The sequence below is a fragment of the Rhizobium etli 8C-3 genome, assembly GCF_001908375.1.
GTDB lineage: Bacteria > Pseudomonadota > Alphaproteobacteria > Rhizobiales > Rhizobiaceae > Rhizobium > Rhizobium etli_B.
Window position 1 is genome coordinate 684,664 of sequence record NZ_CP017241.1, and the last position, 57,504, is coordinate 742,167.

The 57,504-nt window shown below is 60.0% G+C and carries 57 protein-coding genes (1 of these 57 only partly in view); 50 read left to right on the plus strand and 7 right to left on the minus strand.

Annotated features, from left to right (window positions below; all coding sequences use genetic code 11):
- Positions 1–7 precede the first annotated feature (7 nt).
- From fliI to fliP, 12 genes are all read left to right on the plus strand, one after another.
- The gene (fliI, locus tag AM571_RS03500; RefSeq protein ID WP_074060202.1) at positions 8–1,414 is read left to right on the plus strand and encodes a flagellar protein export ATPase FliI; all 1,407 of its coding nucleotides are present in this window, start codon (positions 8–10) and stop codon (positions 1,412–1,414) included.
- A gap of 2 nt (positions 1,415–1,416) precedes the next feature.
- Complete coding sequence (locus AM571_RS03505; RefSeq protein WP_074060203.1) at positions 1,417–1,974, plus strand: flagellar protein; 558 nt, start codon at positions 1,417–1,419, stop codon at positions 1,972–1,974.
- 160 nt (positions 1,975–2,134) lie between these two features.
- A complete protein-coding gene (flgB, locus tag AM571_RS03510) occupies positions 2,135–2,527 on the plus strand; it encodes a flagellar basal body rod protein FlgB (RefSeq protein WP_074060204.1) in 393 nt (130 codons plus the stop codon).
- Between the two features lie 4 nt (positions 2,528–2,531).
- A complete protein-coding gene (gene flgC, locus AM571_RS03515; RefSeq protein ID WP_022718688.1) occupies positions 2,532–2,948 on the plus strand; it encodes a flagellar basal body rod protein FlgC in 417 nt (138 codons plus the stop codon).
- Positions 2,948–3,277, plus strand: a complete 330-nt coding sequence (locus tag AM571_RS03520) for a flagellar hook-basal body complex protein FliE (protein WP_074060205.1) — start codon at positions 2,948–2,950, stop codon at positions 3,275–3,277. Before flgC ends, AM571_RS03520 begins: the two co-directional genes overlap by 1 nt.
- Positions 3,278–3,297: 20 nt before the next feature.
- Complete coding sequence (flgG, locus tag AM571_RS03525) at positions 3,298–4,086, plus strand: flagellar basal-body rod protein FlgG (protein WP_074060206.1); 789 nt, start codon at positions 3,298–3,300, stop codon at positions 4,084–4,086.
- Between the two features lie 16 nt (positions 4,087–4,102).
- Positions 4,103–4,585, plus strand: a complete 483-nt coding sequence (gene flgA / locus AM571_RS03530; RefSeq protein WP_074060207.1) for a flagellar basal body P-ring formation chaperone FlgA — start codon at positions 4,103–4,105, stop codon at positions 4,583–4,585.
- Positions 4,582–5,703, plus strand: a complete 1,122-nt coding sequence (locus AM571_RS03535) for a flagellar basal body P-ring protein FlgI (RefSeq protein ID WP_074060208.1) — start codon at positions 4,582–4,584, stop codon at positions 5,701–5,703. Before flgA ends, AM571_RS03535 begins: the two co-directional genes overlap by 4 nt.
- Entirely contained in the window at positions 5,700–6,242 is a 543-nt protein-coding gene (locus AM571_RS03540) for a MotE family protein (RefSeq protein WP_074060209.1), read from the plus strand. Before AM571_RS03535 ends, AM571_RS03540 begins: the two co-directional genes overlap by 4 nt.
- A complete protein-coding gene (flgH, locus tag AM571_RS03545; protein ID WP_074060210.1) occupies positions 6,239–6,955 on the plus strand; it encodes a flagellar basal body L-ring protein FlgH in 717 nt (238 codons plus the stop codon). Before AM571_RS03540 ends, flgH begins: the two co-directional genes overlap by 4 nt.
- Before the next feature lie 12 nt (positions 6,956–6,967).
- A complete protein-coding gene (locus AM571_RS03550; RefSeq protein ID WP_074060211.1) occupies positions 6,968–7,483 on the plus strand; it encodes a flagellar basal body-associated FliL family protein in 516 nt (171 codons plus the stop codon).
- On the plus strand, positions 7,480–8,217 hold the full coding sequence (fliP, locus tag AM571_RS03555; protein ID WP_074060212.1) for a flagellar type III secretion system pore protein FliP: 738 nt from the start codon (positions 7,480–7,482) through the stop codon (positions 8,215–8,217). The genes AM571_RS03550 and fliP overlap by 4 nt, the downstream gene beginning before the upstream one ends.
- Positions 8,218–8,344: 127 nt before the next feature.
- Here the strand turns inward: fliP and AM571_RS03560 are convergent, their stop codons facing one another.
- The gene (locus tag AM571_RS03560; RefSeq protein WP_081377133.1) at positions 8,345–10,219 is read right to left on the minus strand and encodes a glycosyl transferase; all 1,875 of its coding nucleotides are present in this window, start codon (positions 10,217–10,219) and stop codon (positions 8,345–8,347) included.
- Between the two features lie 436 nt (positions 10,220–10,655).
- On the opposite strand from AM571_RS03560, the gene AM571_RS03565 reads away from it, so the two are divergent.
- The 29 genes from AM571_RS03565 to folD all read left to right on the plus strand — a co-directional run bounded on the left by AM571_RS03565 (position 10,656) and on the right by folD (position 37,750).
- A complete protein-coding gene (locus AM571_RS03565) occupies positions 10,656–11,564 on the plus strand; it encodes a flagellin (RefSeq protein WP_074060214.1) in 909 nt (302 codons plus the stop codon).
- Positions 11,565–11,850: 286 nt separating this feature from the next.
- Complete coding sequence (locus AM571_RS03570; RefSeq protein ID WP_074060215.1) at positions 11,851–12,762, plus strand: flagellin; 912 nt, start codon at positions 11,851–11,853, stop codon at positions 12,760–12,762.
- A gap of 246 nt (positions 12,763–13,008) precedes the next feature.
- A complete protein-coding gene (locus tag AM571_RS03575; protein WP_074060216.1) occupies positions 13,009–13,914 on the plus strand; it encodes a flagellin in 906 nt (301 codons plus the stop codon).
- A 311-nt stretch (positions 13,915–14,225) separates the two neighbouring features.
- Positions 14,226–15,179 carry a flagellin gene (locus AM571_RS03580; protein ID WP_074060217.1) on the plus strand — a complete coding sequence of 318 codons (954 nt, stop codon included), beginning with the start codon at positions 14,226–14,228 and terminating at the stop codon, positions 15,177–15,179.
- Between the two features lie 195 nt (positions 15,180–15,374).
- Positions 15,375–16,013, plus strand: a complete 639-nt coding sequence (locus tag AM571_RS03585; protein ID WP_074060218.1) for a hypothetical protein — start codon at positions 15,375–15,377, stop codon at positions 16,011–16,013.
- Positions 16,010–17,296 (plus strand): MotB family protein, encoded by a 1,287-nt coding sequence (locus AM571_RS03590; protein ID WP_074060219.1) that lies wholly within the window; start codon positions 16,010–16,012, stop codon positions 17,294–17,296. Before AM571_RS03585 ends, AM571_RS03590 begins: the two co-directional genes overlap by 4 nt.
- A gap of 4 nt (positions 17,297–17,300) precedes the next feature.
- Entirely contained in the window at positions 17,301–18,605 is a 1,305-nt protein-coding gene (gene motC, locus AM571_RS03595) for a chemotaxis protein MotC (RefSeq protein ID WP_074060220.1), read from the plus strand.
- 1 nt (position 18,606) lies between these two features.
- Positions 18,607–20,028, plus strand: coding sequence for a flagellar hook-length control protein FliK (locus AM571_RS03600; RefSeq protein ID WP_074060221.1), 1,422 nt, complete (start codon positions 18,607–18,609; stop codon positions 20,026–20,028).
- Positions 19,976–20,533 carry a lytic transglycosylase domain-containing protein gene (locus AM571_RS03605; protein WP_074060222.1) on the plus strand — a complete coding sequence of 186 codons (558 nt, stop codon included), beginning with the start codon at positions 19,976–19,978 and terminating at the stop codon, positions 20,531–20,533. Before AM571_RS03600 ends, AM571_RS03605 begins: the two co-directional genes overlap by 53 nt.
- A gap of 281 nt (positions 20,534–20,814) precedes the next feature.
- The gene (rem, locus tag AM571_RS03610; protein WP_074060223.1) at positions 20,815–21,486 is read left to right on the plus strand and encodes a transcriptional activator Rem; all 672 of its coding nucleotides are present in this window, start codon (positions 20,815–20,817) and stop codon (positions 21,484–21,486) included.
- A gap of 133 nt (positions 21,487–21,619) precedes the next feature.
- Positions 21,620–22,930 carry a flagellar hook protein FlgE gene (locus AM571_RS03615; protein WP_074060224.1) on the plus strand — a complete coding sequence of 437 codons (1,311 nt, stop codon included), beginning with the start codon at positions 21,620–21,622 and terminating at the stop codon, positions 22,928–22,930.
- A gap of 19 nt (positions 22,931–22,949) precedes the next feature.
- Positions 22,950–24,446: a flagellar hook-associated protein FlgK gene (gene flgK / locus AM571_RS03620; RefSeq protein ID WP_074060225.1), complete on the plus strand. Its 1,497-nt coding sequence runs from the start codon at positions 22,950–22,952 to the stop codon at positions 24,444–24,446.
- A 3-nt stretch (positions 24,447–24,449) separates the two neighbouring features.
- Positions 24,450–25,496: a flagellar hook-associated family protein gene (locus tag AM571_RS03625; protein ID WP_074060226.1), complete on the plus strand. Its 1,047-nt coding sequence runs from the start codon at positions 24,450–24,452 to the stop codon at positions 25,494–25,496.
- Between the two features lie 36 nt (positions 25,497–25,532).
- Positions 25,533–25,880, plus strand: coding sequence for a flagellar biosynthesis regulator FlaF (gene flaF, locus AM571_RS03630; RefSeq protein ID WP_074060227.1), 348 nt, complete (start codon positions 25,533–25,535; stop codon positions 25,878–25,880).
- Positions 25,877–26,326 carry a flagellar biosynthesis repressor FlbT gene (gene flbT, locus AM571_RS03635; protein WP_022717181.1) on the plus strand — a complete coding sequence of 150 codons (450 nt, stop codon included), beginning with the start codon at positions 25,877–25,879 and terminating at the stop codon, positions 26,324–26,326. The genes flaF and flbT overlap by 4 nt, the downstream gene beginning before the upstream one ends.
- Positions 26,317–26,742 carry a flagellar hook assembly protein FlgD gene (gene flgD, locus AM571_RS03640; RefSeq protein ID WP_074060228.1) on the plus strand — a complete coding sequence of 142 codons (426 nt, stop codon included), beginning with the start codon at positions 26,317–26,319 and terminating at the stop codon, positions 26,740–26,742. Before flbT ends, flgD begins: the two co-directional genes overlap by 10 nt.
- Positions 26,743–26,814: 72 nt before the next feature.
- Positions 26,815–27,081, plus strand: a complete 267-nt coding sequence (fliQ, locus tag AM571_RS03645; RefSeq protein ID WP_022717183.1) for a flagellar biosynthesis protein FliQ — start codon at positions 26,815–26,817, stop codon at positions 27,079–27,081.
- Between the two features lie 89 nt (positions 27,082–27,170).
- Positions 27,171–29,258, plus strand: coding sequence for a flagellar biosynthesis protein FlhA (gene flhA, locus AM571_RS03650; RefSeq protein WP_074060229.1), 2,088 nt, complete (start codon positions 27,171–27,173; stop codon positions 29,256–29,258).
- Complete coding sequence (locus tag AM571_RS03655; protein WP_074060230.1) at positions 29,255–30,007, plus strand: flagellar biosynthetic protein FliR; 753 nt, start codon at positions 29,255–29,257, stop codon at positions 30,005–30,007. The genes flhA and AM571_RS03655 overlap by 4 nt, the downstream gene beginning before the upstream one ends.
- 3 nt (positions 30,008–30,010) lie before the next feature.
- Positions 30,011–30,424, plus strand: coding sequence for a hypothetical protein (locus AM571_RS03660; RefSeq protein ID WP_074060231.1), 414 nt, complete (start codon positions 30,011–30,013; stop codon positions 30,422–30,424).
- A 31-nt stretch (positions 30,425–30,455) separates the two neighbouring features.
- Positions 30,456–31,013 (plus strand): rod-binding protein, encoded by a 558-nt coding sequence (locus tag AM571_RS03665; RefSeq protein ID WP_074060232.1) that lies wholly within the window; start codon positions 30,456–30,458, stop codon positions 31,011–31,013.
- 11 nt (positions 31,014–31,024) lie between these two features.
- Positions 31,025–31,396 (plus strand): hypothetical protein, encoded by a 372-nt coding sequence (locus AM571_RS03670; protein ID WP_074060233.1) that lies wholly within the window; start codon positions 31,025–31,027, stop codon positions 31,394–31,396.
- Positions 31,390–31,923 (plus strand): flagellar basal body-associated FliL family protein, encoded by a 534-nt coding sequence (locus AM571_RS03675; protein WP_074060234.1) that lies wholly within the window; start codon positions 31,390–31,392, stop codon positions 31,921–31,923. Before AM571_RS03670 ends, AM571_RS03675 begins: the two co-directional genes overlap by 7 nt.
- Before the next feature lie 639 nt (positions 31,924–32,562).
- Positions 32,563–33,207: a TetR/AcrR family transcriptional regulator gene (locus AM571_RS03680; RefSeq protein WP_074060235.1), complete on the plus strand. Its 645-nt coding sequence runs from the start codon at positions 32,563–32,565 to the stop codon at positions 33,205–33,207.
- Complete coding sequence (locus AM571_RS03685) at positions 33,197–33,649, plus strand: cupin domain-containing protein (RefSeq protein WP_074060236.1); 453 nt, start codon at positions 33,197–33,199, stop codon at positions 33,647–33,649. Before AM571_RS03680 ends, AM571_RS03685 begins: the two co-directional genes overlap by 11 nt.
- 121 nt (positions 33,650–33,770) lie before the next feature.
- The gene (locus AM571_RS36065; RefSeq protein ID WP_155774407.1) at positions 33,771–33,932 is read left to right on the plus strand and encodes a hypothetical protein; all 162 of its coding nucleotides are present in this window, start codon (positions 33,771–33,773) and stop codon (positions 33,930–33,932) included.
- Between the two features lie 169 nt (positions 33,933–34,101).
- On the plus strand, positions 34,102–34,944 hold the full coding sequence (locus AM571_RS03695) for a WecB/TagA/CpsF family glycosyltransferase (RefSeq protein ID WP_074060238.1): 843 nt from the start codon (positions 34,102–34,104) through the stop codon (positions 34,942–34,944).
- Between the two features lie 112 nt (positions 34,945–35,056).
- Positions 35,057–36,730 (plus strand): hypothetical protein, encoded by a 1,674-nt coding sequence (locus AM571_RS03700; protein WP_074060239.1) that lies wholly within the window; start codon positions 35,057–35,059, stop codon positions 36,728–36,730.
- A 120-nt stretch (positions 36,731–36,850) separates the two neighbouring features.
- A complete protein-coding gene (gene folD / locus AM571_RS03705; RefSeq protein ID WP_074060240.1) occupies positions 36,851–37,750 on the plus strand; it encodes a bifunctional methylenetetrahydrofolate dehydrogenase/methenyltetrahydrofolate cyclohydrolase FolD in 900 nt (299 codons plus the stop codon).
- A 3-nt stretch (positions 37,751–37,753) separates the two neighbouring features.
- Here folD and AM571_RS03710 read toward each other — a convergent pair whose 3' ends face one another.
- Positions 37,754–38,776: a LacI family DNA-binding transcriptional regulator gene (locus AM571_RS03710; RefSeq protein WP_074060241.1), complete on the minus strand. Its 1,023-nt coding sequence runs from the start codon at positions 38,774–38,776 to the stop codon at positions 37,754–37,756.
- Between the two features lie 271 nt (positions 38,777–39,047).
- Between AM571_RS03710 and AM571_RS03715 the strand changes: the two genes are divergently transcribed.
- From AM571_RS03715 to AM571_RS03740, 6 genes are all read left to right on the plus strand, one after another.
- Complete coding sequence (locus AM571_RS03715) at positions 39,048–40,409, plus strand: ABC transporter substrate-binding protein (protein WP_074060242.1); 1,362 nt, start codon at positions 39,048–39,050, stop codon at positions 40,407–40,409.
- Positions 40,410–40,573: 164 nt separating this feature from the next.
- Positions 40,574–41,587: a carbohydrate ABC transporter permease gene (locus AM571_RS03720; protein WP_074060243.1), complete on the plus strand. Its 1,014-nt coding sequence runs from the start codon at positions 40,574–40,576 to the stop codon at positions 41,585–41,587.
- 1 nt (position 41,588) lies between these two features.
- Positions 41,589–42,752 (plus strand): carbohydrate ABC transporter permease, encoded by a 1,164-nt coding sequence (locus tag AM571_RS03725; protein WP_074060244.1) that lies wholly within the window; start codon positions 41,589–41,591, stop codon positions 42,750–42,752.
- Positions 42,753–42,786: 34 nt separating this feature from the next.
- Positions 42,787–44,439, plus strand: a complete 1,653-nt coding sequence (locus tag AM571_RS03730) for an alpha-glucosidase (RefSeq protein ID WP_074060245.1) — start codon at positions 42,787–42,789, stop codon at positions 44,437–44,439.
- A gap of 21 nt (positions 44,440–44,460) precedes the next feature.
- Positions 44,461–45,549, plus strand: coding sequence for an ABC transporter ATP-binding protein (locus tag AM571_RS03735; RefSeq protein ID WP_074060246.1), 1,089 nt, complete (start codon positions 44,461–44,463; stop codon positions 45,547–45,549).
- Between the two features lie 166 nt (positions 45,550–45,715).
- Positions 45,716–46,069 carry a hypothetical protein gene (locus AM571_RS03740; RefSeq protein WP_074060247.1) on the plus strand — a complete coding sequence of 118 codons (354 nt, stop codon included), beginning with the start codon at positions 45,716–45,718 and terminating at the stop codon, positions 46,067–46,069.
- Positions 46,070–46,122: 53 nt separating this feature from the next.
- Here the strand turns inward: AM571_RS03740 and edd are convergent, their stop codons facing one another.
- The 5 genes from edd to AM571_RS03765 all read right to left on the minus strand — a co-directional run bounded on the left by edd (position 46,123) and on the right by AM571_RS03765 (position 53,078).
- Entirely contained in the window at positions 46,123–47,943 is a 1,821-nt protein-coding gene (edd, locus tag AM571_RS03745; RefSeq protein ID WP_074060248.1) for a phosphogluconate dehydratase, read from the minus strand.
- 65 nt (positions 47,944–48,008) lie between these two features.
- On the minus strand, positions 48,009–48,707 hold the full coding sequence (gene pgl, locus AM571_RS03750) for a 6-phosphogluconolactonase (RefSeq protein WP_074060249.1): 699 nt from the start codon (positions 48,705–48,707) through the stop codon (positions 48,009–48,011).
- Between the two features lie 11 nt (positions 48,708–48,718).
- Complete coding sequence (gene zwf, locus AM571_RS03755) at positions 48,719–50,194, minus strand: glucose-6-phosphate dehydrogenase (RefSeq protein ID WP_074060250.1); 1,476 nt, start codon at positions 50,192–50,194, stop codon at positions 48,719–48,721.
- Between the two features lie 135 nt (positions 50,195–50,329).
- Entirely contained in the window at positions 50,330–51,628 is a 1,299-nt protein-coding gene (locus AM571_RS03760; protein ID WP_074060251.1) for an NAD(P)/FAD-dependent oxidoreductase, read from the minus strand.
- A 13-nt stretch (positions 51,629–51,641) separates the two neighbouring features.
- Positions 51,642–53,078, minus strand: a complete 1,437-nt coding sequence (locus AM571_RS03765; protein ID WP_074060252.1) for a glutamine synthetase family protein — start codon at positions 53,076–53,078, stop codon at positions 51,642–51,644.
- An 88-nt stretch (positions 53,079–53,166) separates the two neighbouring features.
- Here AM571_RS03765 and AM571_RS03770 point away from each other — a divergent pair, with 88 nt between their 5' ends.
- From AM571_RS03770 to AM571_RS03775, 3 genes are all read left to right on the plus strand, one after another.
- The gene (locus AM571_RS03770) at positions 53,167–54,387 is read left to right on the plus strand and encodes an NAD(P)/FAD-dependent oxidoreductase (protein ID WP_074063055.1); all 1,221 of its coding nucleotides are present in this window, start codon (positions 53,167–53,169) and stop codon (positions 54,385–54,387) included.
- 149 nt (positions 54,388–54,536) lie between these two features.
- Entirely contained in the window at positions 54,537–54,680 is a 144-nt protein-coding gene (locus tag AM571_RS36850; RefSeq protein WP_165918516.1) for a hypothetical protein, read from the plus strand.
- Between the two features lie 293 nt (positions 54,681–54,973).
- Positions 54,974–57,504 carry the 5' portion of a methyl-accepting chemotaxis protein gene (locus tag AM571_RS03775; protein WP_074060253.1) on the plus strand. It continues 1 nt past the right edge of the window, so only the first 2,531 of its 2,532 coding nucleotides appear in the window; it begins with the start codon at positions 54,974–54,976; its stop codon straddles the right edge of the window (only 2 of its three bases are visible, at positions 57,503–57,504).

The following is a 57,504-nucleotide window of genomic DNA, read 5'->3' on the forward strand; positions in this document are numbered from 1 at the left end:
TTGACGGATGACCAACATACCGCTGACTGAAGACGCGCTTTCGCCGAAGCTCGATCATCTTGCCGCCCTCGTCGGCCGCTATATCAAGCCGGAACATGCGGTCGCACATGGCGGCCATGTCCAGACGATCGCTGCCGGCCACTATACGGTCAGCGGACTTTCCCGCCACGTCCGTCTCGGCGAATTCGTCGCCCACAAGTCGGCGACCGGCATCCATCTTGGCGAGGTCGTCCGCGTCGAGCCGGAACTTGCCTATGTCTGCCCGATCGAACCCGGTGAGCCGATCGGCATTCGTGACACGGTCATCCGCAAGGGGGCTTTTCGAATATCGCCAGCCGAAAGCTGGTGCGGCCGGACAATCAATTCGCTCTGCGAACCGATCGACGGACTTGGCCCGATCGTCGAGGGCCTCGATCGCCGCTCGATTTCCAATGCCGCGCCGCCTTCGATGACGCGCAAGCGTGTCAACAAGGGCTTCCGGACGGGTGTACGCGCCATCGATATCTTTTCGCCGTTATGCCACGGTCAGCGCCTGGGCATCTTCGCAGGCTCCGGCGTCGGCAAATCGACGCTGCTCTCGATGCTCGCCAAGGCCGACGCCTTTGACAGGGTCGTCATTGCGCTCGTCGGCGAACGCGGCCGTGAAGTGCGCGAATTCATCGAGGACACGCTTGGCGAGAACATGAAGAAGTCGATCGCTGTTGTCGCCACCAGCGACGAGAGCCCGATGCTGCGCAAGATGGCGCCGTTGACGGCGGTGACGATCGCCGAACATTTCCGCGATCAGGGCGACAACGTTCTCCTGATTGTCGACAGCATCACGCGCTTTGCCCACGCCATCCGTGAAGTGGCGACGGCATCCGGCGAGCCGCCGATCGCCCGCGGCTATCCCGCATCCGTTTTCACCGAGATGCCGCGACTGCTCGAGCGGGCAGGTCCCGGTCCGGAGGGCACCGGAACAATCACTGCAATCATCTCGATCCTCGTCGATGGCGACAATCACAACGATCCGATCGCCGACTCGACGCGCGGCATTCTCGACGGCCACATCGTCCTGCAGCGCAGCCTGGCGGAGGAGGGCCGCTATCCGCCGATCGACCCGCTGGCTTCCATTTCGCGCCTTGCCCGCAAGGCCTGGACGCCGGATCAGGAAAAGCTCGTCTCGCGCCTGAAGGCGCTGATCCATCGCTTCGAGGAAACCCGCGACCTGCGCCTGATCGGCGGCTACCGACCGGGGGCAGACGCGGATTTGGACATGGCGGTCAAGCAGGTACCGATCATTTACGATGTTTTGAAACAGTCGCCGGGAGACCGCGAATCGGCCGATGCCTTTGCTGACCTGGCGGCAGCACTCAAGACGGCTGCCGGGATTGCGAACCAGCCGGCGACCATCCCGACGAGACCCAGAGGCTAGCTTTGACCACTTTCGACGATGATGACGAGCGCATCGCTCCCTTGAAGTCGCTGGAAAAGCGGCAGGCGCTGATGCTCGACCGTGTGCTGACGGTGACCGGGCTTGCGCTGGCGGGCGCGGCGGCATTTTTCCCATGGTACGTCTTCTTCAACGAGGACAAGTTCAGCATCAAAGTCGAACAAGGGGACCGGAGCCGTGACCTGCCGGATTGGCCCGAACGCAACGTTTTCAGCGTTTCGCCGCTTGCGATGGTCAACAAGAACGAAGTGGAGAAGAAGCCCGCGCCTCCCTTCGATCCGCTGACGACCGCGACGGTTTCGAATGTCGGCAGGGAGAGCAACAAGGGTGCCTTGCCCGACGACCAGCCGTTTCCGGCCGTTTCCGGTTTCAAGCTGCTGCATGTCGCCAACGGCCGCGCGCTGATCGAGGATTCCTCGGGCATGTATGTCGTGCGCGTCGGATCGATCCTGCCGGACGAAAGCCGTCTTGCCACGCTGGAAGAGCGCAACGGCAAATGGGTGATCGTCACGTCCAACGGCGAAGTCTACCAGAACAAATGATTTCGATTGCTGCGGTCGATGGAGGCTCCCGCGCCTGCGACGGGGCCTCTTTCCTTTTGGCGCTTCCATAAAGATCGCTTCGGGAAAGAGCCGAAATTCTCCGTAAGTCTGACGCAAGATTGCCGCCCTAGGGTCCTCTCAGTAAAAACGGAGAGTTCCCATGCAACCGATTCAACTTTTCGACTTGGCCTCGCGGCAGGCGGAATGGCTGACGATCCGTCAGGAGGTTGTGGCCGGCAATATCGCAAATGCAAACACGCCGAAATTTCGTGCCAAGGACGTGACGCCTTTCGAGGCCGTGCTCGACAAGGCCGATATCACGATGGCCCGCACCAATCCGGCGCATTTCAGCGGCAACGATTTCAGCACCAGCGGCGGCATCGACGTCAGGGAAGCTGCACTCGACCAGGAAATCGGCGTGCAGGAATCGGGCAACACCGTCGGCCTTGCAGAGGAGCTGTCCAAGTCCGGCGAGATCAAGCGTCAGTACGAGTTGAACACCTCTTTGGTGGGCTCCTTCCACCGAATGATGTTGATGACCGTAAGGAAGTAATGTCGTGGATCCCTTGTCAGCAGCAATGAAGATTGCAGGTTCCGGACTCGAAGCGCAGTCGACACGCCTGCGCATCGTCTCGGAAAATATCGCAAACGCCCGTTCGACCGGTGATACGCCCGGTGCCGATCCCTATCGCCGCAAGACGATCACGTTTGGCGAGGAGGTGGATCGCGCCGGCGGTGTGACGACAGTAGGCGTCAAGAAGCTCGGCGTCGACGAATCCGATTTCACGACGGAATACGATCCGAGCAATCCGGGTGCCGACGAGCGCGGCGTCGTCAAGCTGCCGAATGTCAACATGCTGGTCGAAATGGCCGACATGCGCGAAGCCAACCGTTCCTATGACGCCAACCTGCAGACCATCAAGCAGACCCGCGACCTGATCTCGTCCACGATCGATCTCCTGAAGAGCCAATAATGATCAACAACATAACCAACGTCAGCTCTCTTTCCGTAACGCGCGGCCTCGGCAGCGTTGCGACCGAGAATTCCTCCACGGTTCCTTCTGCCGCCGAAAGCGCCAAGAACGACCAGAGCTTTGCGGCCGTTCTCGGAAACATGGCAACGCAGGCCGTCGGTACCATGAAGGGCGCTGAAAGCATGTCCTTCGCCGGCATCAAGGGTGCGGCGACGACCCGCGAAGTTGTCGATTCCATGCTGCAGGCCGAGCAGACCCTGCAAACCGCAATCGCAATCCGTGACAAGGTCGTGTCGGCCTTTCTCGAAGTCACCAAGATGCAGATGTAACTGGATTTAAGGACGAACCGATGAGAGCGCTCGCCATTGCGGCTACGGGCATGGATGCCCAGCAGACAAACCTCGAAGTGATCGCGAACAACATCGCGAACATCAATACGACAGGCTTCAAGCGTGCACGCGCCGAGTTTACCGATCTGCTCTACCAGACCGAACGCGCCAAGGGCGTCGCAAACCGCGCCAACCAGGCGATCGTTCCGGAAGGCGCCAATATCGGCCTCGGCGTGCAGACATCTGCGATCCGCAACCTGCACATTCAAGGCGAGCTCAGCCAGACCGGCAACGACCTCGACGTGGCGCTGATCGGCAAGGGTTTCTTCCAGATCGAGGCCCCGGACGGCACGACGCTCTACACGCGCGCGGGCGCTTTCAACAAGAATGACCAGGGACAGCTCGTCACCGTCGACGGCTATGAGGTCGTCCCGGGCATCACGATTCCGACCGGTTCGACGGAACTGACGATCAGCCGGTCCGGCGAAGTCACCGCAAAGCTCCCCGGCCAGACGGAACCGACGACGCTCGGCCAGCTGACGCTTGCAAGCTTCGTCAACGAAGCCGGCCTTCAGCCACTCGGCGACAACCTTTTCCAGCAGACGCCGGCCTCGGGCGACCCGGTCGTCGGTACGCCGGACGAAGAGGGCTTTGCGTACATGAAGCAGGGCTACCTGGAATCGTCGAACGTCGATCCGGTGAAGGAAATCACCGAGCTGATATCGGCCCAGCGCGCCTATGAAATGAACTCCAAGGTCATCACCACCGCCGACGAAATGGCCTCCATCGTCAGCAAGAACCTGAAGTAAGAGGAAAGGGCCGAACATGAAGTTTCGCCGGGCGAGAAATACAGTCGCTTCGACGGCATTGGCCGCGGTTGCGATCGCAGGCATCGTCTTGCCCGGCTCCGTGAGCGCCGGCATGGGCTATGCGGTCGTGCCGACGGCCATCATCTATCCCGGAGAAACGATCAGCGGTGGCCAGCTTCAGGAGGTCGAAGTCACCAATCCCAACCTTGCTGGCGGCTATGCGAGATCCATCGAAGAAGTTCGCGGCATGATCTCGAAGCGCACGCTGCTGCCGGGACGCACGATCCCCGTCTCGGCCCTGCGCGAGCCGTACACTGTCACCCGCGGATCGCAGATTCGCCTTATCTTCCGCATCGGCGCGATGACGATCTCGGCGGCAGGCTCGCCGCTCGAGGACGGCTCTACCGGCCAGGTCGTTCGTGCCCGCAACATGGATTCAGGCGTCATCGTCAGCGGCACCGTGCTTGCCGATGGCACCATACATGTGGCGGCAAAATGAAGATAATCTCTCGCATGTGTATCGCCCTTGCGGCGCTTTCCTTGTCCATGGCGCATGTGACGCCGGCATTTGCGCTGACCTCGCGCATCAAGGACATCGCCTCGTTGCAGGCCGGGCGCGACAATCAGCTCATCGGCTACGGTCTCATCGTGGGCCTTCAGGGCACGGGCGACGGCTTCCGCGCTTCGCCGTTCACCGAACAGTCGATGCGCGCCATGCTGCAGAACCTCGGCATTTCGACGCAGGGCGGCGAATCCAATGCGAAGAATACGGCTGCTGTCATGGTCACGGCGAACCTTCCGCCGTTTGCAAGCCCCGGCAGCCGCATCGATGTCAGTGTCAGTTCGCTTGGCGACGCGACCTCGCTGCGTGGCGGCACGCTCGTCATGACATCGCTTTCGGGCGCCGACGGCCAGATTTATGCAGTCGCGCAGGGCTCCGTCGTTGTCTCCGGCTTCCAGGCGCAGGGCCAGGCTGCAACGCTGACCGAGGGCGTCACGACGGCCGGCCGCGTCCCGGGCGGTGCAATTATCGAGCGCGAGCTTCCCTCGCAATTCAAGGATTCCGTCAATCTGGTGCTGCAGCTTCGCAACCCTGATTTTTCGACGGCCGTGCGCATTGCAGATGTGGTGAACGGCTATGCGGCTGCCCGTTTCGGCGGTCCGGTTGCCGAGGCGAGGGACGCGCAGGAAGTTATCGTCCAGAAGCCGCGTGCGGCGGACCTGACGCGATTGATGGCCGACATAGAAAATCTGGTCGTCGAGACCGATACGCCGGCAAAGGTCGTGGTCAACGAGCGCACCGGCACGATCGTCATCGGGGCGGATGTCCGCGTCTCGCCGGTCGCGGTCAGCTACGGGACCCTGACCGTACAGGTTACCGAGCTGCCGCAGATTATCCAGCCGGAACCCTTCTCGCGCGGCGTCACAGCCGTTCAGCCGCAGACAGATATTGCTGCGCAGCAAAACGGCGGGCGGGTCGCGATCCTCGAGGGTCCTAACTTGCGGACCCTGGTCGCAGGTCTCAACAACATCGGCGTCAAGCCGGATGGTATCATCGCAATCCTGCAGGGTATCAAGTCCGCGGGCGCCCTGCAGGCGGAGCTCGTACTGCAATGATCGGATCGAAGTTCGACATCAGAATATCTGAACTGCTACGGCGGCTCTCGTTACCGGCTGCCGCGGCCATCCTTCTGTCCATCCCCGGCGCCTTTGCCCAGGAAGCTGCAAGACCTGCCGGCGACCTGAGCTCGGAAGAGGAAATCAAGCAGTTCTGCACCAACATCGCCGATCCGGCGCGAGATCGGCGCTATCTGCTGCAGAGGCAGGAACTGGAAAAGCTGCGCGCCGATATCGATGCCCGCGTGGCGGAGATGGACAAGCGCAAGGCCGAGTACCAGGACTGGCTGAAGCGTCGCGACGATTTCCTCAAGCAGGCTCAGGCCGGCCTTACCGACATCTTCAAGAACATGAAGCCGGATGCTGCGGCGCTGCAGCTTCAGGAGGTCAAGATCGAAATCGCCGCGGCGGTGATCATGCGGCTCGGCTCGCGTCAGTCGAGCCTGATCCTGAACGAGATGGATCCGCTGAAGGCGGCCGTCATCGCCAATATCATCGCAAGTGCGTCCGATCCCAATACCTCGAAGGATCCCTCATGAACAAGCGTTTCCCGGCTGTCATTGCCGCTGTTGCCCTTCTAGCCGGCTGCCAGTCGCCGCAGGCTGTGAGGGAGATCGGCCGGGCGCCCGCCATGAGCCCGATCGGCAGCGGCCTTGCTTATGGCCAAACGCCGCAGATGGCCCTTTATCCGAAGCAGCCGCGCCAGGTAGCGCAGGGCTATTCGTTGTGGAGCGATTCCCAGGCAGCGCTCTTCAAGGATGCGCGCGCACTCAACGTCGGCGACATCCTGACGGTCAATATCCAGATCAACGACAAGGCGACGTTCGACAACGAAACCAATCGCAGCCGCCAGAATTCGAGCGGCCTCAATTGGGATGTGCAGGCCAACATCTTCGGTTGGAATCCGACCTCCGAGACGGACATCACCTACGGTTCCGACACGAGCACTGACGGCAAGGGCAAGATCGAGCGATCCGAAAAGCTCACGCTGCTCGTCGCTGCTGTCGTCACCGGCATCCTCGAAAACGGCAACCTTGTCATCAGCGGTTCGCAGGAAGTCCGCGTAAACCAGGAAATCCGCATTCTCAATGTTGCCGGTATCGTGCGTCCGCAGGACGTCGATTCCGAAAACCAGATCTCCTACGAGAAGATCGCCGAAGCCCGCATCTCCTACGGCGGCCGTGGCCGCCTAATGGAAGTGCAGCAGCCGCCACGCGGCCAGCAGGCCATCGATCTCTTCTCGCCGCTCTAGGGCCGGACGACCATGGCAGACTCAGAAGATACCGACGGCAAGCCGAAAGCGAAGTCCGCCATGGTGATCATGGCGGCGGGGCTTCTTGCACTCACCGTTGTCGGCGCCGGCGGCGGTTGGCTCGTCGGCACGATGATTGCGCCAAACGTCAAGAGCGCCGAGCAGGCAGCGGCGCAAACGGTTTCGGCCAGCGGCCAACAGACAACGGAAGGCGAGGGCGGACTGCCCCATATTTCCACCGAGGCGAACAACGTCGTCCAGCTTGAGCCGATCACCTCGAACCTCGCCTATCCCTCGGAAAACTGGGTCCGGCTCGAAGTGGCGCTGCTTTTCAACGGTCCCCCGGACGTGAAAGTGGCCGAGGACATCCACCAGGATATCCTGGCTTACATTCGCACCGTTTCCCTTCAGCAGATCGAAGGACCGCGTGGCTTTCAATATCTGCGGGATGACATACGGGAACGTGTTGACCTGCGCTCGCAAGGACGAGTATCGAAGGTCATGTTCAGGACCTTTGTCATCGAATGATTCGATTCACAGTTTTCTTCGCTGCCATGATGGCGGCGCCGGAATTGGCGGTTGCCCAGCAGCTGCCGACAGATCTTTTGAACATACCCGTCGATGGCTCCGTCGCCGCCTGGATCATCCGCACCTTCGGCCTTCTGACGGTCCTTTCCGTCGCTCCCGGCATCCTGATCATGGTGACGAGCTTTCCGCGCTTCGTCATCGCCTTTTCGATCCTGCGCACGGGCATGGGGCTTTCGTCCACCCCTTCCAACATGATCCTGCTTTCGTTGGCGCTCTTCATGACCTTTTACGTCATGTCTCCCACCTTCGATCAGGCCTGGCAGAGCGGCGTGCAGCCGCTGCTTTCCAACCAGATCAACGAGCAGGAGGCCGTGCAGCGCATTGCCGAGCCCTTCCGCACGTTCATGGCCGCCAATACGCGCGACAAGGATCTGGCGCTCTTCGTCGATCTCGCGCGCGAACGCGGCCAGACCGTCCAGACCGGTGCCCGGGTCGACTACCGTGTTCTTATTCCCGCTTTCATGATTTCGGAGATCCGGCGCGGGTTTGAGATCGGCTTCCTGATCGTCCTGCCGTTTCTCGTCATCGACCTGATCGTTGCAACGATCACCATGGCAATGGGCATGATGATGCTGCCGCCGACTTCGATCTCGCTGCCGTTTAAGATCCTGTTCTTCGTTTTGGTCGACGGCTGGAACCTGCTCGTCGGCAGCCTGGTGCGATCCTTCAGCTAACCTCCACCGACAATACCGTTTGGCCGGCAATGACAAGGCGCCGGGCATGCTACCCGGCGTTTCCTCCATTCAAATCGCGCGCGCCAACCTCGTTGCTTAGGACGGGGAAGAACAGCTTATGCAGCAGTTATTCCGCCGAGTAGAACGGCTCCGTACGTGGCGGCAAGGCCGGCACGTCGATGTGATCGGGGTCAAGACCGTTCCTGGCGCGCTCTGCCATCATTTCATAGGCTGTTTCCAGGTGATGACAGAAGCGCTCCGCATCGAAAAGCGGCATGATCGGGCCGTTGGCTTTCAGGCGCGCCTTGTAGCCGGCGATCTTTCCGGGATTTTGCGCCAGCTCGACGGCCATGTCCTCATAAGCCTTCAGGTCCGGGGCAACCAGTTCGGGCATTCCGATCGCGTGCTGCAGGCTCTCGCTGACGCGCGAGGCGAAGTTCGTGCCCTTGACTGTCAGGACCGGCAGGCCGCCCCATAGCTGCTCCGACGTTGTCGTGTGACCGTTGACCGGGAATGTGTCGATGCCGATGTCGGCTGCCTGCTGGCGGGTGATATGTTCTTCGTAGGTGACACGCGGGCAGAAGATGATGCGCTTTTGCGAGATGCCGGCCTCCTGGAACCTCTTGGAGAGATTTGCCTGGTTGCGCGCGCCGTTGGACATGATCCAGAGAACGCTGTTGGGCGCGCGTTTCAGGATGTTGCACCAGCTGTCGATCGTCTCGGCGATGATTTTGCGGTTGCCGTTGAACGAAGCGAAGATGAAGGCATCTTCAGGCAGTCCGAGTTCGGCCCGCGAGATCGGCTTCGGTTTCGGGCGGTTCGTCGGGTCATTCGGCTGGTAGCTTTCCGGCATCCTGCAGAATTTCTCATGGTAATACGGCTTTGCCGCATCCGGAAGGACGAAGCGGTCGCCGATGACGTAGTCGAGATCGATGTTGAGCGTGCTTCCCGGAAAACCGAGCCAGGCGACGTGAACAGGCGCCAGCGGGAGGTTGAACGACGTCGCCCGACTGCCGGCCGTGTGGCCCTTCAGGTCGACCATGATGTCGATGTTGTGCTCGCGAACGACCGCAGCGATTGCTTCATTGGAAAGGCCGTACACGTCGACGACATTTCCCCATCGGCTGCGGTCGGTCGTGTTCTTAGCCAGATGCTCCGGCTCGGTGTGGCAAAAGAGCGTAATTTCGAAGCGGCTGGTATCGTGCAGCTCGAGGATGCGCTGCAGGAGCTTCATCGTCGCGTGGTGGTCCCAGAAGTCCGAGGACATGTAGCCGACGCGGATCTTGTCGGACCAGGTGTGCGGCATCTTCCGCCGCATGGCGACGCGTTCTGGATTGAGGGGGGTCGTGCCGATCGTGGCAAACCGGTTCAGGCGCTCGTCGCCGTTCCAGTGAAGATGATAGAAGGGGTTGTCCTTGCGAAGCACGTCGAGGTCGCCCTTGGCGATGCGCTCGATGATCGGACCGCTGTGTTTGTCGGTTTCGTCGAAATCGTTGAACTCGCGCAAGAAGACAAGATAGAGAAAGCGGAAAGCGATATTGCCGGGGTAGCGCTTGAACAGGTTGCGCGCGAGCATCTGGTTGGTCTGATCGTGCAGGTCGTCGGTCAGAAGCAGGGCGGCGAGCCTGGAGTGGTCCGGATTGGAACTTTCCGACAGCACTTTCTTGAACGGTTTTACGATGTCGCGCTGCTGGCGGTTCAGGTAGATCGAGGTCAGGATATAGGCAAGTTCAGCGTCATCCTGCGCCTTCGACAGATTGCGCATCCCGATCAGCAATGCGTCGTCTTCGTTCCCGCACTCAAAATGCAGACGTGCGGCCTGCTTGTGGTATTCGTAGGCGTTCGGACCGTCGTATTGCGCAGCGAGCGCATAGGATCTTGCCGCATCCGCCTTGAAGCCCAACTGCAAAAGGTTCTTTGCAAGCAGCGCGTAGGTTTTGGCGTCCTGTTGGCTGTCGATGAGCTGGTTCAGTATTGCAAGCGATTGGGTATAGCGGCCCATCTGGAAGTCTTTGGAGGCTGCCGAAAACGAAACTTTGCTGTTCAAAACCAACTCCGTGCGGAAATATCCGTTTGAATGTCGCCGTTCAGGGTCGCGCCCACGTCACCGCAAAGGCGCAATTATCCCAACCCTGGTTCATCGCATATTGCCGGGCGAAGCTTGCTTGAAACAGGTGGCCGGTTGAGGCGCTCCACGAAATAATTTTAGCTCGAGATTACAGATATTTACCGTGCATTAACTACGCCTGCTGTGGGCGTTCGGGCACTGCTTCGTTTTAAGAAGTTGGCAAGCATTGGCTGCGAGATTGCTCCCCGACATGACGGGTTTGGGGCCAAGAACACAGGGCACCGAGGGGCATGAAGCTGGTCCGTCATCGCCGGTAAGCAGTCCGGTAATGTCCTCCTTTTGTATCTAGTTTTCTAGGGGACAGACTTTTATGACAAGTATCAATACGAACAACTCTTCCATGGCAGCTCTCCAGACGCTGCGTAACGTCAACAAGGGCCTGAACCAGACTCAGAACCACGTTTCGACCGGTCTGCGCGTCGGCTCGGCTTCCGACAACGCTGCTTACTGGTCGATCGCAACGACCATGCGTTCCGACAACAAGGCGCTTTCGGCCGTTTCCGACGCTCTCGGCATGGGTGCCGCCAAGGTCGATACCGCTTACACTGCGATGGACAGCGCCATCGACGTTGTTTCCGAAATCAAGGCCAAGCTGGTTGCCGCGACTGAAAACGGCGTCGACAAGGCGAAGGTCCAGGAAGAAATCAGCCAGCTGCAGGCGCAGTTGATGAGCATCGCTCAGTCGGCTTCCTTCAATGGCGAAAACTGGGTCGCCGGCGCAAACAATACCACCAAGAGCGTTGTTTCGTCCTTCGTTCGCGATGGTTCGAACGGCGTGTCGGTCAAGACGACCGACTACAAGCTGGACAACTCCTCGGCCGGCAACGTCCTGTTCGGCATGAGCGGTGGCTCGATCGAAACCTCCACCGGCATCCTCGGCACCTCGACGGGCGCAACCGGTTCGGTCTACTCGATGGACATCACCAACTTCACGCTGGGCCAGATCTCGACGGCTCTGTCCAACGTCGAATCCGCACTGAAGGCGATGACTTCGGCTGGCGCCGAGCTTGGCTCGCTGTCCACCCGCATCGAAATGCAGGACGATTTCGTCTCGGCTCTGAGCGACTCGATCGACTCCGGTATCGGCCGTCTCGTCGACGCCGACATGGAAGAAGAATCCTCCAAGCTCGCCGCCCTGCAGACGCAGCAGCAGCTTGCGATCCAGTCTCTCTCGATCGCCAACTCCTCTTCGCAGAACATCCTGTCGCTCTTCCGCTAAGCGCGGTCGAAATCGACAAGCACTTAAGTCTCGCGGCCGGATCATCCCGGCCGCGAAATGTTTTAAGAACATGTTAATCAAACAGTACCTAACATTCAGATTTCATTAACTAAATTTCTCCTTCAGCTTCAGTATTCCTTAACCATCTTGCTGTTTTCTAGGCCCATCGAAACGGCGAGTTAACCTTAATGGATACGGTTAACAGGCATGAAGCTGATCGCTGTGGGCCGGCAAAAAATTCCGGAATGTCCCTTCCTTGTTTTTCCTGCCAAAGGGGCAAATAGACATGACGAGTATCGTTACCAACAACGCTGCAATGGCAGCTCTCCAGACTCTGCGCGGCATCAACCAGGGCCTCGGCGAGACCCAGGATCACGTTTCGTCCGGCCTGCGGGTCGGCAAGGCCGCTGACAATGCTGCTTACTGGTCGATCGCAACGACCATGCGTTCCGACAACAAGGCGCTTTCGGCCGTTTCCGACGCTCTCGGCCTCGGTGCCGCCAAGGTCGACACTGCCTATGCCGCGATGGACAGCGCCATCGACGTTGTTTCCGAAATCAAGGCCAAGCTGGTTGCCGCGACTGAAAACGGCGTCGACAAGGCGAAGGTCCAGGAAGAAATCGACCAGCTTCAGGAACAGCTGCTGAGCATCGCTCAGTCGGCGGCATTCTCTGGCGAAAACTGGGTCGCCGGCGCAAACAACACCACCAAGAGCGTTGTTTCGACCTTCGTTCGCGATGGTTCGAACGGCGTGTCGGTCAAGACGACCGACTACAAGCTGGACAACTCCTCGGCCGGCAACGTCCTGTTCGGCATGAGCGGTGGCACGATCGAAACCTCCACCGGCATCCTCGGCACCTCGACGGGCGCAACCGGTTCGGTCTACTCGATGGACATCACCAACTTCACGCTGGGCCAGCTCTCGACGGCTCTGTCCAACGTCGAATCCGCACTGAAGGCGATGACTTCGGCTGGCGCCGAACTTGGCTCGATCTCCACCCGCATCGAAATGCAGGACGATTTCGTCTCGGCTCTGAGCGACTCGATCGACTCCGGTATCGGCCGTCTCGTCGACGCCGACATGGAAGAAGAATCCTCCAAACTCGCCGCCCTGCAGACGCAGCAGCAGCTTGCGATCCAGTCTCTCTCGATCGCCAACTCCTCTTCGCAGAACATTCTGTCGCTCTTCCGCGGCTAATTGGTCGAAGAACATTCACCGGCCGGCTCGTCCGGCAGGCCACGATAAGGAGGCCGCGCTTCGTTGGGAGCGCGGCTTTTTCTGTTGGCGTTAACTATTCGTTAACCATTTTGGCGTCTTCTGCGCTCAACGAAACGGCGGGTTAACCAATATTGATTTTCGGTTAACAGGCATGAAAGCTGACCGCCGCTCCCGGTAGTCCGGAATGTCCCTTTCCAAAAAATGCCAACAAGGGGCAATCATTTTATGACCAGTATTTTGACCAATGTCGCTGCAATGGCCGCTCTCCAGACGCTGCGGGCCATCAATGACAGCCTGGAGGAAACCCAAAATCATGTTTCATCCGGCTATCGCGTAGAAAAGGCAGCCGATAATGCCGCCTACTGGTCGATTGCAACGACCATGCGCTCCGACAACAAGGCGCTTTCGGCCGTCTCCGACGCGCTGGGTCTGGGTGCCGCCAAGGTCGACACAGCCTATTCTGCGATGGACAGCGCCGTCGACGTAGTGACAGAAATCAAGGCTAAGCTGGTTGCCGCTACCGAAAAGGGTGTCGACAGAACAAAAATCCAGGAAGAGATCAAGCAGTTGCAGGCGCAGCTCCTCAGCATAGCGCAATCGGCATCCTTCTCGGGCGAAAACTGGGTCGCGGGCAACGAAACGAAAAGCGTTGTCTCCTCCTTCGTGCGCGACGGCAACGGAAACACTTCCGTTACGACCACCGACTACAAGCTCGATTCCTCGTCGACCGGCAACGTTCTCTTCGGCGTCAGCGGTGGCGCAATCGAAACCTCGTCGGGCATTATCGGCTCTTCGAACGGCACCATCGGTTCAATCTACTCGATGGACATCACATCTTTTGGAACGGACGGGATTTCGCTCGCCCTGACGGCCGTCGAACTCGGCCTCGATGCGATGACGAGGGCAGCCTCGCAGCTCGGCTCGATCTCGACACGCATCCAGCTACAGGAGGATTTCGTCTCAGCGCTGAGCGACTCGATCGATTCGGGCGTCGGCCGCCTCGTCGATGCAAACATGGAAGAGGAATCAAGCAAGCTGACGGCATTGCAGACGCAGCAACAACTAGCGATCCAGTCGCTGTCGATTGCCAATTCCAGCGCGCAGAACATTCTCTCGCTCTTCCGCAGTTAAGCTTCCGGTTGAAGCTGAGCCGGGCCTGATCCTGGTGAAGCAGCGCGTGTCAGCTTCCATCGACAGACAGCAAATCGCGCCACTATGGCGCGATTTCGGTTTTGGAAATCAAGAGCTTGCGTCAAGCTTGCCGTTGCGTTCGGCCAATGCGATCAACCTCTTGCCGGCGAGGTTAATGTCGGGTTAACCTCATTGTAAGTTGATTTGTTTGCGACGTACCGGCCTGGAGGGACCAGCCGGCGGCATGAAGCCAGTTAAGTCGCTGCCGGCAATCCGGCCTGTCCCATTCATACTAGTTCAGGGATTAATCGATGGCCTACACGATCACAGACGTAGGCGCGTTGAACGTGCTCACTGTTCTTCGCGGCGTTAGCAAGGAAGCCGACACCGTTCAGCGGCAGGTATCGTCGGAGCTGCGCGTCGAGACTGCGGCAGACAATGCCTCCTCATGGGCTTCCGCAACGACGCTGCGGTCGGACGAAAATGCGTTGAGGACGGTCGGCGATGCGCTTGGTCTCGGTGCCGCGAAGGTCGATACCGCCTACACGGCGATAACTTCGCTGATCGATGTGGTCTCGGAGATACGCAAAACCGTCGTATCGGCGAGCGACCCCGCCAATGATCGAGACAAGCTCAGCGTCACGATGGAGCAGTATAAGGCACAACTGGAAAGTGCCGTGAATTCCGTCAATTTTTCCGGCGAGAACTGGCTGTTGAACCGAGATGCGACGGCACCCGTGCAACGGTCGGTCATCGGCGGATTCGTCCGCGGTCCGAACGGTGAATACTACCCGCAGAACATCACTTACCCGGCAGCCAACACGATCATGATCGACACGAACAACGCCAGCCGCGGGCTACTGACGAAATCGATCAACGCCGATCCGGACGCAATGCCTGCCCGCAATTACTACTTGCTCGATGCGGGTTCGACGACGTCGGCGGTTGGTTCCGAAATGTCGATCTCTACAAGCTCGACGTCGCAGGACCTGCAGGACATGCTGACGGTATTGGACAATATTATTTCCAGCCTCAATGCGACCGCCGCGGGCCTTGGCACGATGAATTCCCGCATCGAAGACAGGCAGGATTTCGTCGCCACGCTTTCGACGTCGCTGAAGAGGAGCATAGGCGCCCTTGTCGATACCGATATGGACGAAGCTTCGGTTCGCCTGTCCGCAGCTCAAACAGCGCGTGATATGGCAACCGAAGCACTTTCCGTCATGAATACGTCCGCAAGCAAGGTCCTGATCCTGCTCGAGTAGTGTCGGCCCGAAAGGCATGCGCGGAGCCTGCCATTCATCCTCGCACAAGTTTGGGTTTCTAGTCTGAAGAAGAAACGCTGTTTGAGCCGTGCGGAGGCTGAAGAATGTCTTCGCGTCCGTTGCCGGCGTAAGGGTTTGGTTCGTGCAAGGCAGGACGCGCATGTCGAAATTGATTGCAGATGCCGGGGGGTTTCAATGAGCGCTATGCTTTCCCGGTATTTGAAGGACTTCGGTGAGACGAAACCTGCCGCACAGGTCGTCGACGCGGACAACTTGGTCGACGACGACTTCGGCGGTTTTGCGAACATCCCGCAAGAACCTGCGGTCGATGTCGGAGCCGAGCGTCGCGAGGCCTATGGCGAAGGCTATGCCGCAGCCACGGCCGAGCTGACCGAGAGGTACGAGTTGGAGGCGCAGACGGTCTCGCTTGTGCACCAGCGCGAGATCGAAGAACTGACGGCAAGGTATCAAGAAGAGACGGCAGCGGTGATTGCACGCCGCCTCGATCAGATCGGGGTGGAGGTCGCAAACCTCGTAAGTGCGGCAACCGCGAAAGCGATTGCGCCGATGCTGACGGAGGCGCTTGCCGTCCAGGCGGTCTCAAGTCTCGCAGCCATGCTACGCGAAGCGATCCTGGAAGGCGCAGCAGGTTCGGTGACGGTCAGGGGCCCGTCGCGGCTTTTCGAGTTGCTGAAGGCCGAAATGGGTGAAAGGCGGGATCTGCTGCATCATCAGGAATTCGAAGACGCCGATCTCTCCGTTGAAGTCGGTGATTCCGTCCTGATTACGCGCATTTCCGCCTGGTCTGCCAGCCTGAAGAAGGTTCTTGAATGAGTGAAAGCGAAAACCATCACCACGGCAGGAATGAAGTCATCATCGTCAAGCGGCATGGCGGCGGCGATCATGACGGCGCCCATGGCGGCGCCTGGAAAATCGCCTATGCCGACTTCATGACCGCAATGATGGCGTTCTTCCTCGTCATGTGGCTGGTCAATGCGGCCAACGAGGAGACCAAGGCTTCCGTCGCCACCTATTTCAACCCGATCAAACTTGCCGATGAGAAGCCCACCGAGAAGGGCTTGAAGAAGCCCGTCGACCAGGCCGATGGCGATCGCAAGCAGGACAGGTCCAAGGTAGAGGAAGAAGAACCCACCAAGGGCGCATCTGCCGCCAATGGTGACGATCAGACGTCGACTTCGGGCGACCAGAAGAATTACTCCGAAGCCGATTTCTTCGAGAACCCCTATTCGGTACTCGCCGAAATCGCCCAGGAAGTCGGCCAGCAGGCAAATGTCAGCGCCAAGGGCGAGGGCGGAGCAAGCGATTCGGGCCCCGCGACCGGAGCTGACGGCGGCCAGGCGTATCGCGATCCGTTCGATCCGGATTTCTGGACGAAACAGGTCGAGGTCACGCAAGCCGACAAGGTCGAACAGGCAGCAGCCGACCAGGCCGACCCCGAACAGAAGCCCGATGCGACGGCACTGGCCAAGGCAGAGGCTCTCAAGCCCGCAACCGCGGATCCAGCGTCCGCCGCCGCAGGCGAAGCGCAGGACAAGGGCGCGATCTTGCCGGAAAAATCGGGTGAAGCCGCAGCCAAGGCGCAAAAGCACGGCCAACAGCAGCCTGCCGATGCACCGGTGCCCGCCGACGAAGACAAACAGGCCGAGGAGCTGCAGCAGGAGATCGCCCGGCAGATCAGCACATTTGCGGGCAAGCTTGCGGAAGGTTTGACCGTCACTGCAGCAGAAGGCGGCCTGCTGGTCAGCCTGGCCGACCAGGACGACAATTCCATGTTCAATATCGGCTCGGCCGTTCCGCGTAAGGAAATGGTGCTGGCGATGGAAAAGATCGGCGAAATCCTGAAGAGCCGTCAGGGGGCAGTCGTCATTCGCGGCCATACGGACGGCCGTCAGTTCAAGGGTGCCGACAATGAGAACTGGCGTCTTTCCATGGATCGTGCGCAGGCGGCCTATTACATGCTCGTTCGCGGCGGGGTGGACGAAAAGCGCGTCGCTCAGGTTTCCGGCTTTGCCGATCGGAGGCTGAAGCTGCCCGACGATCCCTTCAACGCCGCCAACCGCCGCATCGAAATCCTGGTTCAAACGGATCGGGGATAGTCTCATGGCGCGCCCGCAGCACCGGCATCTTCTCCTGGCTCTCGGATTGGCGATCGCTTCGCCAACCGTCGCTGCAGATGAGGATCAGGCGAACCTGGCGCCGTACAAGATGTTGCGTTCGCTGCAGTTCGTACAGGACTCGGTCGCCCTCGGCGATCATTCGGCGGCCGAGATGCAGCGCTTCATGCTCGGCACGATCGATCAGCGCCTGCGCAATGGGGATGCCTCAGTCTTCGATGACGACCGCAACGTCGATGCCGCACTCGTCTATGCCATGAGCGGCGGCAATCCGGCCACTCTCGAATACCTGATTGCCAGGGACGTGAACGGTTATTTCGACAATCGCGTAACCGATGTCCTGCGCAAGTACCTGAGCGGCAAGGGCCTGCTCGTTGCAAAGACACTGGTCGATACCGCAAATGAGTACCGCGACAAGAAGATCGGTCCCTATCTCGCGCTTGTCGGCGGCAACGTCATGGTGGCGCGAAGCCCGGACGAAGCGCTCAAGCTCTATGATCAGGCGCGGCTTTCGGCGCCGGGGACGATTGTCGAAGAAGCCGCCCTGCGCCGCTCGGTGGCGATCTGCGTCGAGGCGGGTCTCCTTGACAAGGGGCTTGCCTATTCGCAGCGCTATGTGCGGCGGTTCCTCCACTCGCCCTATGCGAGCCAGTTCGCGGATCTTTTCGTCAAGCTGATCGTCGACCACGACCATTTGAAGACGGAAGATATCGTCAGCATCCTCTCCTTCATGGACGAACCGCGGCGCCGCGAGGTGTATCTGCGCATTGCGCGAGCCGCCGGTATTGCCGGCAAGGCGGAGCTTGCAAGGACGGCGGCCGGATATGCCCAATCGCTTGCCGGTGAACCGAACAATGCGCTCGGCATGCTTGCCGATTTCTACGGCAACATGGCCTCTGTCTCCACGCCCGACGTGGGTGCGGCCGCAAAGAGCATCAGCAGCGTTGCAGACAGCGAGCTCTCCCCGCGCGACCGCGCATTACGCGCTGCAGCCAAATCCATCGCCGAACAGGTGCTGCAGCCGCCGGATCCGGCAAGCCTGACACAAGCGTCCGGTTCTAAACCTGCTAATGAAGAAATCACTTCTGAACAGGCAGCCGTATCGACGGCCGACGGATCCCAGCCCGTAGAGATCACGGCGCCCTCCGAGCCTGCTGAAGATGGGGCGGCGCCGGCGCTTTTGGGGGACGGTGCAGAGCAGGAGGCTGACCCGTCATTCAAATCCTTTGTGACGACGAGCCGTTCGAAACTCGACGAAATCGACGGTCTCTTGAGCCAAGAGAGCAATTGAAATGATCGACATGAACCTAACGGGGGGAGCGGCCGCAACCGAAGCCGCGCCAGCCGCCAGAGGCAATGGTCCGGCAGCCAAGGGCGGCGAGGCTGCCAATGGCGGCTTTTCGGACGTGCTCTCGAAGGCAGGAAACGGTGCGCAAAGCACCACCGGCGGCGCGCCTGCCGCAGCCGCTTCGGCCGACGATGCCCAAACAGCCGTCGACGAGGGCGCTGCCGGCCGTGTCGTTCTTGATTTGCGCGATCGTGCGCGCAGCAAGCCGTTGATGGCTCTTCGCGATGCATCCTTGAAACAACAGGCCGCAACGCAGCCGGAGAAGGTTGCGATCATCACGGGCAAATCCGGCAAGGATCAGATGAAAGGCCGCGTCGATGCCGCTTCGGTAGAATTCGACGTCAAGGAAGACGCCCGCGAGGTCGCCGAAGATGCACATGCCGCAAAAGACGGAAAATCGGCAAAGACCTTGGAGAACAAGACCGGAGCCGATGAAGTCCCTCCGTCGGATGCGACGTCCGTCTCCGATGCACTCGGTCTTTTGAACAAGGAGGCGACGGGCACGGTGATGCCGGTGTCACTCCTGGCTGCAGGCCACGTGGATGAAAAAGACGATATGGCCGGTAAGGAAAGCGATCCCGGCCGTGGCACGGCAATTGCGACTGCGGCCGATGCGCTGGCGGCGATCAGCGCCAGCGACGCGCAGATGCCGGCGGTAGACGGCCCAGCCAATCTTGAGGCAAAGACCTTCCGTTTGAGCCGTGCGGACGGGCGCGGGGAGTCCATGGACATCCGTATCGGTGCTGATCAGGACGCGTCCGGCGCCAAGGCAAAGAGCGATATCGAAAACGTCACCGTTCTCGATTCACGCCGCTATATCGGCCTTGCGCAGAATTCCGCATCCGTGACCGCGGCAATCCTTGGCGACAACGAGTGGACGGGTGCGATGCAGCCGAGTTCGGCATTGTCGAACGCGGCCGAATGGACGAGCACCGGGAAGGTCGTCAACACGCTGAAGATTCAGATGTCGCCGATCGACCTCGGTCTCGTGACGGCAACGATGCGCCTTTCCGGCGATGCCCTGAACGTCGACCTGAAGGTTGAAACCGGTGCGGCCTATCGGCAGCTCAAGGAAGATCACGGCAAGATCATCGAGGTTCTTCGCAGCCAGGGCTATGCCATCGACAACGTCACGATCAGCATGGCGCCGGTAGAAAGGCCCGACGCGGGGAACCAGGCAAATGCCCAAGAGCAGTCTTCCCAGCAACAATCCCTGCAGCAAGGGCAGGGTGGCGAAGCGCGCGAGCGCAACGCCCAGACGGCGCAGCGCGGCAATGGAGGCCTTAATGGGGCAGGGGAGACCAATGGTGAAGATGTTGCTTCTGGTGCCGCTGGCGGCGGCGCTTCTGGCAGCGTTTACCTGTGAGGCGCGCGCCTCCGGCGGTGCCTGCGAAAGGGAAATCCAGTCAGCTGCTTCCAAATACGCCATACCGGAAGGCATTCTCTATTCCGTGGGGCTCACGGAAACCGGCCGCAAGGGTTCGCTCAATCCTTTTGCGCTCAACATAGAAGGCAAGGCAGTCTTCCCGCCCACCGAGCTGGACGCCATGAGGCAGTTCCATTCGGCGCGAAAAAACGGCGCCAAGCTCATCGACATCGGCTGCATGCAGATCAACCATTACTTTCATGGCGAGAATTTCAGCTCGGCGGAAGCCATGTTCGACCCGCACCGCAATGTCGAATATGCGGCCAAGTTCCTTCGCAATCTTCACCATCGGCATGAAACATGGACGATGGCGGTAGCACGATACCATGCCGGGCCGAACAACGATCCTGCGCAGAAGCGTTATGTCTGCCGCGTGATCGCCAATCTCGTCGCTACCGGCTATGGCAAGTGGACTCCCAATGCGAGCAACTTCTGCCAGAACTGATACAAGCAAAAATTGAAAATCCGGAACAAAACGGAATCGTGCCATAATGTGGCAGGAATTGGCCGAAAGTTGGGTCCACAAGACCTGATTTACCTTTCGTTAACTTTTCCACGAAATTTTTGTGTGCATAACTGACAAGGCATACTAGATATAGAGCAAATCGGGACCCAGTTCTTAATCAACTATTAATTCCTGCCATTTAGTTCCAGCAGCTTGTCCCAGATTCGTGCGATTCGTACCCATAGATCATCGAGGTGCCACACTGATTCGGAGGCGGACGAATGATCGTAGTGGTTGATGAGCGTGAGCTCGTGAAAGATGGTTATACATCACTGTTTGGCCGGGAGGGCATTCCCTCGACCGGCTTTGATCCAGGTGAATTCGGCGAGTGGGTGCAAACGGCGGCCGATTCCGATATCGCGGCTGTCGAGGCCTTCCTGATCGGCCAGGGCCGGCAGGCTCTCGAGCTGCCGCGGGCGATCCGGGATCGCTCCCAGGCGCCGGTGATCGCGGTCAGCGACCAGCCGTCGCTCGAAAACACCCTTGCACTTTTTGATTGCGGCGTCGACGACGTCGTCCGCAAGCCCGTGCACCCACGTGAAATCCTGGCGCGGGCTGCTGCGATCCGCCGCCGCCTGAAGGCGATTTCGACCCACACCGATATCGGCGCGATCCGCGTCTTCTCGGACGGCCGCGATCCGGAAATCAACGGTGAAGTCTTTGCGCTTCCCCGCCGCGAACGCCGCATTCTGGAATACCTGATCGCCAACCGCGGCCGCCGCGTCACCAAGACCCAGATCTTCAATGCCATCTACGGCATCTTCGACGAGGAAGTCGAAGAAAATGTCGTGGAAAGCCATATCTCCAAGCTGCGCAAGAAGTTGCGCAAGAAGCTCGGCGTCGACCCGGTCGATTCGAAGCGCTTTCTCGGCTACTGCATCGACTGGAACTGATTTTCAGCGGCGGGCCTGGCCCGCGGAAACGTGCCTTTCAACATTTCGATCAGGCAGCTCCGCTTTAGACAGACAGCTTCACGCAAGGCCCGCCAAATACTCTCCAAGCTATCAAGGAAAACGAGGTTTTCAGATGAGCATATTTGGCAGCATGAAGACGGCAGTGTCGGGGATGAACGCACAGGCAAACCGCCTGAGCACCGTTGCCGACAACATCGCGAATGCAAATACCACCGGCTACAAGGCTGTCTCGACGGCCTTCTCCTCCCTCGTGCTGCCGTCCACGGCTGGCAACTACAATTCCGGTGGTGTGCAGACGTCGATCCGTCAGGCTGTTTCCGACCAGGGCGACATCTCCTACACGACTTCGGGCTACGACCTTGCCATTTCCGGCGACGGCTTCTTCATCGTGCAGGGCGCCGACGGCACGCCGGTCCTGACCCGCGCCGGTGACTTCACGAAGGACGACGAAGGCAATCTCGTCAACTCCGCAGGTTTCACGCTGATGGGCTATCCCTATGGTTCGTCCGCTCCGGCCGTCGTCGTCAACGGCTTCGACGGCCTTGTTCCGATCAATGTCCTCGGCGACCAGAAACTGGAAGCCGTGCCGACGGCGAATGGTACGTGGACGGGCAACCTCAAGCCTTCTTCGCCCATCGAAACCACCGCGGCAGACCTGCCGAGCGCAAACGGCGCAACGGCCACATCCGATACCCAGAAATATTCGATCGTCACCTATGACAAGCTCGGCAGCAAGGTGATGTACGACATCTACTTCACGAAGGTTCCGGTAACGGCCGTGGCGCCGCTGCCGCCGACCGGCACCGCCTACGAATGGGAAATGGCGGTATTCCGCAATGCTGACAAGGCCGCGACTGGCACTAGCTCCTTCCCGTACTCTTCAGCCGCCGTTGACGTGAAGCGGGTATATTTCGACAGCTCCGGGCAGATGCTGACGGATGCAACGCATACCGGCACCACGGATATCATCGATCCGGTGACGGGTCTCACCATCAATATGAGCCTCGATCTCTCGCAGGTCGGCGACAGTTGGTCCGGTACTGGCAACGTCGATGGTCAGGGCGCGAACTCGCCGGTCGATATCACGATCGACGCCGATGGTGTGGTGTATTCGAAGTACGACGACGGCAGCACCAAGCCTGTCTTCCAGATCCCGCTCGCAAACGTGCCGAGCCCCGATCTGCTGACGCTGATGTCCGGCAACGTCTACTCCGCCAACGGCAGGTCCGGCGTCACCGTCACCGGCTTCCCGCAGACGAGTGGCTTCGGCAAGATCCAATCGGGCGCGCTTGAAGGTTCGAACGTCGATATGGCAGGCGAGCTCACGGAAATGATCGAGTCGCAGCGCAGCTACACGGCAAACTCGAAAGTGTTTCAGACGGGTTCGGACTTGATGGACGTCCTCGTCAATCTCAAGAGATAAGTAAGGTAACGGCTAAGCCATGTCGCTCACTTCCGCACTTAACACGGCACAGGGCATATTCAACAATACAGGCGCACAAAGCAGCGTCGTATCGAACAATATCGCCAATGCCGGCAATAAGGATTACGTGCGTCGGCAGGCGATGCTCACCACCTCGTTGAACGGCGCGCAGGTGGTCAAGATCAATCGTGCGCAGGAGGATGCTCTCCTGCGCCAGTACCTGAAGAGCAATTCTCAGGACAGTGCCCAGCAAACGCTCTTGAACGGCTTGGAAGACATCAAGTCCGTCATCGGCGGCAACGATTACGAGACGGCGCCCTCCACCTATCTTGCGGTCTTTCGTGACAAGCTCAGCGCGTTCAGAGCCGCACCGAACAGCACGATCGCCGGCCAGGGCGCCATCACGGCGGCGCAGGACGTCGTAAACTCGCTGAACAATGCGACCAATGCTGTCCAGCAGGTGCGCATGAATGCGGACAAATCGATTGCAAATTCCGTCGAGGAGCTGAATGAGCTGCTTGCGCAATTCGAAACCGCAAACAACGCCGTCAAGTCTGCCACGTCTTCCGGTGCCGATCCGTCGCAAGCGCTCGACCAGCGCGACGCCTTGCTCAAGCAGATTTCCGGCATCGTGGGAGTGACGACCGTTTCCCGCGACAACAACGACATGGTGCTTTTTACCTCGGACGGGGTGACGCTCTTTGAGACCATTGCGCGCACGGTGACGTTCAAGCCGACCCAAAGCTACGGCGCATCCACCGACGGCAATGGCGTCTACATCGATGGCGTGGCGCTCGGCAAGGGTTCGGGCGGCACGACGTCGGCGCAGGGCAGTCTCCAGGCGCTTCTCCAGCTTCGTGACGACGTCGCGCCGACATTCCAATCCCAGCTCGACGAAATCGCCAAGGGCCTCGTTGCGTTGTTTTCGGAAACGAACACGGCCGGAACCAGCACGCTGCCGGGTCTGTTTACCTGGACGCTGCCGAGCGGGCTTGCGGGCGCAACGCCGACGACAGCTGCGATCATCGACGGCATTGCAGGTTCCATCACGGTCAATCCGGCGGTGGTGACCTCGCTGGGCGGCGATCCGATGAAGCTGCGCGACGGTTCGATCAACGGCGCCACGTTCAATCAGAATACCGCTGCCAACGGCGGCTACACCGCCCAGCTCGACAAGCTCTACACGGCCATGGGCGCCAAGATGGATTTCGATCCGGGCGCCGGCGTCATCGGCTTCAACTCGGCGACGGGTATCGATTCAAACGTCAGCATCATGGATTTTTCGTCCAGCTCGATCGGCTGGTTCGAACAATACCGCAGCGACGCGAGCGGCGCCACGGAGAACACGGCGGCAGCGCTTTCGCGATCCGACGAAGCCTATTCCAATGAGACCGGCGTCAATCTGGACGAAGAGCTGACGCTGCTTCTCGACATCGAACAATCCTACAAGGCGGCTACGAAGATTTTGAACGCCATCGATGAAATGTTGAAGTCATTGCTGGATATAGCGAGTTAAGCCATGAAGAGCTCCTTTATTTCTAGTTCAGCCATTCAGAACGCCATGCGATTGACGATCCGCCAGTCGCAGAACCAGATGGTCAAGGCTTCGATTGAAGCCACCACCAAGACCTACGCCGATATCGGCGTATCGCTCGGCATCGACGCGGCCAAGAGCGTGAACTACGCGCGAGAGCTCGATCGTATCTCCTCGTTCAAGGACAGCAACTCCACCGTCAATCTTCGTCTCGAAATGTCCCAGAGCGGATTGGCCGACGTGCAAAAGGCGAGCGATGCACTGGTGAAGAATCTGACGGCGCTCAAGGGAAGCCAGGCATCGACCGCCATCACCGTTACCCTCCAGTCCTCGTCTGCGGCACTTTCGCAGCTCATGGACACCGGCAACATGATCACCGGCGGCGAATACCTGTTTTCCGGTGTCAATACGGACGTTCCGCCACTGACGGATCGCAGCGCGACCGTCGAAGCCGATATCGTCACTGCGCTGAACACTTATGCGAGCGGGCTGGCCAAGCCGGTCAGCGCCTTGACGGCGGCTGAAATCGATACCTTCATGTCCAGCACCGTGGAGCCGATGTTCAGCGCTGCGGCATGGACCGATCCGGTAACAGGCTGGTCCAAGGCTTCCAACCAGAACATGACGAGCCGGATCAGCAACTCGGAAGTCATCACATCGTCCACCAACGCCAATTCCGACGGCATGCGCTACCTTGCAATGGCCACGGTAATGACGAATGCGCTGATCGACCAGGGCCTTGGCACTGATGCCATGGACGCGGTTTCGTCGCGCGCCATCGGCTATGCGGCGCAGGCGACCTCGGGCCTCGTGACGCAGCAAAGCCAGCTCGGCCTGTCGCAGGAGCGCGTCTCAAAGGCCAACGACGCCCTCGACGCCCAGGCTGCCATCATCAACAACAAGGTCGTGGACCTCCAGGGTGTCGACCCGGCAGAAGCTTCCACCCTCGTCAAGACTTTGGAGACACAGCTCGAAACGGCTTACACGATCGTATCGAAAATACAGCAGCTGAGCCTCGTGAACTACCTTTGATGATCAAAGGCGCGCAATACAAAGAAGGATGCATGAATGTATCAATTCTCTTATGCCGAGGTCATGCAAGACTCGGTGACCGACGCGAAAGAGCGGGAGCGGCAAGTTCTCGACCGGTCGATCGAATTGCTTTCGCTGGCGCGCGACAAGGAAAAGTACAGCCGGGAATCGGTTGAGGCACTGTTCTACACCCGGCGACTTTGGGTGAGTTTCATCGAGGATCTCAAGCATCCCGACAATCAGCTCCAGATCGAGCTGCGGGCCAACCTGATTTCGATCGCAATCTGGATTTTGAAGGAATGCGACAAGATCAGGCGACGCCAATCGAGTAACTACCAAGGCATTATCGACGTTACCACCATCATCAGGGATGGACTTAAATGAAAAGTACACTTCGCATTTCGCTAAAAGCCGGAGAGAGAATCTTCATCAACGGCGCGGTTTTGCGCGTTGACCGCAAGGTCGCGCTGGAATTCCTGAATGATGTGACATTTCTTCTTGAAAACCATGTTCTTCAGCCGGAAGACGCTACGACGCCGCTGCGCCAGCTCTACTTCATTGCGCAGATGATCCTGATCAATCCGGAAGGCAAGGAGCAGTCGACGGCAATGTTCCGCAAGTCGATCACCATGCTGCTGACATGCTTCAAGAACGAAGAGGTTCTCGCCGAGCTGAAGCGCATCGATGGCCTCGTCTCGACGGGGCGCGCATTCGATGCACTGAAGGCGATCCGCGCGCTTTACCCCACCGAAGACGGCATCTTGAACAACCAGGAAATGCACCCGGCGATGGTCGAGCAAATCCGCAAGGAGATCGCACCATGGCGGTAGACGGCGTTTCCAGCGTCGGCACGACGTCGACCACGCAGACTGCGCAGCAGAAGGCGACGCTCAACTACGACAACTTCCTGCAGTTGCTCATCGCGCAGATGAAGAACCAGGATCCGACGGATCCGATGGACGCCAGCGAGCAGATGTCGCAGCTCGCAAGCTTCTCGCAGGTGGAGCAGACGATCCAGACGAACACGAAACTGGACACGCTGCTTGCAAGCTCCAGCCTCACCCAGGCCGGCAGCTATATCGGCAAGCACATGACCAGCGCCGACGGCACCGTTAATGGCACCGTCGCCTCGGTCAAGGTGTATTCCGACGGAATTATCGCGACGACGACGGATGGGAAGAGTATTCTTGTGCAGGCGGGAATCACGCTCGCGGACGAAGCGCCGACGTCAGACACGTCGTCGTGATCTGGTTTGCAATGAACTCATGATGGTCCGGCTTCTGCGGGCGGACCGAAATGCGATATGAGGCGCCTGACGATGAATGAAGCCGATGCACTCGACCTTTTTCAGGCGGCGATCTGGACCGTTTTGATCGCGGCCGGCCCTGCGGTTGCGGCTGCCATGATCGTCGGTCTCGTCATCGCGCTGATCCAGGCGCTGACGCAGATTCAGGAAGCGACGCTCACTTTCGTTCCAAAGATCGTCGCCGTCCTCATTACCGTCGGCATTTCCGCACCGTTCGTCGGTTCCCAGATCTCCATTTTCACCGACATGGTCTTTTCGCGCATCCAGTCCGGCTTCTGAGCTACCTTCGCGCAAGCTTCGCCGGTTAATTCTCGATCCGTACTGGGCAGGATTTTACCTGCCTCCTCTCATGAAGAGACGGAATCGAAATGGCGCAACCACCTGCACTCCCCCTTCCGAAATCTGCTCCGAGCCTTCGTGATGTCGGTTTTGCCCTCGGCATCATGGTCATCATCTGCGTGCTCTTCCTGCCGATTCCGCCGTTTCTGATCGACTTGGGGCTGGCTTTTTCGATCGCGTTCTCCGTTCTGATCCTGATGGTTGCCCTCTGGATTCAAAAGCCTCTCGAATTCTCGTCCTTCCCGACCATCCTGTTGATCGCGACCATGACGCGACTGTCGCTGAACATCGCAACGACGCGCGTGATCCTTTCGCATGGCAACGAGGGGCATGACGCCGCCGGCGGCGTGATCGCAGGCTTTGCAAGCCTGGTGATGTCCGGCGATTTCGTCATCGGTCTGATCGTGTTCCTGATCCTGATCACCATCAACTTCATCGTCATCACCAAGGGTGCGACGCGTATCGCCGAAGTCGGCGCGCGTTTTACCCTGGATGCGATCCCCGGCAAGCAGATGTCGATCGACGCCGATCTTTCTGCGGGCATCATCGACGAGAAGGAGGCGCAGCGCCGCCGCAAGGAGTTGGAGGAGGAAAGCTCCTTCTTCGGCGCCATGGACGGTGCCTCCAAATTCGTCCGCGGCGATGCGGTGGCCGGCCTCCTTATTACCTGCATCAATATTTTCGGCGGCATCATCATCGGCTATTTCCGCCATGACATGCCGATTTCCGAAGCCGCCGACGTCTTCGTCAAGCTCTCGGTCGGCGACGGCCTGGTTTCCCAGATGCCGGCGCTTATCGTTTCCCTGGCGGCAGGCCTTCTCGTTTCGCGCGGTGGCACCATTGGCTCGACCGACCAGGCCGTCGTCAATCAGCTGAGCGGTTATCCGCGCGCGCTTTCCGTTTCCGCCGTGCTGATGGCGGTCCTGGGTCTGATGCCCGGCCTGCCGACGGTCCCCTTCCTGTTCCTTGGCGGTCTCATGGCCTTCGGCGCGTGGTTCATTCCAAGGCAGATCGAAGCGGAGAACAAGGTCCGCCGCGAGCAGGAGGAGAAGAAGGTCGTTCAGACCAAGGAGCTCGAAAAGGACTCCGTCAAAGCGGTCCTGCGCACCTCCGAAATCGAACTCGCCCTCGGCAAGATGGTGTCGACACGCCTGCTTGGCGCACACCAGGAACTCGCCTTCCGCGTCGGCAAGATGCGCAAGAAATTTGCAACGCAGTATGGCTTCGTCGTTCCGGAGATCAAGGTCACCGACGATATCGGCATTCCAGAGAAGTCCTACCAGATCCGCATTCACGGGACGACGGTGGCATCGAACGCGCTGCGTGTCGGCGAAGTCTTGGTCGTCACCGGCTCCGGCCGAAAGCCGCGCATTCCAGGAGACGAAATCCGCGAACCGGCTTTCGGAATGCCGGCGGTTTCCATTCTTGAGGCTTTTGCCGAGGACTTGAAACGGGAAGGTTTCCAGCCGATCGACAACGTCTCGGTGGTCCTCACCCACATGAGCGAGGTCATTCGCAACAACTTGCCGCAGCTTCTCTCCTACAAGGACGTGAAGGTTCTGATCGACCGTCTCGATCCCGAGTACAAGAAGCTCGCGGACGAGATCTGCACCTCGCATATGTCCTATTCGGGCCTGCAGGCGGTCCTCAAGCTGCTGCTTGCCGAACGCGTCTCGATCCGTAACCTGCACCTGATCCTGGAAGCCGTGGCCGAGCTTGCGCCGCATGTGCGCAAGACCGAGCAGATCGTCGAGCATGTTCGCATCCGCATGGCACAGCAGCTCTGCGGCGACCTGGCCGACAATGGCGTGCTGCGCGTCCTACGGCTTGGCAGCAAGTGGGACATGGCCTTCCACCAGGCACTCAAGCGCGACAACAAGGGCGAGGTCGTCGAATTCGACATCGATCCGCGCAGCCTTGAGGAATTCAGCGAGCAGGCAACGAAGGTTATCCGTGAATTCATGGATCGCGGCCTGCCATTCGCCCTTGTCACGTCGCCGGAAACACGCTCCTATGTACGCATGATCATCGAACGGCTGTTCGCCACGCTTCCGGTTCTTTCGCACGTCGAACTGGCCAAGGGCATCGAGATAAAGATTTTGGGCTCTATTTCATGATTTCCGACCCGCAAGGGACTGTTCTGGCGCTCTTCCTGGTTTTCTGCCGAATCGGCGGCTGTGTCCTTGCAATGCCAGGCTTTTCCTCGGCGCGCGTGCCGGAGTTGCTGAGGGTCTTCGTGGCCGGCGGCCTTTCGATCGCCATGCTGCCGGTCCTTTGGGACACGGTTTATCCGGCTGTCAGCAATACCGGCACGACCTATATCGGTCTCATCGTCAGCGAATCGCTGATCGGCGTCATGTACGGCTTGCTGGCGCGCCTCTACACGTTGGGCTTCCAGTTCGCCGCCAGCATCATCGCCATGATGGTCGGATACACCTCACCGGGTGCGGCAGATGTCCTCGAGGATTCGATGGAAACGAGCCTCTCGGGTTTCATCACCTTTGCCGGAATGATGATTCTCTTCATGATGGACTTCCATCACATCGTGTTCCGGGCGCTGATCGATTCCTACACGACGATGCCCTTCGGCGGCATTGCCGATATGCGCGCCAATCTGATATCGCTGACCGATACGCTGCAATCGACGACCTACGTCATGCTCCGGCTCGCAAGCCCGTTCCTCATCTACAGCATGATGTTCAACGTCTCGATCGGCTTCATCAACAAGCTGGCGCCGCAAATTCCCGTTTACTTCATCTCGACGCCCTACATGCTGCTTGGCGGCTTGTTTTTGTTCTATTTCTCTGTCGCCGCCTTGATCAGCCAGTATGCACAGTCTTTCCCAAGCGTGTTCATCGGAAGATAGCGGATGGCGCAGAAGACCCGTTCCGAAAAGCTGAGGCGGCTTGTGGCAGTCCAGCGGCACCTGGAGCAGATGGCCGAGTACGACCTTGCCGAAACGAGCCGCCAGCGTGCCGATGTCAACCAGTCGATCGACAATGTCGTCCTGGCGCTCGGCTCCATGGATCCGGTCCATCGTGCCTTTTCGCAAAGCTATGCGGACCGGTTCGAGCGGCTGAGCACCAAGGACAAGCAGTTGACCGGCATGCAGCAACTGCACGAGATGCGACTGCAGCGCGAGCGGGCCAAGGGCGACCGGCTGGAAGAGGGCATGAAGGACGCCCTTGAAAGCGAACGGCGCGAGGCCGATGACAACGCGGTCTATGACGTCATCGATCAGAAATTTGCAACACCAGCCTCCAGCAAGCTTCAAAAACCATAATCCCTGCAACTTAATTTAGAGGATTGTGACATTGGCGATTTCACCCCCGAGTGATCTGGTCCTGGACGTTGTCAAAGCCGCCGACCCGATGGAGGTTCAGGTGGCCCAGGAGAAACTGAAAGCGAGCCGCGCCGCCTTTCGGGCAACGAGCCTTGCCGAAAACGGTGATGGATTTTCTGCCAAGGTGCTTGACGGCGTTACCGAAAAGACCGGGCTCGACAACGTCAAGAATCGCGCCGGGACTGAGGAGATTCCTGAAACCTACCGGAAGTTCGAGGCCATGGTGCTTCAGAATTTCATCAAGAACATGCTGCCGAGCGAGAGCGAACAGGTCTACGGCAAGGGCGCGACAGGTGACATCTGGAAGGGCATGATGGCCGAGCAACTCGGCAACGTCATCTCCGAAGGCGACGGCGTCGGCATAGCCAAGCAGCTGTATAACGAGGCGCTTCGCAAGAAGGAGGGTGCGATCGTGAACGCGTCTGCGGACCAGGATGACCGCAAGGTCGCCTTCAGCATGATCGACGAATTCCAGCGCAAGACGTTCGGCACGCCAACGGCGGATGCCAAGATCAATAATGAAGCATAACCGAGGATCAAATGGAAATCATCTCGAACGAATATCGTATCAAGTCGGTCCTCGGCCGTCTGGAAATGATCATTGACAACGAGAACACGCGGATCGGCAGCGACCCACAGTTCGATCTCAAGGTCTCGAATGCGCACAAGAGCCGCTGCCTCTATGAGCTGTCGACGCTCTTTCGTGATACGGACCCGGCCGAGCTTGCTGCGTCGCATCTGGAACAGCTTCACGGGCTAAAGCAGAAGCTGACGCTCAACGCCCGGCGCGTTGAAGCGCATCTTGAAGCCGTTCGTGCAGTTGCCGACCTGTTGAAGAATGCCGTTCAGGATGCGGATGCCGACGGCACCTATTCCCAGGAACAGTTCGTTTCGCGTGATGCCGGATGGTGAAGCTCGTCCTGACAGGCATCTGGGTCTGCGCCATCACGCTTGCTTCGGTCTATTTCTCCGTGAAGCTGGCGACTGCACCGGCTCCGCCGGCAGATGATTCGAAGCAGAGCCAGCTTGAGCTTGTGAAGGGCGAGACAATCACCGTACCGATCATCGGCGACGGCGCGGTGACCGGTTACTTCCTCGCTCGCGTGTCCTTCATGATGAACAAGGACACTGTGAAGGGGCTGACCCTGCCGCTTACCGAAATGACCACCGACGAGCTTTTCACCCTGCTCGTCGGCAATAAGATGGTCGATATCAGCAAGCTGAAATCATTCGATCCTGAGGCCTTGCGCGACGCGATCAAGAACGGCATGAACGAGAAACTTGGCGGCGAATATGTCTCCGAAGTCATGCTGGAGCAGCTCGACTACCTTTCCAAGGAAGAGGTGAAAGCCAACGCCTCCGGCCATCAGAAGAGCACGGCCGATCCGGTCAAAATCATCCAGTCCCCACCACCTGAAGCTGCAAGCGCAGCCCACTAGTTTTCGCCGGCTTGGCCAAATTGACGGCGCAGCTTCATGCTGAGAATCAGACAGCCCCGAAATTGCGCTGACGACGGGGGCAGGCGGGCTGGGATCGAACGTGCGCACCCTTCCAACCGGGTCGCTTGGCTGCGAGTTCTCATCCGGCTTCATCCAGACCACGCCTAAAGCCACGTCTGTCGCATCACCAAGCCACTGTGACCCTAAGACACCAGGGGCGTAGATCGAGACGCTGGTTGCGCGTTTTGAACGCATTTACAGGTTGGCCGATCATTTGCGTTTGCGAGGACCGAATGGCGAGGAGTGGATTTTATCTCGCAGCCGCAGCCCACCAAAGAGCTTGGAAAACCCGCCTGACCGGTTCCCATGCCGGCATCCCAAAACGGCAGTGCGGGCGCAGACCTTTCAGCGGTTCGACGCAAGCGGCTATCTATGCCCAAGAGGCTGCTTGTCTGGTCTTGGTCATTGATGAGGCATAGGACGAGCGGCGCCTCGTTTCGGCGCGCGCAAGTCACAGCCACGCTTTCCGCAAAGTCTCATGCACTCAGATTCGATATTTCGCGACACTAACTGTGGCGCCAATTGACGCTGCGCAAATTTAATGTCACAGATGGTGCTGCGAAATATCGAGAACCCCGCATGACCAATGTCCGCACCTACAACAGTCCTCTGCGTGAGAAGAAAACGCGCGAGACGCGGGAGGCAATCTTGGTCGCCTTGTTCGAGCTGATGGATTCGGCTGGCGGCGCCCCGGACGAGATCGGCACGGAAGCCATCGCCCGAAAGGCCGGCGTGCAGCGGCGGACCCTGTTCCGCCATTTCGCCACCAAGGATGAACTGCTCGCTGCCTTCTGGCCCTGGCTGAATGCCCGGATCGGCGTATCCGCTTCGCCGGAGACGCTGCGGGAGATCGTCGAAGGTCCGCGCCTCGCCTTCCGCCGGTTCGACGCGCACGAATCTGCGATCCGTGCCGCGCTGCATTCTCGCACGGGTCGTGAAATGCGGATGGGCACGGTTGCCCGTCGCCGCGCCTGTTTTGCGCGCGCGCTGGGGCCCGCCATCGCCTCCCTGCCGGCCGACGGGACCGCAAAGGTCGAGGCTCTGGCGCATCTTCTTCTATCGGCTTCCGCATGGGAGGTCCTGAAGGATTACGGCGGTCTCACCGGCGCCCAGGCCGGTGAGACCGCATCCTGGGCGCTCGAGGTGATCCTGTCCGCGGTCGCTTCGGGCCAATCTCCGGCGGGCACAACCTCGCAACCAAAGGAGACAGGCGATGGAGATTGAAGTGAATAGCCCCGACAGCGGCGAGACCCTCTGGGTCGTCGCCGACCGCATCCGCTTCCTCGGCGGTCTTTTCGGCTCCGACCTTGAACTGATCGAGGTCGAGGTTCCGCCGGGCTCGGGCACGCCGCCCCACACCCATGCTTCGCCCGAAATGTTCTATGTGGTCGAGGGCGAGCTGACAGTGCGCCATTTTGCGCCAGGCGGTTCGCCCAAGGCGACGGTCGCCGGGCCGGGCACTTCGATCCGCGTCGAACCGATGGCGCCACACAACTACTCGAACGACAGCCAGGCCCCGGTGCGCATGCTGGTGCTTGTAGAACGATCCATGATCGCCTTCTTCCGCGATATCGGCACATCCGAGCCGCAGGCGCAGCCCGATTTCGCTCGAATCGGCGCAGCCATGCAGCGCCACAACATCGACGCACTGACGATGGCGGCCTGAGGGCAAGATCTGCAGCACTGGCCGCGGAATTTTGAGTTCGTGGCAGTGCTGCGGCGGCGGGTCGACCATCTCACGCACCGGATCGGATCGTTCCCGGCGCGCCGGCGTCGCCGTGCTTCGGATGCTGGTCGACATCATCGTCGAGCAGTCTGCCGGCATTGCGCAGATCGACGGGGCCGCAGCCGAAGCTTTCATCGCGAGCATGATGAGCGCCCCGTTTTGCTTGGCGCACGAGCTTAACAAAACCTTGAAAGCGGCGGCGGAATTCGAACGATTTTTCTAAGAGTTGTTTGAAACCGACCTGCTATAGCTGGCCTCACACCCCCGATGCAGCATTTCGGACTTGCTGCAAGCGGGCAGGTGCTGCCGGTTCGTAAAGACCTGCTGGTGCGGAATATATCTTGTGTTTTCCGGGATGTTGGGCGCGTGAAGCACCCTGGCTGGAGGTTGGAATGAACCTGATCGCGAATTTCGCGGTTCTTGCATCGCGCCGCACGATTTTCGACGTGCCGGTATGCGATCTTGGATGGGACGACGCGCTCGTCTTCATCAACGAGCTTGCTTCTTTTCCAGTCGGCCAGACCGTCATCTCCTTCGTCAACGCACACAACATGCTGATGACGCTGCGCGACGGCGAATACCGAGATATCCTCCTGCAAAATCTCGTCCTGCCGGACGGCATCGGCCTCAACATCGCTTCCAAGATAGCGCATGGGGCGCCGTTTCCTGCCAATCTCAATGGCACTGACTTCGTACCCGCTCTTCTGACCTATATGGAAAATCGGCGCCGTGTCGGCCTGATCGGCGGCAGGCGCGAAGTCGTCGAAAAAGCCGCAGCGAATTTCCGCAAGCATGCGCCCTGGCACGAATTCATCGTCATCTCGGACGGTTATTTCGACAAGGAGAATCCGACGGAGCTCATCGACGAGCTTGAGCACCAGGACCTCGACATCCTGATCATTGGCATGGGCACGCCGCTGCAGGAAAAGTGGGCGCATCATCACATTCGCGCCGACCACGCCCGGCTTGTCCTGACTGTTGGGGCGCTTTTCGATTTCATCTCCGAGGTCGTTCCCCGTGCTCCGGAAACCGTTCGCATGATGCGGCTGGAATGGGCCTACCGGATGCTGCAGGAGCCAGCCCGCCTCTGGCGGCGATATGTGCTCGGCATCCCGGTTTTTCTGTTTTACGTGATGCAATACCGCTTCAATCGCCGCGAGCGCATCCTTAGCCAGGCGGGCAACGACAGCTCTCCATTGCCGGCACCGCAGGAAAGGGGCGAGGCGGCTCACTGAGCGCCTGCTTCTTGCCTCCGGCAGTTAACCATTTCTTTGCCATGTCTATTTAGAGTGCCTTAATCATCCGCTTCCTGCGGGCGTTCGGCTCGTGCGCGTGAGATATGGCGTCATGTATGACAGCAGGTTAAAGGGCAGCATTGATTGGCGCCGGCCGGCAACGACGGCGCAAGAAGGTGCACGAGAGCGAAATCTCCAAACGCCGTTCATTCGCCCCTCGGAGGCCGAACTGCTGAGGGTGATCGGCAAGGCACTCCAAGAGCAGCACCTGCAGCGGAACCGACCGCCCGAACCGCCGCATCTGGTCGACCGCATCGAGACAATCCTCGAAACAAGGCTGCGTGCCGCAAACGATGTCCGTTCTTTAGAGCCGCCGCACCATGGATTGAAGGCGGCTGCCGGGGCCCCCCAGGTGGATGCAGCAAATCCCGGCGCTCGTCCCGTTGGCCGCCGCAGTTTGGCCAAGCCGATCGGCACAATCGCAGTTGCTGCCTTGGTGGGCGCAGGCCTGCCCCTGCTGATGCCGGCCGAGCCCGCACATTTTGCGGCGCAGGCGGCATTTCATGTGAAGGCGGAAAAAGACGAGCGCGGCGCCGTGATCGCGGCCGCCGTGAAACGCCTGCTTTCCGACCGCACCATGTCTGCTGCCGTCGGGGCGCTGAAGCTCGATCGCGATCTTGAGTTCACCGGAAGCCAAACCACGATCGGCGTAGCACTTGATCTCATTTCGGGCAGTGGTGCAGCCGCCGACGCGGCCTCGCGCGCGGAAGCAGCACTTGCCCGAATGGTCGAGGCCAATGCGGATGAAACTGAGGGCACGGTTCACCTGAAAGTCACGACGGCCAAAGCCGCAAAGTCCTCACGGATCGCTTCTTGGCTTTCAGACATGCTGACGTCAAGCGCCCCTACTGCATCGGCCGAGGCAGGCGCCGGATTGCGCAAGTCCTATGAGGATGCAAAGGCGCAGCTGGCCGCCTTCACCGCAAGCAGCGGCGAAGGCAACGTCAAAGTCGCAAGTGATCTCCAGCAGCGCATCAACCAGCTTGACGCCGATCTCAAGATCGCCGAGCAGCGGATCTCGCTTGCCAAGCAAGAGAGCGATCGTCTCAAGGCGGCCAAGCCCGGCGATGTGCTGAACGGTTCCCTGCCGCTCGATGCGATCTCGCCTGCGCTGCAGGACGCGCGCGACAAATACGTGACCGGGAAGGCGACGCTGTCGCTGCTTTCGAACGAGCTTGGTCCGCGCCATCCGCGCCGTCTCGCTCAGCAGGCTGTCGTTGACGCCCTCAAGGACCAGGTCGAAAAGGAGCTCGCTCGCCAGGCGCAAGAGGCAGGTGCCGCGCTCAAGGCAGCCGCAGAAGCACGAAAGATGCTGAACGATCAGCGCAACATACTGATCGCCCAGAGCCGGGACACCGGCGTCGATCTCGCCAGGCTGACCGAACTGCGCGACAAGACAGAGGCCGCCAGATCGCGCATGGCAGATGCCGTTACGGCGACGGCTTCCGTCGCTGCCCCGATCACGCCCGTCAAGCCAATACAGACCACTGCCGTTGCCGCCGGCCCCGGGCTGCCGGTTCGCTCTGCCGTCGGGGCTGCACTCGCAATGGCGATCGGTCTTGCAGGCATGCTTGGGTTGCGCCTCCTGCGACAGCGCTCCGTTTCTGCCGAGACGCTGACGGTCCCGCAACAGCCGGAGGTGGCAGAAGGTGAACTCGAGCTGCTGCGCGATCGGCTGGCCGGCCTGCGCGACAGGCTGCAAACCCACGGCGCCGGCCATCGTTGACCTCGGCCGCGGCATCATAGCTCTTGCATTTGCCGTTTTTAAACAGGATACGGCGTTCTGAGGCAAACAGCGCGGCTGGCGAGAGCCTAGCTTGCGCGCGAGGCACGGCAGGAGAATCGCGTGACGACAGTGATTAATGGCAAGCAGGTAGCCGCGTCGATAATCGAAACAGTTAAGATGGCGACGTCTTCGCTGGAAAAGCAGAGCGGCGTAAGGACCGGCCTTGCCGTTGTGATCGTCGGAGACGATCCGGCAAGCCACGCCTACGTCAATTCAAAGAGCAGGATGGCCAAGGAGTGCGGCTTCAAGTCGGTGCAGCACACCTTGTCGGCGGCGACGACGCAGGAAGAGCTTGCCGGCCTCGTCTCCTCGCTCAACGCCGATCCGTCGATCCATGGCATACTCGTACAGCTGCCGTTGCCGAAGCATCTGAACAGCGAGCCGATCATCCAGTCGATCCTGCCCGAAAAGGATGTCGACGGGCTGCACGTCGTCAATGCCGGCAAGCTTGCCACTGGCGACCTTGAGACCGGCCTCGTTTCCTGCACGCCGGCCGGTGCCATGGTCTTCGTGCGCCGAATGCATGGTGAGGACCTGTCTGGGCTGAGTGCCGTGGTCATTGGCCGGTCGAACCTCTTTGGCAAGCCGATGGCACAGTTGCTGCTCAATGCCAATGCGACGGTGACGATCGCCCATTCGCGCACAAAGGATCTGCCCGCCGTCTGCCGCAATGCCGATATCCTGGTGGCGGCGGTCGGCCGTCCGCAGATGGTCAAGGCCGATTGGGTCAAACCCGGCGCCACCGTCATCGATGTCGGCATCAACCGCATCGCCGCACCGGACAGGGGCGAGGGCAAAACACGGCTGGTCGGCGACGTCGCCTTCGAAGAAGCATTGAATGTTGCCGCGGTGATCACCCCGGTTCCAGGTGGAGTGGGCCCGATGACGATTGCCATGCTGATGGCCAATACCGTCATTGCCGCCCATCGCGCCGCTGGCCAGACGCCGCCGAAGTTTTAAGACCTATCGTGGTGCAGGGCCGGTCGAGGCCCTGACGATCAGCTCCGCTTTCCACAGCTCGTGGTCCGGATAGGAGCCGATCGCTTTGACGGTGCCGATCAGGCGCTGCGCAATCCGGGCGCCGGCGGCGCGAAGAGACGAGCGCGTCGTCGTCAGCGGGACGGAAAAATTCTCTGGCTTCAGAAGCGGCAGCTCGTCGTCATGGGCGATAAGCGAGAGATCCTCACCGAGCCTCAGGCCGGCCTGGTTCAGGGCGCGGATCGCCCCGAGCGCGAGCACGGTGCTGGAGCATAGGACGGCAGTCGGACGCTCCGGCATCTGCAGAAACTGCTCCATCGCGATCAGGCCTTGCTCGTCGGTCATCAGTGAGTGACTGACGCAGGTTCCCGAAAGGCTCAGCCCCCGTTCCGACAAGGCCGCGACGACGCCGTTCTTCCGGCGGATCGCAAAGTCGAGATGCGCCGGCCCGTTCATCAGTGCGAATCGCGTATGGCCGAGCTGCAGCAAAAGTTTCGTCCCATCGTAGAAGGCAGTCTCGTTGTCGATATCGAGATAGGGATAATCCGGCTCCGACCCGAACGAGCGGCCATGCACGATGAAAGGCATTGCCAGCGATTTCAGCATCGCGAGGCGCGGGTCGTGAGCGCGCATTGAGGCAACGAAAAGCGCATCGACATTGCCGCTGATCGCCAGACGGCGCAGTGCGGCCACTTCGTCGTCGGGGTCCGAAGGCATGATGACGAGGTGGAAGTCCTGCCGGACGGCTTCTTCTCCAAGGCCGGCCAGAAACTCGCCGAAATGTATATCCGATTGATGTCCGGGCGCCATCGGCATTACCAGTCCGATCGAGCCTGCCTTGCCGGTCGCAAGACGCTGAGCCGCCTTGTTCGGCCGGTACCCTGTCTCCTTGACGGCGCGAAGCACACGTTCGCGCGTCGCCTCGTTGACTTCTGGATAGCCATTGAGTGCACGGCTGACCGTCGTTTGCGAAAGACCGAGCAATTGCGAGAGCTGTTTGAGATTCACCTGCCGCGTTTCCTCCTCAGTGCCCTCAACACACACTCTCCATCCAAAGCGCTTTCAATTATGGAGCAACTGGGGCGCTTGACTCAAGGAAAATCGCTCCATATTTCCCTCAAGGTGCCGCTTCGACGGGCGATGCAGGCCCCCGGTTTCGCGGCATTCTCGAAATGTCTTGACTCTTTTCTGCCGAAAGTGAAATGAGTGTCAAAGCGCTTTGGAATTTGCTGCCGGTAGTCGGGAAGCGTCGTTGGGATTGTGATGGGAGGTTGATCACATGAAGAAAATTCTTTTGATGGGGGTTGCCATAACGGCGCTGTTTGCCGGGGCAGCTTCTGCTGCCGATCTGAAGTTTCCTCCAGGTCAGGATACGAAGTTCAACTGGAAGAGCTATGAGGAGTTCAAGGCCGCGCACGCCGATTTGAAAGGCGAGCCGCTGACAATCTTTGGGCCGTGGCGCGGTGAGGATGAGGCTTTCTTCCGCAGCATTCTCGCTTATTTCACAGAAGCGACGGGCATCGATGCCACCTATTCATCCTCCGAAAACTACGAACAGCAGATCGTCATCGACACACAGGCGGGCTCGCCTCCGAACGTCGCGATCCTGCCGCAGCCCGGCCTGCTGGCCGATCTCGCCAGCAAGGGCCTCTTGACGCCGCTGGGCGAGGAGAACGCCAAATGGGTGAAGGACAACTACGGCGCGGGCGACAGCTGGGTCGGATACGGCACCTACAAGGGCAAGGACGGCAAGGAGGGTTACTTTGCATTCCCTTACAAGGCCGACGTGAAGTCGCTTGTCTGGTATGTCCCGGAAAACTTCAAGGAAGCTGGATATAAGGTTCCGACCACGATGGAAGAGCTCCATGCCCTGTCGGAGCAGATCGTCAAGGACGGTGGCGTTCCATGGTGCATCGGCCTCGGCTCCGGCGGCGCGACCGGCTGGCCCGCGACCGACTGGATCGAAGACATCATGCTGCGCATGAACAAGCCCGATGTCTATGACAAGTGGACCACGAACGAAGTGAAGTTCACCGATCCGGCCGTCGTTGCCGCGATCGAAGAATTCGGAAAGTTCGCCAAGAACGAGAGCTATGTCGATGGCGGTGCTGCGGCCGTTGCTTCGACCGACTTCCGCGACAGCCCGAAGGGTCTCTTCGCCGTACCGCCGAAGTGCTACCTGCACCATCAGGCTTCGTTCATCCCGTCCTTCTTCCCCGAAGGCACGAAGCTCGGTCAGGACGCCGACTTCTTCTATATGCCGACCTATGCGGCGCATGCCGACCTCGGCAAGCCGGTTCTCGGTGCCGGCACGCTCGTCACGATCACCAAGGATTCGAAGGCCGCCCGCGCTTTCGTCGAATTCCTGAAGACGCCGATCGCCCACGAGGTCTGGATGGCGCAGTCGAGCTTCCTGACGCCGTACAAGGGCGTGAACACCGCAGCTTATGCCAACGAGCAGATGAAGCGGGAAGGCGAGATCCTGACGACGGCCACGACCTTCCGCTTCGACGGTTCGGATCTGATGCCCGGCAAGATCGGCGCTGGCGCCTTCTGGACAGGCATGGTCGATTTCGTCGGCGGCAAGTCTGCCGAAGACACCGGCAAGGAAATCCAGGCCGCCTGGGACGGCATCAAGTAACGCGATTGCCGGTGCCGCGGGAAAGCCGCGGCATTGCTGGCCAAGAAATGACCGGGCCCGTCAAGGTCCGGTCGACGCCGGATCCTGTGATCAAACGCATAAAGAAGTTGACGGTAACTGGTGTCGGCCCTTCAACATAGACAAGGGTAGCACGGGAGGGACGAATGCTGTCGCAGATAGTTTCCGCGTTGGGCGTTGTGGTGGTGGCGGTATTCGCCTGCTCGGCCTACTTCTATTTTTCGAACAAGATCCTGGATCTGGCGCTACCCGTGAAGGATGGCGACATTCGTTCTGCGGCGCGCAATCTGAACCGCCGCGCGATGATCCGCCCGTGGCTCTTTCTCGGGCCGGCGCTGTTTTTGCTGGTCGTCTATCTTGTCTACCCGGTCGTGGCGACCTTCATCCTCTCCTTCTACGATCGCTCCGGCGAGCAGTTCGTCGGCTTTGCAAATTACCAGTGGGCCTTCTCGGATCGTGAATTCCGCCAATCGATCTTTAACAACATTCTCTGGCTCGCCGTCGTTCCGGCGGCCTGCACCTTCTTCGGCCTGGTCATCGCAGTCATGACCGACCGCATCTGGTGGGGCAACATCGCAAAGAGCATCGTCTTCATGCCGATGGCGATCTCCTTTGTCGGCGCATCCGTCATCTGGAAGTTCATCTACGAGTTTCGCGGCGGCAACGACACCCAGATCGGACTATTGAACGCGATCGTGCAGCTTTTCGGCGGGACGCCGCAGGTGTGGATTTCGGTGCCATTCTGGAACAATTTCTTCCTCATGGTGATCTTGATCTGGATCCAGACCGGCTTTGCCATGGTCATCCTGTCTGCGGCGCTGCGCGGTATCCCGGAAGAAACCATCGAGGCGGCTGTCATCGACGGCGCCAACGGCTGGCAAATCTTCTGGCGCATCATGGTGCCGCAGGTCTGGGGGACGATCGCCGTCGTATGGACCACCATCACCATTCTCGTGCTGAAGGTTTTCGACATCGTTTTGACCATGACCAACGGCCAATGGAACTCGATGGTACTTGCCAACCTGATGTTCAACTGGATGTTCCGCGGAGGCGGCGATTCGGGCCGAAGCGCCGTCATCGCCCTCATCATCATGCTGGCTGTCACGCCGATCATGGTTTGGAACGTCCGCCGCGCCAACCGCGAGCTGGGAGGCCACTGAGATGACGCTTGCCAGAGATTTCTTCAAGATTGGCCCAGCTCGCCTTTTCGTGCACTTCGTCGTTCTGGTCATCGTGATCCTGTGGCTGATTCCGACGCTCGGCATCTTCATCAGCTCGTTGCGAGACAAGGATCAGCTCGTCGTCTCCGGCTGGTGGACGGCCTTCGCCGGCTCCTCGCGTACCGTTGCATCCCGCCTTGGACAGCCCGACCAGCAGAAGCAAGAGGGTGCGACCTATGTAATCGCCGGCAATGTCCTGGAGGGCCAGGAGGGGCGTTCGATCAGAGCCTTCGGCACGCGTGTCCAGCAGCCCGCTGCCTATAGCGCTGGTGAGACCGCTGACCTTGGCGACGGCGTCTCGTTGCTCGTCAACAGCGACGGCACCTACCGCTACATGAAGAATGCCCCCTTCGGCCCGGACGACGGCGGCCGGCGCGTCTACGTTTCGATCGCAACGCCGCCGGAATTCACGATGCAGAACTACCGGACGGTCTTGACGGGCGAGGGCATCGGCCAATCCTTCATCAATTCGCTGACGGTGACGATCCCTGCGACCATCATTCCGATCCTCATCGCTGCTTTTGCAGCATACGCCTTGAGCTGGATGGAGTTCCCGGGCCGCGCACTGTTGATCGCGCTCGTCGTCGGCCTCATCGTCGTGCCGCTGCAGATGTCGCTGATCCCGCTGCTGCGCCTCTATAACACGGTTGGCGCGGCTTTCGACGCGCCGTCCAAGACCTATCTCGGCATCTGGCTGGCGCACACGGCCTTCGGCATGCCGCTGGCCATTTACCTGCTGCGCGCCTATATCGCAGGGCTGCCGAAGGAGATCATCGAATCTGCGCGCGTCGACGGTGCCAGCGATTTCGAAATCTTCGTCCGCATCGTCTTGCCTCTTTCTTTCCCCGCGCTTGCATCCTTCGCGATCTTCCAGTTCCTCTGGGTGTGGAACGACCTGCTGGTTGCCATGGTCTTCCTGGGCACCGACAGGCAGCATCTCGTGCTGACCGGCGCGCTGAACGCGCTGCTCGGCTCGCGCGGCGGCAACTGGGAAATCCTGACGGCTTCGGCCTTCGTCACCATCATCGTACCGCTGCTCGTCTTCTTCGGGCTGCAGCGCTATCTGGTGCGCGGCCTGCTTGCCGGTTCGGTCAAGGGAGGCTGATCATACCAACACGACACATCCCGCAGGATAAGACATGAGCATAGCATCTCAATTCACTTCGACCGTCGACAAGGACTGGTGGCGCGGTGCGGTAATCTATCAGATCTACCCGCGCTCCTTTCAGGATTCAAACGGCGACGGCATCGGCGATCTGAAGGGCATAACCGCCCGCCTGCCCTATGTGGCAAGCCTCGGTGCCGACGCGATCTGGATTTCGCCCTTCTTCACCTCGCCGATGCGCGATTTCGGCTACGACGTGTCGGATTACGAGAACGTTGACGCAATTTTCGGCACTCTGGTAGATTTCGACACGATGATTGCCGAGGCCCATCGCCTCGGCATCAAGGTGATGATCGACCTTGTCATCTCACACAGCTCGGACCAGCACCCCTGGTTTGCCGAGAGCCGCTCCAGCAAGACGAATGCAAAGGCGGATTGGTATGTCTGGGCGGATGCAAAGCCGGATGGCGCGCCGCCGAACAACTGGCTGTCGATTTTCGGCGGCTCGGCATGGGCGTGGGATCCGCGCCGCATGCAGTATTACCTGCACAATTTCCTGACCTCGCAGCCGGACATGAACCTGCACAATCTGGAAGTACAGGACCGGTTGCTCAATGTTGTCCGCTTCTGGCTAACGCGCGGCGTCGACGGATTCCGTCTCGATACGATCAATTTCTATTTCCACGACCAGCAGCTGCGCGACAATCCGGCGCTGCCGCCCGCCCGCCGCAACGCTTCGACGGCGCCGGCGGTCAATCCCTATAATTTCCAGGAACACATCTACGACAAGAACCGGCCGGAGAACCTGGAGTTCCTGAAACGCTTCCGGGCAGTTCTGGAGGAGTTTCCGGCAATCGCGGCCGTCGGCGAGGTAGGTGACAGCCAGCGCGGCCTGGAGATCGTCGGCGAATACACCTCCGGAAACGACAAGATGCATATGTGCTATGCCTTCGAGTTTCTCGCCCCCGATCCGCTATCGCCGGAGCGGGTCGAAGAAGTGATGGCCGATTTCGCCGCCGCAGCGCCTGATGGCTGGGCCTGCTGGGCATTTTCCAACCACGACGTCATGCGTCATGTCAGCCGCTGGGGCTCGCTCGTCGCCGATCATGACGCATTTGCCAAGCAATATGCTTCGCTGCTGATGACACTGCGTGGCTCGGTCTGCCTTTATCAGGGAGAGGAGCTCGGCCTCACCGAAGCCGATCTTGCCTACCAGGATTTACAGGATCCGTACGGCATCCAGTTCTGGCCGGAATACAAGGGACGCGACGGCTGCCGCACGCCCATGGTCTGGGACTCGCAGGTTTCCCAGGGCGGCTTTTCGACCGTCACGCCATGGCTGCCGGTGCCGGTGGAGCATATCCTGCGCGCCGTCAGCGTGCAGCAGGGCGACGAGAATTCCGTACTCGAGCACTACCGCCGCTTCCTCGCTTTTCGCAAGCAGTATCCGGCGTTTGCCAAGGGCGAGATCGAGTTCGAGCAGCCGCAAGGCGATGCGCTTGTCTTCACGCGCAGATATGGCAACGAGCAATTGCTCTGCATTTTCAACATGAGCCCGGTTGAAATCAACGTCAGCTTGCCGATGGGAGAATGGCAGGCATTGACGGGACATGGTTTCACCAGCAACAACTACGGCGACAAGATCGACATTCCGGCTTGGGGGGCGTATTTCGCCCGTCTCGCCTAAGGATCAGGAGGGGAGCATCAAATGACTGGACTTACTCTGAAGGAAATCCGCAAATCCTACGGCTCCGTGGATGTCCTCCACGGCATCGACCTGGAAATCAACCAGGGTGAGTTCATTGTCTTCGTGGGGCCGTCTGGTTGCGGCAAGTCCACGCTGTTGCGCATGATCGCGGGCCTTGAGAACATCACGGGCGGCGAGATGTATATCGACGGCCAACTCGTCAACGACGTCCCGCCGTCGAAGCGCGGCATCGCCATGGTGTTCCAGTCCTACGCGCTTTATCCGCACATGACCGTCTTCGACAATATGGCTTTCGGCATGAAGATCGCCGGCGAAAGCAAACAGGAGATCGACCGTCGCGTGAGAGCTGCCGCCGATAGCCTGCAGCTTACCAATTATCTCGACCGCCTGCCGAAGGCACTTTCCGGTGGCCAGCGCCAGCGCGTTGCGATCGGCCGCGCCATCTGCCGCGATCCGAAGGTCTTCCTCTTTGACGAGCCGCTGTCGAACCTCGACGCAGCATTGCGCGTCGCAACCCGTATCGAGATCGCCCGCCTCAATGAGCAGATGGCCGATACCACGATGATTTACGTCACCCACGACCAGGTCGAGGCGATGACGCTTGCCGACCGCATCGTCGTCCTGTCTGCCGGCCACATCGAGCAGGTCGGCGCACCGCTGGAGCTTTACGAGCGTCCGGCAAACCTCTTCGTCGCGAAGTTCATCGGCTCGCCGGCCATGAACATCATCCCCTCCACCATCAGCAAGGCGGGTCCAACCACGACGATCACGCTGAAGGGCGGCAGGTCGGTCACGCTCGACATTGCGACCCCTGTCTCCGAAAACGGCAAGACGGCAAGTTTCGGGGTACGCCCTGAAGACCTGCAGATCGCCAATGGCGACGACTATATCTTCGAAGGCGAGGTCTCGATCGTCGAAGCGCTCGGCGAGGTCACGCTGCTTTATATCGAAGGCCTGGTGCCGGGCGAGCCGATCATCGCCAAGCTGCCGGGTATTACCGACATCAGGAAAGGTCAGAAGATGAGGTTCGCTGCTGATCGCTCGAAACTGCATCTTTTCGATGCCGAGGGCCACACTTACAGAAGCTAGCAGACTATTTTTGGGTGGTTCTTTGTGAGCGCCTGAAACGCAGCGATCATCACTTTCTGTTAAACATCCGCTGCTAGCTTTCCCTTGTAGTTATAAGGGGATCAGGGTCGTGGGTGCATCCAATCCATTGCCTTCAGGGCATTTTCTCAACAGGGAAGAATCCTTCATGTACGACCGCGAACAGCGGTTCAAAATGGAGGATACGATGAACGCAGCGCGCATCGAGTACACCGAAAAGGGCGTCATGCACATGGCGTCCCGGCGCTGCGATATCGTGCGAATTTCGATGAGCAGCGCGATCCTGGCGATCCTGACGCAGTTCACCCTGCCCAAGCAGTTTTATCTGGACATTCCCGATGCTCGCATCACCAAGGTCGGCTGCATGCTGATGCGGGTGAACACCAACAATACCATCGAGGTTCGCTTTCTGCGCCTGCTGACGCAGAAGGAAATGAACAAGATCTTCGTCTACAGCACGCATCCGGCGCATCGCGACTACGTTCTAGACGTTCGCGCCTGATCGGAGGTTTCCAAAATTGAACAAGCCCGCGATCCGTTCGCGGGCTGTTTGCGTCAGTGGAAGAGGACGCTGGCGCCGTGGTCGGAGGTGCCGACGGCGCGGCGGAACGGAGCGAAGAGCTCGCGGCCCATGCCGAATTCATTGTCCGAAAGATCTGCCGTTACCGGCTCGCGGTCTGCCAGGGTGGCGGCATCAAGCAGGACCTCCAGCGTGCCGCGGATCGCATCGAGCCGGATGATGTCGCCGTCCTTTATGCGGGCGATCGGCCCGCCTTCGACAGCCTCCGGCGTGACATGGATCGCAGCCGGAACCTTGCCCGACGCGCCGGACATGCGTCCGTCCGTCAAAAGCGCGACGTGGAAGCCGCGGTCCTGCAGCACGCCGAGCGGCGGCGTCAGCTTGTGAAGCTCCGGCATGCCGTTCGCCTTCGGCCCCTGGAAGCGCACAACCGCCACGAAGTCGCGATTGAGCTTGCCTTCCTTGAAGGCGTCCTGCAGCTCCTGCTGGCTATGAAAGACGATCGCCGGTGCCTCGATGATATGGCGGTCCGGCTTCACCGCGGAGATCTTGATGACCGCCTTGCCGAGATTGCCGCGCAGCATCTTCAGGCCGCCATTTGCCTGGAACGGCGTTTCGATGCTGGCGAGCACCTTGCCATCATGGCTCTTTTGCGGTGCCGGTTCGCGAACCACAGTGCCGTTGTCGCCGAGGCGCACGTCGATCGTATAGGCCTGGAGACCCTGGCCGGCAACCGTGCGCACGTCGTCGTGCAGCATGCCCTTCTTCAAAAGCTCCTTGATGAGAAAGCCCATCCCGCCTGCGGCGTGAAAATGGTTCACATCCGCAAGACCGTTCGGATAGACGCGGGCAAGCAGCGGGATTTCCTCGGAGAGTTCGGCAATATCCTGCCAGGTGAGCTGGATGCCGGCAGCGCGTGCCATGGCGACGAGATGCAGCGTGTGGTTCGTGGAGCCGCCGGTTGCGTGGAGGCCGACGACTCCGTTGACGATGGATCGTTCATCGATCATTTCGCCGGCCGGGGTGAATTCGTTTCCGAGCGCGGTGATCGCCAGCGCGCGCTTTGCCGCCTCGCGCGTCAGCGCTTCGCGCAGCGGCGTACCCGGATTGATGAAGGACGAGCCGGGCAGATGGAAGCCCATGATCTCCATCAGCATCTGGTTGGAGTTTGCCGTGCCGTAGAAGGTGCAGGTTCCAGGACCGTGATAGGATTTGGATTCGGCCTCGAGCAGCTCGGCGCGGCCGACCTTGCCTTCCGCATAGAGCTGGCGGACACGAGACTTCTCGTCGTTTGGCAGTCCGCTGGTCATCGGCCCCGCCGGAACGAAGATCGAGGGCAGGTGGCCAAAGGAGAGGGCCGCGATCACGAGGCCCGGCACGATCTTGTCGCAGACGCCGAGGAACAGCGCCGCATCGAACATGTTGTGCGACAGGCCGATGCCGGCAGACATGGCAATCAGGTCGCGGGAAAAGAGCGACAGCTCCATTCCCGGCTGGCCCTGAGTGACGCCGTCGCACATGGCCGGAACGCCGCCGGCGACCTGGGCAATGCCGCCAGCTTGCGCCGCCGCTTCGCGAATGATCGCAGGATAGGTCTCGAACGGCTGATGGGCCGAGAGCATATCGTTGTAGGCGGTTATGATGCCGAGATTGGGCACGCGGTCGCCCGCCAGTGCATCCTTTTCGGAGGGGGAACAGATCGCAAAGCCGTGGGCGAGGTTGGCGCAGCCGAGTATCGAGCGACTCACGCCCCTGGAAGTGGCGGCCTGCAGGCGTTCCAGGTAACGCTCGCGCGTCGGTTTCGATCGTTCGACGATGCGGGATGTGATCGCGGAAATGCGTGCGTTAGCGGACATGGGAGGTATCCTGCCTTGGTTGGTCTCAAGTTTTACGTTCGGCGGCTCTGCCCGAAGGCTTGGCCTTATGGCGCCCAGTAGATTTCGACCGGGGAAGCCGCCCGGCGCAGAACGGCCCGGACCGGCATCTCGGCCTCTTCTCCGGTACCTTGTGCTTTCGCCAGCGCATCTTTCTTACCCGCGCCCTCGATGTGAAGCACAAGGAGGCCGGCATCGTGAAGGCTGGAGAAGGTGAAGGTCAGGCGCGGCTCGCCGGCGCCTTCCGCTTCCATCGTGATGATGCCGCGTGGCGTCGCCGGATCGAGCGCGGCGGCAAGGTTGCTGCCGCCGGGAAAGAACGATGCCGTGTGGCCGTCGCCGCCCATACCGAGGATCACCACATCGAACGGATTGCCGATCGCTTTCATCTCGGCAGTCGCAAGCTTTGCCGCATCTTCGGCAGAGGCTGATTTTCGATAGAGCGGCAGGAAGCGCGCCGCCTTCGCCTTGTTCTGCAGCAGATTGTTTGCGACCAGCAGATGGTTCGAACGCTCATTGTCGGCGGGAACGAAGCGCTCGTCAACAAGCGTGACGGTCACCTTGCTCCAGTCGAGGTCGCGGACGGAGAGCGCCTGGAAGAAGGCCTTCGGGGTCGAGCCGCCGGAAACGGCGATGCTGGCCGCTGCGCGGGCTTTGATCGCTGTAGAAAGCCGCTCCGTCACCTTGTCCGCAAGGTCATTTGCAAGTTCGGCTGCATTGGTAAAGTCATGCAAAATTGCTGCCATCGCTCGCGATCCTAGATGTTGTCGTGCCAGGTGCGGCCTTCACGCTCGATGAGCGCGATGGCCTGGCTTGGGCCCCAAGTGCCGGCGGTATAGCCTTGAACGAGCTGCCCGGTTGTCTCCCAACCCTTGAGTATCGGATCGACCCACTGCCAGGCAGCTTCAACTTCGTCGCGGCGCATGAAGAGCGTCTGGTTGGAACGGACGACGTCCATCAGCAGGCGCTCATAGGCGTCCGGATTGCGCACATTGAAGGCTGACGCAAAGCTCATGTCGAGCGAGACGTTGCGCAGGCGCATGCCGCCCGGGCCGGGATCCTTGATCATCAGCGATTGCTTGACGCCTTCGTCCGGCTGCAGGCGGATGATGAGCTGGTTCTGGTTGATGCGGCCGGCAGCCTGGTCGAAGATTGCATGCGGGATCGGCTTGAAGGTAATGACGATTTCGGACATGCGGCCGGTAAGGCGCTTGCCGGTACGAATGAAGAACGGAACACCCGCCCAGCGCCAATTGTTGATCTCAGCCTTGATGGCAACGAAGGTTTCGGTGTTGGAAACGCCGCCTTCGAGCTCTTCGAGGTAGCCCTTGACCGGGCCGCTGCCGGAGGCGCCGGCGCGATACTGGCCGCGCACGGTGACCTGCTCGACATTGGACGCATCGATCGGCTTCAGGGCGCGCAGGACCTTCAGCTTCTCGTCACGGACCGCCTCGGAATCCATCGATGACGGCACTTCCATGGCCGTCAGGCACAGGAGCTGCAGAATGTGGTTCTGCACCATGTCGCGCAATGCGCCGGCGGTGTCATAGTAACCGGCGCGGCCTTCGAGGCCGACGGCCTCGGCCACCGTGATCTGCACGTGATCGATGTAATTGGCGTTCCACAGCGGCTCGTACAGGGCGTTCGCAAAGCGCAGCGCCATCAGGTTCTGCACCGTTTCCTTGCCGAGATAGTGGTCGATACGGAAGATCTGCTCTTCCTTGAAAACGCGGCCGATCGTATCGTTCAGTGACAGTGCCGAGGAAAGGTCGCGCCCGATCGGCTTTTCGACGACGATGCGCGTCGACTTGGTGATCAGCTTGTGTTCGGCGATCTTCTGCGAGATGTCGCCGAAGATGCCGGGTGCGACGGCGAGGTAGAAGGCGCGGACGCGGTCCTTGCCCTCGTCGAGGAGCTTCTTCAGCTGATCCCAGCCGCCGTCAGAACGCGCGTCTACGGAGACGTAAAAGAGGCGCCTGCAGAATGTCTCGACTTCCGCCTCGTCATACTCGCCCTTCTTCAGATGTTCCTTGAGGGCATCCTGAGCGAACTTGCGGTATTCGTCATCGGAAAGCGGGCTGCGCGAAGCGCCGATAATGCGCGTCGGCTCGCTGAACTGGCCCTCGATCTGGCGGTGATAAAGGGCGGGAAGGAGCTTGCGCTCGGCAAGATCGCCGCTGCCGCCGAAGACGACATAATCAAAGGGTTCGACGGGAATGATCTGGCTGCTCATGAGCTCTTCTTTCAATCAGGCTGGTTGCGGCCGTTTTAATCTAATCGATTTAAAAAAGCCAGTGTGCGATGCAATGAATCTGTCGGGTCCCGGTTTTAATGCGAATTGGCCCGGGAGGAAATCCCGCAGTTGCCCTTAAAACTTGTCGCGCAGAGCAAACCACGACAAGGCCAGGAAAAGCAGGGGCGCGCGCATTGCCGCGCCACCGGGAAATGCCGGAATGTCGAGCGCCTTGAAGAGCTCGAGATCGGTCGATTTTCCAAGCACCGTTTCTGCATAAAGTTTGCCGCAATAATTTGACAGCATCACTCCATGGCCCGAATAGCCGCCGATTGAGGTGACGCCGGGCATCACTTCGCGCACGAAGGGCTGGCGCGGCATCGTTATGCCGACGCTGCCGCCCCAGGCATGGGTGATCTCGATGTCGCGCAGGGCCGGATAGATTTCGGCGATCTGGCGGCGGATATGGTCGCTGATATCGCGCGGATTGTCGGCGGTATAGGCTTCCCGCCCGCCGAAAAGCAGCCGGCCATCCCTGGACTTCCGGAAATAACGCACGACGAAACGCGAGTCGGCGACGGCTTCGCCACCGGGAAGCACGGCAGGATATCTGTCGAGCGGCACGGTTGCGCCGATGAAGGAGCGGATCGGCATGACATGGCTTGCCGTCACCGGCTCCAGATTGCCGATATAGCCGTTGCAGGCAATCAGCGCGCGGCTGGCGGCAATCGTGCCCTTCGGCGTTTCGATCGTCACCTTGCCGCCGCTCTGGCCGATTGCGGTTGCCTTGGTCATCTCGAAAATCTGCGCTCCGGCATTGGCCGCAACGCTGGCCAGCCCGATCAGCAGTTTCAGCGGATGAATGTGGCCGGTGCCGATGTCGCGCACGCCGCAGTAATAGCGTTTGGAGCCGAGGCGTTCCTGCGTCTCTGCTTTGTCCATGAACCGCACGTGCGGATAATCGTAACGAGTGGCGGCGATCTCGGCATTTTCGTAGTAGAAGCGTTTGTAGCTCTCCTTGTGCGAGACGTTCATCTGGCCGGGCATGAATTCGATATCGATCTGGTGTTCGGTCGCAAAATCGAGCAGGTGTTTCTTGGAGGCCTCGGCAAGATCGAAGAGCGCTTTGGAACGCTCGTAGCCGATCTTTTCCTCCAGTTCCTCCGGCCACCAGCGCTGGCCGGTGCCGAGCTGCCCGCCGTTGCGACCGGATGCCCCGTCGCCGAAACGGCAGGCATCGATCAGCACGACCGAGACGCCGGCTTTCGCCAGATTGTATGCCGCCTGCAGGCCGGTATAGCCACCGCCCACGATGGCGACGTCGCATGTCTTCGATCCGTCAAGCTCCCGATAGGTCGGCCGCTCGCCCACCGTCGCCTGGTACCATGAAACGCCCGGCGCGATGGGGCTCTGCCAGTTTTCTTGCACCGTCATGCGGGCGGCCTCCTCACACGTTGAGCAGCAGGAATTCGCGTTCCCAGGGGCTGATCACCTGCATGAAGGTTTCGAACTCTCCCCGCTTCACGCCCGCATAGAGGCCGATGAATTCCTTGCCGAACACCTCCTCGAATGCCGGTTCGTCTTCCAAGAGCGCCACGGCTTCGAGCAGACCGCGCGGAAGGTCGATCGACCCCTCATTGGCTGCGTCCTCGGTCGGTGCCGTCGGTTCGATCTCCCTGGTGATGCCGAGAAGGCCCGATGCCAGCGAAGCAGCCAGGGCCAGATAGGGGTTGGCATCGGAACTCGGCAGCCGATTTTCGACGCGCCGTGCCTGCGGGTCCGAAACCGGCACGCGGAATGCGGTGGTGCGGTTGTCGTAACCCCAGGCGTTGTTGACCGGGCAGGACATGTCCGGCGCAAGGCGCCGGTAGGAATTGACGTAGGGCGCCAGCATCACAAGTGCGCTCGGCACATATTTCTGCATGCCGCCGATGAAGTGGAAGAACTCCTTCGAAGCCGATCCGTCGGCATTGGAAAAGACGTTCTTGCCGGTCTCGATGCTGACGACCGACTGGTGGATATGCATCGCCGAGCCCGGCTGGCCCTGCATAGGCTTTGCCATGAACGTCGCATAGATATCGTGTTTCAGCGCAGCCTCTCGGATGGTGCGCTTGAACATGAAGACCTGGTCGGCAAGCTCGATCGGGTCGCCATGGCGCAAGTTGATCTCAAGCTGCGCCGGTCCTTCCTCATGGATCAGCGTGTCGATCTCGAGGCCCTGTTTTTCAGAGAAATGATAGATGTCGTCGATCAGTTCGTCGAATTCGTTGATGCCGGCGATCGAATAGCCCTGGCCGCCGAGGATCGAGCGGCCCGAGCGGCCTTTGGGCGGGCGCAATGGATAATCCGGGTCGTCGTTGTTGGCGACGAGATAGAATTCGATCTCTGGCGCCACGACCGGCTTCCAGCCGCGTTCGGCGTACAGTCCCATGATGCGCTTGAGGAGGTTGCGCGGTGTATAGGGAACCTCCTCGCCTTCCGAGTTGACGATATCGCAGATTACCTGCGCCGTCGGATCGGTCTCCCAGGGAACGACGGAAAGCGTCGAAAGATCGGGCATCAGCTTGAGGTCGCTGTCGCGAGGCTCGTAGCGGAAGCTCTCTGTCTCCTCTGGATATTCACCGGATATCGTGTGGCGATAGATCGCCGAGGGAAGGGCCAGCGACGTATTGGACGTGAATTTCGATGTCGGCATCATCTTGCCGCGCGGAACGCCGGCAAGATCCGGGGTGATGCACTCGATGTCCTCGATGCCGCGTGCGCGAAGCCACTGCGCCGCTTCCTTCCAGTTTGCCACACCGCGCGAAGATCCGGGATCGGGGGGAATTTTCGTAGAGGCAGGCACGTTTCTGGCAGGTTTCAGCGTCGTCTTCTTGGGTGACATGACACACATGTTCGCGGTTGATCGGAAGGTCATCATAACTGGAGTTTGGCAATTGGCGAGGGGCGGCAGCGTTGACTTTCGCGAATCGATAGAAAAAGAAGGCGCCATTCACAGAAGGAAAACGGGATTGAGACTGAAGAGCGACGTGATCGTCATAGGCGCGGGCGCCGCCGGAATGATGTGCGCCATCCGCGCCGGACAGCGCGGTCGCTCGGTGGCCGTGCTCGATCACGCGAAAGCGCCGGGGGAGAAAATCCGCATTTCGGGCGGCGGCCGCTGCAATTTCACCAATATCCATGCCGGCCCGAAAAACTTGCTGTCCGCCAATCCGCACTTTAGCAAATCCGCCCTTGCACGCTTCACGCCTGCCGATTTCATCGCCATGGTCGACCGCCATGGAATTGCCTGGCACGAAAAGTCGCTCGGCCAGCTCTTCTGCGACAACAGCGCCAAGGACATCATCGCGATGCTGGTCGACGAGATGCGCGCGGCAGCTGTGCAACTGCGGTTGCAGACCGAAATACTGGCCGTTGAGAAAGAAGGAGACGGTTTTCGCGTCAGCACGTCCGAAGGCGAATACGAGTGCGTCTCGCTCGTCGTGGCGACCGGCGGCAAGTCGATACCGAAGATGGGTGCGACGGGTTTTGCTTACCGGATCGCCGAACTGTTCGGTCTCACGCTCGTCGAAACGCGACCGGGTCTCGTGCCGCTGACGCTCGATCCCGTCCTTCTCCAAAGCATTGCGCCGCTTTCGGGGATCTCGGCACCGTCCGAAATCCGGCATCAAAAAACCGGCTTCCGCGAGGCCCTGCTCTTTACTCACCGCGGCCTCAGCGGCCCGGCGATCTTGCAGATATCCTCCTATTGGCGGGAAGGGGATGAGATCGCCATCGATATCAAGCCGGATGTCGACCTTCTTGTGCACCTGAAGAAGGCCAGGCAGGCGAACGGCCGCCAGTCGGCCCAGACGGCGCTCGGTGAAATCCTGCCGAAGCGGTTGGCGCAATATCTGACGGAACGCGAAGCCATTTCCGGCAACATGGCCGATCTCTCGGACAAGGGGCTCATCCGTCTGTGCGATGCGGTGCAGAACTGGAAGATCAAGCCTTCCGGCTCGGAAGGCTATCGAACTGCCGAAGTGACGCTTGGAGGCATAGATACCGCTGGGCTCGATTCACGCACGATGCAGGCAAAAGGCGTACCCGGCCTCTATTTCATCGGCGAATGCGTCGATGTGACGGGATGGCTCGGCGGCTATAACTTCCAGTGGGCCTGGGCCTCGGGTTTTGCCGCAGGTGAATCCTTGTAGGCACGAATCTGAGCAGGAGATTCAAGACTCGTTAAGAAGGTTGCGCCATCGTGTCCCAATGGCCGTTAGAAGAGAGCTTGCTAAATTGCGCTTTACCGGCAAACCATTTTGATGGATTGTTGAGTCTTGAAAGAAGTGAGGATCTTCGCATGAACAGGAACGCACGACGCGCCCGCGCCATTGCCATCGCTCAGGCAAAGCCTGATACGAAGCTTGCGACCTTCCGCTTCGTGATGCTCGCAACCGGTGCGACGGCAGCACTGGTGACCTTCCTGATCGTTCAGGGCTTCTGACACATCCCTTTCGTCATGCATTTGCGCTTGTCCTTGGGCGGCACACTCCTGGACGGATGGCTGCTGCGGGGAGGCACGATTTCAAACGGTTCAGCTTATCCGAATATTAAGACATCGTCTGTCACATTCACCCGCAAATGTTTGGGCATCACCGCATTCGTGGCGGAGATGATTTGGCAATGATTGCCGCCTGACCGCTCGGGTTTCCCAGTGTCCCACAATCAGCTCGATGCACTCGGCCGGCGCCGATTCCAGCCGGCGGGAGGAGTGGTGTATGGAAGGCCGTTATCGCCATGCTTATTGACAAGATCCTTTCGCGCTTCAAGATCAAGACCAAGGTTTTGATCTTCGTCCTGCCCTTCGTGATCACGATTTCGGCCGTCGGCCTGACAGGGCTCTATGCCTCCGGCCTGCTGCAGGGCCGCATGGAGATTTCAAACAGCATCCTCCAGTCGCTCAGTGGCTTCAAGGATCTGTACGGCTCGATGGGCGATTTCCTGCAAATCACCAACCAGGAAGCGCGCGACAAGCTCTATGCCGACATCAAGACGCAGCGAGATACGCTGAAAGCCACCCTGGACCAGATCGGCGACAATGACGGCCGCGAGAACCTGCAAGCCGCCTCGGACGGCACGGCTGGGATTGCAGACACCGTCGGCAAGTTATGGTCTCTTCATGAACAGGAGCTGGCGCTTCGCAAGTCGATCGATGACGCACAGAAGGCGCTGATCAGCAGCCGTTTCAATGTCAATTACGACGCACAGCAGCTCCAGGAAAACATCCGCAACGACGAAGGCAATGCCACCGCGACGCTGCGCGCCGCCGACCGGCTGCTGAAGGGCGGCGATACGCTTGCCGCCGTCATGGCTGCCTTCAACAAAACACAGGTGCCTGCCGACAAGCTGAAGGTCGTGACCGACGCGATCCCGCAGATCGCCAAGGCGCAGCGCCTTATCGAGATCTCCGTGCCTCAGAACCAGAAGAGCATGACGCAGTCGATCGCCCAGACGATCAACGACCTGAAGACGCAGGCAGCAGCGCCTGATGCAGCCAGCGATGAAGCGATCGCCAACCTTGGCCGCCTTGTTTCCCGCTTCCGCCAGATGTCGACCTATACGCAGTTGACGGCTACGCAGATGATGCGGGAAGCCACGACGACGTTCGTTGAGCTCGACGGTCGAATCGCCCAGACGAACTCCGTTCTCGAAGACACTCGTCGTCTTGAGACATCGATCTATTCTCTGCAGCTGGTGCTTGGCGAATTCACCGCCAAGCCGAACCCGGACAACCGCGTTCGCCTGCATCAGGAAATCACCACACTTGGCACCAACCTCAACACGCTGCTTGCGAGCGCCAAGGGCATGGACTTTGCGGAAGACATCGTCGCCGCCATGTCGCCCGCACTGGCTTCCATGGACAGCGACGGCGAAAAGCTGGTCGCGACGATCGGCCAGCGTATCACCGACTATGCAGCCGCCCGCCAGCAGCTCGATGGCGTCTGGGGCCAACTGACCACCTTTGCCGAGCTGCAGAAGCAGTCGGCAGGAACCGAGCGCACGCAGGCAAACAGCATCTCCGTTCTGACGACCGGCCTCGGCATCCTCGTCTCGATCGTCGGCGGTTTCGCACTGGTGCTCACTCTGCAGCGTCCGATCGGCCAGATTACCGCCGCCATGCGCCGCATTGCCGACGGTGCGCTCGATACCAGCATTTCCGGCGAGAAGCGGTCCGACGAGATCGGCGACATGGCCCGGGCCCTCGGCATCTTCAAGGAAAATGCGATCTCGAAGATCCGCATCGAGGAAGAAAGCGAAGAAGAGCGCGCGGCCGCCGAACAGGAGCGCCAGCGCAACGACGCCGAAAAGCGCGAGATGGATCGCCAGATCGAGTTCGCCGTCAACGAGCTTGCCGCCGGCCTCGAACGCATGGCGCAGGGCGACATTTCGACCACGATCGAAACGCCATTCATCGGCCGCCTCGAGCAGCTGCGCCGGGATTTCAACGGCTCGATGCTGCGCCTCCAGGCAACGATGGGCCAGATCCGCGACAATGTCGAAATGATCCAGGGCAACGGCAATCAGATGGCTCAGTCCGCCGAGGATCTCGCAAAGCGCACAGAGCATCAGGCCGCTTCTCTCGAGGAAACGGCGGCCGCAGTCGATGAGATCACCGTCACCGTCCGTTCGTCGGCGGCGCGTGCCAAGGATGCCGACCAGGTTGTTCGCGAGGCCAAGCGCAGCGCCGACGATTCTGCAACCGTCGTCACCAACGCCATTGACGCGATGACCCGCATCGAGGACGCATCGCGCCAGATCGAACAGATCATCGGCGTCATCGACGAGATCGCCTTCCAGACCAACCTGTTGGCGCTGAACGCCGGCATCGAAGCCGCGCGGGCTGGCGATGCGGGCAAGGGGTTTGCAGTGGTTGCCATGGAGGTCCGCGAACTGGCGCAGCGTTCGGCCGCTGCCGCAAAGGAAATCAAGGGCTTGATCAACAAGTCGACGACGGAGGTCAGCTCAGGCTCGCAGTTCGTGCAGGAGACCGGAACCGTGCTTGCAAGGATCAGCGCGCAGATCGTGACGATCAGCCGGCATGTCGAGATGATCGCCCGCGCAAGCAATGACCAGTCGAGTGCCCTGCAGGAAGTCAATGCGACCGTCAATCAGATGGACCAGATGACCCAGCAGAACGCCGCGATGGTGGAGGAGACGACGGCTGCGAGCCGCGAACTTGCCGGGCAGGCCGATGCGCTTCTCGGTCTCGTCCAGCAGTTCAAGATCGACGGCGAAGGCTCCGACGCAAGGTTCCATCGCGCGGCATA

Coding starts and splice junctions, on each gene's coding strand:
- fliI (WP_074060202.1), top strand. CDS start 8: ATGACCAACATACCGCTGACTGAAGACGCGCTTTCGCCGAAGCTCGAT.
- flgB (WP_074060204.1), top strand. CDS start 2,135: ATGCAACCGATTCAACTTTTCGACTTGGCCTCGCGGCAGGCGGAATGG.
- AM571_RS03520 (WP_074060205.1), top strand. CDS start 2,948: ATGATCAACAACATAACCAACGTCAGCTCTCTTTCCGTAACGCGCGGC.
- flgG (WP_074060206.1), top strand. CDS start 3,298: ATGAGAGCGCTCGCCATTGCGGCTACGGGCATGGATGCCCAGCAGACA.
- flgA (WP_074060207.1), top strand. CDS start 4,103: ATGAAGTTTCGCCGGGCGAGAAATACAGTCGCTTCGACGGCATTGGCC.
- AM571_RS03535 (WP_074060208.1), top strand. CDS start 4,582: ATGAAGATAATCTCTCGCATGTGTATCGCCCTTGCGGCGCTTTCCTTG.
- AM571_RS03540 (WP_074060209.1), top strand. CDS start 5,700: ATGATCGGATCGAAGTTCGACATCAGAATATCTGAACTGCTACGGCGG.
- flgH (WP_074060210.1), top strand. CDS start 6,239: ATGAACAAGCGTTTCCCGGCTGTCATTGCCGCTGTTGCCCTTCTAGCC.
- AM571_RS03550 (WP_074060211.1), top strand. CDS start 6,968: ATGGCAGACTCAGAAGATACCGACGGCAAGCCGAAAGCGAAGTCCGCC.
- fliP (WP_074060212.1), top strand. CDS start 7,480: ATGATTCGATTCACAGTTTTCTTCGCTGCCATGATGGCGGCGCCGGAA.
- AM571_RS03560 (WP_081377133.1), bottom strand. CDS start 10,219: ATGGGCCGCTATACCCAATCGCTTGCAATACTGAACCAGCTCATCGAC.
- AM571_RS03565 (WP_074060214.1), top strand. CDS start 10,656: ATGACAAGTATCAATACGAACAACTCTTCCATGGCAGCTCTCCAGACG.
- AM571_RS03570 (WP_074060215.1), top strand. CDS start 11,851: ATGACGAGTATCGTTACCAACAACGCTGCAATGGCAGCTCTCCAGACT.
- AM571_RS03575 (WP_074060216.1), top strand. CDS start 13,009: ATGACCAGTATTTTGACCAATGTCGCTGCAATGGCCGCTCTCCAGACG.
- AM571_RS03580 (WP_074060217.1), top strand. CDS start 14,226: ATGGCCTACACGATCACAGACGTAGGCGCGTTGAACGTGCTCACTGTT.
- AM571_RS03585 (WP_074060218.1), top strand. CDS start 15,375: ATGAGCGCTATGCTTTCCCGGTATTTGAAGGACTTCGGTGAGACGAAA.
- AM571_RS03590 (WP_074060219.1), top strand. CDS start 16,010: ATGAGTGAAAGCGAAAACCATCACCACGGCAGGAATGAAGTCATCATC.
- motC (WP_074060220.1), top strand. CDS start 17,301: ATGGCGCGCCCGCAGCACCGGCATCTTCTCCTGGCTCTCGGATTGGCG.
- AM571_RS03600 (WP_074060221.1), top strand. CDS start 18,607: ATGATCGACATGAACCTAACGGGGGGAGCGGCCGCAACCGAAGCCGCG.
- AM571_RS03605 (WP_074060222.1), top strand. CDS start 19,976: ATGTTGCTTCTGGTGCCGCTGGCGGCGGCGCTTCTGGCAGCGTTTACC.
- rem (WP_074060223.1), top strand. CDS start 20,815: ATGATCGTAGTGGTTGATGAGCGTGAGCTCGTGAAAGATGGTTATACA.
- AM571_RS03615 (WP_074060224.1), top strand. CDS start 21,620: ATGAGCATATTTGGCAGCATGAAGACGGCAGTGTCGGGGATGAACGCA.
- flgK (WP_074060225.1), top strand. CDS start 22,950: ATGTCGCTCACTTCCGCACTTAACACGGCACAGGGCATATTCAACAAT.
- AM571_RS03625 (WP_074060226.1), top strand. CDS start 24,450: ATGAAGAGCTCCTTTATTTCTAGTTCAGCCATTCAGAACGCCATGCGA.
- flaF (WP_074060227.1), top strand. CDS start 25,533: ATGTATCAATTCTCTTATGCCGAGGTCATGCAAGACTCGGTGACCGAC.
- flbT (WP_022717181.1), top strand. CDS start 25,877: ATGAAAAGTACACTTCGCATTTCGCTAAAAGCCGGAGAGAGAATCTTC.
- flgD (WP_074060228.1), top strand. CDS start 26,317: ATGGCGGTAGACGGCGTTTCCAGCGTCGGCACGACGTCGACCACGCAG.
- fliQ (WP_022717183.1), top strand. CDS start 26,815: ATGAATGAAGCCGATGCACTCGACCTTTTTCAGGCGGCGATCTGGACC.
- flhA (WP_074060229.1), top strand. CDS start 27,171: ATGGCGCAACCACCTGCACTCCCCCTTCCGAAATCTGCTCCGAGCCTT.
- AM571_RS03655 (WP_074060230.1), top strand. CDS start 29,255: ATGATTTCCGACCCGCAAGGGACTGTTCTGGCGCTCTTCCTGGTTTTC.
- AM571_RS03660 (WP_074060231.1), top strand. CDS start 30,011: ATGGCGCAGAAGACCCGTTCCGAAAAGCTGAGGCGGCTTGTGGCAGTC.
- AM571_RS03670 (WP_074060233.1), top strand. CDS start 31,025: ATGGAAATCATCTCGAACGAATATCGTATCAAGTCGGTCCTCGGCCGT.
- AM571_RS03675 (WP_074060234.1), top strand. CDS start 31,390: ATGGTGAAGCTCGTCCTGACAGGCATCTGGGTCTGCGCCATCACGCTT.
- AM571_RS03680 (WP_074060235.1), top strand. CDS start 32,563: ATGACCAATGTCCGCACCTACAACAGTCCTCTGCGTGAGAAGAAAACG.
- AM571_RS03685 (WP_074060236.1), top strand. CDS start 33,197: ATGGAGATTGAAGTGAATAGCCCCGACAGCGGCGAGACCCTCTGGGTC.
- AM571_RS36065 (WP_155774407.1), top strand. CDS start 33,771: ATGCTGGTCGACATCATCGTCGAGCAGTCTGCCGGCATTGCGCAGATC.
- AM571_RS03695 (WP_074060238.1), top strand. CDS start 34,102: ATGAACCTGATCGCGAATTTCGCGGTTCTTGCATCGCGCCGCACGATT.
- AM571_RS03700 (WP_074060239.1), top strand. CDS start 35,057: ATGTATGACAGCAGGTTAAAGGGCAGCATTGATTGGCGCCGGCCGGCA.
- AM571_RS03715 (WP_074060242.1), top strand. CDS start 39,048: ATGAAGAAAATTCTTTTGATGGGGGTTGCCATAACGGCGCTGTTTGCC.
- AM571_RS03720 (WP_074060243.1), top strand. CDS start 40,574: ATGCTGTCGCAGATAGTTTCCGCGTTGGGCGTTGTGGTGGTGGCGGTA.
- AM571_RS03725 (WP_074060244.1), top strand. CDS start 41,589: ATGACGCTTGCCAGAGATTTCTTCAAGATTGGCCCAGCTCGCCTTTTC.
- AM571_RS03730 (WP_074060245.1), top strand. CDS start 42,787: ATGAGCATAGCATCTCAATTCACTTCGACCGTCGACAAGGACTGGTGG.
- AM571_RS03735 (WP_074060246.1), top strand. CDS start 44,461: ATGACTGGACTTACTCTGAAGGAAATCCGCAAATCCTACGGCTCCGTG.
- AM571_RS03740 (WP_074060247.1), top strand. CDS start 45,716: ATGTACGACCGCGAACAGCGGTTCAAAATGGAGGATACGATGAACGCA.
- edd (WP_074060248.1), bottom strand. CDS start 47,943: ATGTCCGCTAACGCACGCATTTCCGCGATCACATCCCGCATCGTCGAA.
- pgl (WP_074060249.1), bottom strand. CDS start 48,707: ATGGCAGCAATTTTGCATGACTTTACCAATGCAGCCGAACTTGCAAAT.
- zwf (WP_074060250.1), bottom strand. CDS start 50,194: ATGAGCAGCCAGATCATTCCCGTCGAACCCTTTGATTATGTCGTCTTC.
- AM571_RS03760 (WP_074060251.1), bottom strand. CDS start 51,628: ATGACGGTGCAAGAAAACTGGCAGAGCCCCATCGCGCCGGGCGTTTCA.
- AM571_RS03765 (WP_074060252.1), bottom strand. CDS start 53,078: ATGTCACCCAAGAAGACGACGCTGAAACCTGCCAGAAACGTGCCTGCC.
- AM571_RS36850 (WP_165918516.1), top strand. CDS start 54,537: ATGAACAGGAACGCACGACGCGCCCGCGCCATTGCCATCGCTCAGGCA.